Annotated in this window: 40 protein-coding genes; 13 read left to right on the top strand and 27 right to left on the bottom strand. The window is 68.9% G+C overall.

Going from position 1 to position 42,760, the window contains the following annotated elements; genetic code table 11:
* The 6 genes from ACFQ4H_RS26635 to kdd form a co-directional block, all read right to left on the bottom strand.
* On the bottom strand, positions 1–967 hold a 967-nt coding region (locus ACFQ4H_RS26635), incomplete at its 3' end, for a glutamate mutase L (protein WP_377575678.1).
* Position 968: 1 nt separating this feature from the next.
* Positions 969–1,397 (bottom strand): 3-aminobutyryl-CoA ammonia lyase, encoded by a 429-nt coding sequence (kal, locus tag ACFQ4H_RS26640; protein ID WP_377575681.1) that lies wholly within the window; start codon positions 1,395–1,397, stop codon positions 969–971.
* Positions 1,394–2,146 (bottom strand): lysine 5,6-aminomutase subunit beta, encoded by a 753-nt coding sequence (kamE, locus tag ACFQ4H_RS26645; RefSeq protein ID WP_377575684.1) that lies wholly within the window; start codon positions 2,144–2,146, stop codon positions 1,394–1,396. The genes kal and kamE overlap by 4 nt, the downstream gene beginning before the upstream one ends.
* Positions 2,143–3,729 carry a lysine 5,6-aminomutase subunit alpha gene (kamD, locus tag ACFQ4H_RS26650; protein WP_377575687.1) on the bottom strand — a complete coding sequence of 529 codons (1,587 nt, stop codon included), beginning with the start codon at positions 3,727–3,729 and terminating at the stop codon, positions 2,143–2,145. Before kamD ends, kamE begins: the two co-directional genes overlap by 4 nt.
* Positions 3,726–5,291 carry an amidohydrolase gene (locus tag ACFQ4H_RS26655; RefSeq protein WP_377575690.1) on the bottom strand — a complete coding sequence of 522 codons (1,566 nt, stop codon included), beginning with the start codon at positions 5,289–5,291 and terminating at the stop codon, positions 3,726–3,728. The genes kamD and ACFQ4H_RS26655 overlap by 4 nt, the downstream gene beginning before the upstream one ends.
* Before the next feature lie 5 nt (positions 5,292–5,296).
* A complete protein-coding gene (gene kdd / locus ACFQ4H_RS26660; protein ID WP_377575693.1) occupies positions 5,297–6,328 on the bottom strand; it encodes an L-erythro-3,5-diaminohexanoate dehydrogenase in 1,032 nt (343 codons plus the stop codon).
* A gap of 143 nt (positions 6,329–6,471) precedes the next feature.
* Between kdd and ACFQ4H_RS26665 the strand changes: the two genes are divergently transcribed.
* Positions 6,472–7,893: a KamA family radical SAM protein gene (locus ACFQ4H_RS26665; RefSeq protein WP_377575696.1), complete on the top strand. Its 1,422-nt coding sequence runs from the start codon at positions 6,472–6,474 to the stop codon at positions 7,891–7,893.
* 297 nt (positions 7,894–8,190) lie between these two features.
* Here ACFQ4H_RS26665 and ACFQ4H_RS26670 read toward each other — a convergent pair whose 3' ends face one another.
* The gene (locus tag ACFQ4H_RS26670) at positions 8,191–8,388 is read right to left on the bottom strand and encodes a CsbD family protein (protein WP_377575700.1); all 198 of its coding nucleotides are present in this window, start codon (positions 8,386–8,388) and stop codon (positions 8,191–8,193) included.
* 211 nt (positions 8,389–8,599) lie between these two features.
* Between ACFQ4H_RS26670 and ACFQ4H_RS26675 the strand changes: the two genes are divergently transcribed.
* Positions 8,600–9,193, top strand: coding sequence for a DinB family protein (locus ACFQ4H_RS26675; protein WP_377575703.1), 594 nt, complete (start codon positions 8,600–8,602; stop codon positions 9,191–9,193).
* Positions 9,194–9,244: 51 nt separating this feature from the next.
* Positions 9,245–10,018 (top strand): TIGR03089 family protein, encoded by a 774-nt coding sequence (locus ACFQ4H_RS26680; RefSeq protein ID WP_377575706.1) that lies wholly within the window; start codon positions 9,245–9,247, stop codon positions 10,016–10,018.
* A gap of 97 nt (positions 10,019–10,115) precedes the next feature.
* Here the strand turns inward: ACFQ4H_RS26680 and ACFQ4H_RS26685 are convergent, their stop codons facing one another.
* The 8 genes from ACFQ4H_RS26685 to ACFQ4H_RS26720 all read right to left on the bottom strand — a co-directional run bounded on the left by ACFQ4H_RS26685 (position 10,116) and on the right by ACFQ4H_RS26720 (position 19,502).
* Entirely contained in the window at positions 10,116–10,574 is a 459-nt protein-coding gene (locus ACFQ4H_RS26685) for an Lrp/AsnC family transcriptional regulator (protein WP_377575709.1), read from the bottom strand.
* Positions 10,575–10,638: 64 nt separating this feature from the next.
* Positions 10,639–11,781, bottom strand: a complete 1,143-nt coding sequence (locus ACFQ4H_RS26690) for an acyl-CoA dehydrogenase family protein (protein WP_377575712.1) — start codon at positions 11,779–11,781, stop codon at positions 10,639–10,641.
* Positions 11,778–12,893 carry a M24 family metallopeptidase gene (locus ACFQ4H_RS26695; protein ID WP_377575715.1) on the bottom strand — a complete coding sequence of 372 codons (1,116 nt, stop codon included), beginning with the start codon at positions 12,891–12,893 and terminating at the stop codon, positions 11,778–11,780. Before ACFQ4H_RS26695 ends, ACFQ4H_RS26690 begins: the two co-directional genes overlap by 4 nt.
* Positions 12,894–13,048: 155 nt before the next feature.
* A complete protein-coding gene (locus ACFQ4H_RS26700) occupies positions 13,049–13,732 on the bottom strand; it encodes a maleylpyruvate isomerase N-terminal domain-containing protein (RefSeq protein WP_377575717.1) in 684 nt (227 codons plus the stop codon).
* 63 nt (positions 13,733–13,795) lie between these two features.
* On the bottom strand, positions 13,796–15,349 hold the full coding sequence (locus ACFQ4H_RS26705) for a WXG100-like domain-containing protein (RefSeq protein WP_377575719.1): 1,554 nt from the start codon (positions 15,347–15,349) through the stop codon (positions 13,796–13,798).
* Between the two features lie 2 nt (positions 15,350–15,351).
* Positions 15,352–15,663 carry a hypothetical protein gene (locus ACFQ4H_RS26710; protein WP_377575722.1) on the bottom strand — a complete coding sequence of 104 codons (312 nt, stop codon included), beginning with the start codon at positions 15,661–15,663 and terminating at the stop codon, positions 15,352–15,354.
* 445 nt (positions 15,664–16,108) lie between these two features.
* On the bottom strand, positions 16,109–17,644 hold the full coding sequence (locus tag ACFQ4H_RS26715) for a phytoene desaturase family protein (RefSeq protein ID WP_377575724.1): 1,536 nt from the start codon (positions 17,642–17,644) through the stop codon (positions 16,109–16,111).
* A 49-nt stretch (positions 17,645–17,693) separates the two neighbouring features.
* Positions 17,694–19,502 (bottom strand): ABC transporter ATP-binding protein, encoded by a 1,809-nt coding sequence (locus ACFQ4H_RS26720; RefSeq protein WP_377575727.1) that lies wholly within the window; start codon positions 19,500–19,502, stop codon positions 17,694–17,696.
* A gap of 471 nt (positions 19,503–19,973) precedes the next feature.
* Here ACFQ4H_RS26720 and ACFQ4H_RS26725 point away from each other — a divergent pair, with 471 nt between their 5' ends.
* The 3 genes from ACFQ4H_RS26725 to ACFQ4H_RS26735 are packed head-to-tail and all read left to right on the top strand — an operon-like array spanning position 19,974 to position 22,097.
* A complete protein-coding gene (locus tag ACFQ4H_RS26725; RefSeq protein WP_377575730.1) occupies positions 19,974–20,414 on the top strand; it encodes an XRE family transcriptional regulator in 441 nt (146 codons plus the stop codon).
* Positions 20,404–20,907: a hypothetical protein gene (locus ACFQ4H_RS26730; RefSeq protein ID WP_377575732.1), complete on the top strand. Its 504-nt coding sequence runs from the start codon at positions 20,404–20,406 to the stop codon at positions 20,905–20,907. Before ACFQ4H_RS26725 ends, ACFQ4H_RS26730 begins: the two co-directional genes overlap by 11 nt.
* A gap of 23 nt (positions 20,908–20,930) precedes the next feature.
* The gene (locus ACFQ4H_RS26735; protein ID WP_377575735.1) at positions 20,931–22,097 is read left to right on the top strand and encodes an MAB_1171c family putative transporter; all 1,167 of its coding nucleotides are present in this window, start codon (positions 20,931–20,933) and stop codon (positions 22,095–22,097) included.
* 164 nt (positions 22,098–22,261) lie between these two features.
* Here the strand turns inward: ACFQ4H_RS26735 and ACFQ4H_RS26740 are convergent, their stop codons facing one another.
* Both ACFQ4H_RS26740 and ACFQ4H_RS26745 read right to left on the bottom strand, forming a co-directional pair.
* Entirely contained in the window at positions 22,262–23,845 is a 1,584-nt protein-coding gene (locus tag ACFQ4H_RS26740) for a sensor histidine kinase (protein WP_377575738.1), read from the bottom strand.
* Positions 23,823–24,566 carry a response regulator transcription factor gene (locus ACFQ4H_RS26745; RefSeq protein ID WP_377575740.1) on the bottom strand — a complete coding sequence of 248 codons (744 nt, stop codon included), beginning with the start codon at positions 24,564–24,566 and terminating at the stop codon, positions 23,823–23,825. Before ACFQ4H_RS26745 ends, ACFQ4H_RS26740 begins: the two co-directional genes overlap by 23 nt.
* A gap of 164 nt (positions 24,567–24,730) precedes the next feature.
* On the opposite strand from ACFQ4H_RS26745, the gene ACFQ4H_RS26750 reads away from it, so the two are divergent.
* Complete coding sequence (locus tag ACFQ4H_RS26750) at positions 24,731–25,642, top strand: FAD:protein FMN transferase (protein WP_377575742.1); 912 nt, start codon at positions 24,731–24,733, stop codon at positions 25,640–25,642.
* Between the two features lie 365 nt (positions 25,643–26,007).
* Positions 26,008–26,619, top strand: a complete 612-nt coding sequence (locus tag ACFQ4H_RS26755; RefSeq protein WP_377575744.1) for a superoxide dismutase — start codon at positions 26,008–26,010, stop codon at positions 26,617–26,619.
* Positions 26,620–26,701: 82 nt separating this feature from the next.
* Here ACFQ4H_RS26755 and ACFQ4H_RS26760 read toward each other — a convergent pair whose 3' ends face one another.
* The 7 genes from ACFQ4H_RS26760 to ACFQ4H_RS26790 form a co-directional block, all read right to left on the bottom strand.
* A complete protein-coding gene (locus tag ACFQ4H_RS26760; protein WP_377575746.1) occupies positions 26,702–27,382 on the bottom strand; it encodes a response regulator in 681 nt (226 codons plus the stop codon).
* The gene (locus tag ACFQ4H_RS26765; RefSeq protein WP_377575748.1) at positions 27,379–29,919 is read right to left on the bottom strand and encodes a sensor histidine kinase; all 2,541 of its coding nucleotides are present in this window, start codon (positions 29,917–29,919) and stop codon (positions 27,379–27,381) included. Before ACFQ4H_RS26765 ends, ACFQ4H_RS26760 begins: the two co-directional genes overlap by 4 nt.
* Positions 29,920–30,004: 85 nt before the next feature.
* A complete protein-coding gene (locus ACFQ4H_RS26770) occupies positions 30,005–30,886 on the bottom strand; it encodes a potassium-transporting ATPase subunit C (protein WP_377575750.1) in 882 nt (293 codons plus the stop codon).
* Positions 30,886–33,072: a potassium-transporting ATPase subunit KdpB gene (gene kdpB, locus ACFQ4H_RS26775; RefSeq protein WP_377575752.1), complete on the bottom strand. Its 2,187-nt coding sequence runs from the start codon at positions 33,070–33,072 to the stop codon at positions 30,886–30,888. Before kdpB ends, ACFQ4H_RS26770 begins: the two co-directional genes overlap by 1 nt.
* Before the next feature lie 25 nt (positions 33,073–33,097).
* Entirely contained in the window at positions 33,098–34,753 is a 1,656-nt protein-coding gene (kdpA, locus tag ACFQ4H_RS26780) for a potassium-transporting ATPase subunit KdpA (RefSeq protein ID WP_377575754.1), read from the bottom strand.
* Positions 34,754–34,843 carry a K(+)-transporting ATPase subunit F gene (gene kdpF, locus ACFQ4H_RS26785; protein ID WP_377575757.1) on the bottom strand — a complete coding sequence of 30 codons (90 nt, stop codon included), beginning with the start codon at positions 34,841–34,843 and terminating at the stop codon, positions 34,754–34,756.
* A gap of 183 nt (positions 34,844–35,026) precedes the next feature.
* Entirely contained in the window at positions 35,027–35,233 is a 207-nt protein-coding gene (locus ACFQ4H_RS26790) for a hypothetical protein (RefSeq protein ID WP_377575759.1), read from the bottom strand.
* A gap of 103 nt (positions 35,234–35,336) precedes the next feature.
* Here ACFQ4H_RS26790 and ACFQ4H_RS26795 point away from each other — a divergent pair, with 103 nt between their 5' ends.
* Complete coding sequence (locus ACFQ4H_RS26795) at positions 35,337–35,762, top strand: OsmC family protein (RefSeq protein ID WP_377575762.1); 426 nt, start codon at positions 35,337–35,339, stop codon at positions 35,760–35,762.
* A 59-nt stretch (positions 35,763–35,821) separates the two neighbouring features.
* Here ACFQ4H_RS26795 and ACFQ4H_RS26800 read toward each other — a convergent pair whose 3' ends face one another.
* Entirely contained in the window at positions 35,822–36,979 is a 1,158-nt protein-coding gene (locus ACFQ4H_RS26800; RefSeq protein WP_377575765.1) for a CapA family protein, read from the bottom strand.
* A 377-nt stretch (positions 36,980–37,356) separates the two neighbouring features.
* Between ACFQ4H_RS26800 and ACFQ4H_RS26805 the strand changes: the two genes are divergently transcribed.
* Entirely contained in the window at positions 37,357–38,202 is an 846-nt protein-coding gene (locus ACFQ4H_RS26805; RefSeq protein ID WP_377575768.1) for a hypothetical protein, read from the top strand.
* A gap of 28 nt (positions 38,203–38,230) precedes the next feature.
* Here ACFQ4H_RS26805 and ACFQ4H_RS26810 read toward each other — a convergent pair whose 3' ends face one another.
* Positions 38,231–38,773: an ATPase gene (locus ACFQ4H_RS26810; RefSeq protein WP_377575771.1), complete on the bottom strand. Its 543-nt coding sequence runs from the start codon at positions 38,771–38,773 to the stop codon at positions 38,231–38,233.
* A 263-nt stretch (positions 38,774–39,036) separates the two neighbouring features.
* Here ACFQ4H_RS26810 and ACFQ4H_RS26815 point away from each other — a divergent pair, with 263 nt between their 5' ends.
* Positions 39,037–39,885, top strand: coding sequence for an aldo/keto reductase (locus tag ACFQ4H_RS26815; RefSeq protein WP_377575773.1), 849 nt, complete (start codon positions 39,037–39,039; stop codon positions 39,883–39,885).
* Between the two features lie 33 nt (positions 39,886–39,918).
* On the opposite strand, the gene ACFQ4H_RS26820 is transcribed toward ACFQ4H_RS26815, so the two are convergent.
* Entirely contained in the window at positions 39,919–40,242 is a 324-nt protein-coding gene (locus tag ACFQ4H_RS26820) for a hypothetical protein (protein ID WP_377575776.1), read from the bottom strand.
* Positions 40,243–40,481: 239 nt separating this feature from the next.
* Here ACFQ4H_RS26820 and ACFQ4H_RS26825 point away from each other — a divergent pair, with 239 nt between their 5' ends.
* Both ACFQ4H_RS26825 and ACFQ4H_RS26830 read left to right on the top strand, forming a co-directional pair.
* Entirely contained in the window at positions 40,482–41,471 is a 990-nt protein-coding gene (locus ACFQ4H_RS26825) for a DUF2267 domain-containing protein (protein WP_377575779.1), read from the top strand.
* A gap of 40 nt (positions 41,472–41,511) precedes the next feature.
* Entirely contained in the window at positions 41,512–42,585 is a 1,074-nt protein-coding gene (locus tag ACFQ4H_RS26830; RefSeq protein ID WP_377575782.1) for an AI-2E family transporter, read from the top strand.
* The last annotated feature ends 175 nt before the right edge of the window (positions 42,586–42,760 follow it).

A 42,760-nucleotide genomic window follows, 5' to 3' on the forward strand; every position in this document is an offset into this window, starting at 1 on the left:
CCGCCCGGGCCGCCGCCGGCCCCGCCAGGGCCCGCTGCTGGCCGTCGGTGAGCATCCGCTCCGCCACGGCGGCCTGCACCACCCCGGGCGCGGACCACCGCATCCCCAGGTCACCTTCGACCGTACGGGCCCGCCACAGGGTCCCGGCCGCCGCCTGACTCGGGCCGCTGGCCCGCTCGTCCGGGGTCAACGCCGAGTACACGTCGGTGGTCGCCCCGCCCACATCCACCACCACCAGGTCGCCGCCGACGTGGTCGGCCAGCAACTCCACCCCGGTCAGCACCGCGTCCGGGGTGGCCGCCCGTACCAGGTCGGCGAACCGGCGCCCCCGGGACAGCCGCTTGCCGCCGATCACATGACGCAGGAACACCTCACGGATCGCCTCACGGGCCGGGCCGGGCCGCAACACCCCGATCCGGGGCAGCACGTTGTCGGCTGCGGTAACCGGCACCCCCCGGTCGGTCAGCAACTGCGTCACCGGGTCCCGGACATCGCCGTTGCCGGCCAGCACCACCGGCACCCGCCACCGGGCCCGGGCCAGCCGGGTCGCGTTGTGGGTCAGCACCTCGGCGTCACCGCCGTCAGTGCCGCCGACCAGCAGCACCACGTCCGGGCGGGCCGCCCGTAACGCGGTCAGCCCCGGCCCGTCCAGCCGCCCGGCGGCCACGTGCACCACCCGGGCACCGGCCGACAGACCCACCCGGTGCCCGGCCTGCGCGGTGACCAGCTCCTCGTAGCCGATCACCGCCAGACGCAGCCCACCGCCCGCCGACGAACAGACGTACCAGGGCATCGGCCCGGCAGCCAACCCCGCCGTGGCCTGCGCGACGGCCGCGTCCAGGCCGTGCAACACGTCCGTGGCGACGGTCGTCGGGTGACTGGCCGTCGCAGCCAACTGCCCGTCGTCGAGGTCCACGACCGCGACCTTCGTACACGTGGAACCGACGTCGGCGCAGACCGCGTACACGTCACAGCACCTCGGACACGGCCCCCGGCGACGCCGCCGGGGCGGCCACCGGCACCACCACCGTGCCGGTGGCCGTCACCGCCACCAGCGGCGGATCCAACACCTGCGCCGCCGACGTGCCCAGCTCGGGCCGCCCCCGACACACCACCCGGCACTCGAAGTCGATGGTGCGGCTGCGGTTACCCACCCGGGTCACCGTCGCCACCGTCTCCAACACATCCCCGGCCCGGATCGGGCCACGAAACTGCACGTCGGAGTACGACGCGAACAACCCCTCGTCACCATCGGTACGGATGCACACCTCCGTGGCCACGTCCCCGAACAGACCCAACGCGTACGCCCCGTCGACCAGGTCACCGGCGTAGTGGGCGTGGGAGTACGGCACATAGCGCCGGTGGGTAACGGTCAACCCGAGTCGGGGATCAGTCATGCCGAAGCCTTCGCCTTCTGTGTGATCAACGCATGCACCAGGTAACTGGCCACCTCACCGGGGGTGGTGCCCCGCCCGAAGATGCGGTCCACCCCCAGCTCGGCGGTCATCATCTCGTCGAACCGGGGACCACCGACGATCAACAGCGGCCGTTTCCCGGCCGGCATCGCCTCCCGGAACGCCGCCGACATCTCCCGGGTGTTGTGCAGGTGCGCGTCGCGCTGGGTGACCACCTGGGACACCAGGACCGCGTCGGCGCGCTCCGCCCGGGCCGCCTCCACCAGGTCCGGCACGCTCACCTGCGCACCCAGGTTGGTCACCTTCAACTCCCGGTAGTACTCCAGGCCCTTCTCCCCGGCGATGCCCTTGACGTTGAGGATCGCGTCGATGCCGACGGTGTGCGCGTCGGTGCCGATACAGGCCCCGACCACGGACAACTTGCGCCGTAACCGGCGCTTGACCACCGCGTTGACCTCCTTGGCCGACAGCAGCGGAAAGTCACGTTCGACCACCTGCACGGCCGACAGGTCGACCAGGTGGTTCACCCGCCCGTACACGACGAAGAAGGTGAACCCATCACCCATCTGTTTGGCATGCACCAGCATCGCCGGGTCCATGCCCATCTTCCCGGCCAGCTGCAACGCCGCACCCTCGGCCCGCTTGTCGTGCGGCACCGGCAGCGTGAACGACATCTGCACCATGCCGTCACCGGTGGTGTCCCCGTACGGTCGCACGATCGGCCCGCTCATCGCCCCTCCTCCGCCCTGGCGGCCGGCACCGGGCTCTCCAGGATCTCCGTGGCCGGGTTGTAGTAGCCGTCAGCCTGCGCGGCCACCCCGTCCAGCCCCTTGCCCCGGTCAGCCGGCCGCTTCATGATCCCGAACGTGCCCTCGGCGATCGCCGTCAACAACGTCTCGTCCCCGATACGCTCCAACAGATCCACCGCCGCACCGAGCACCCGGTTGGCCCGGCTCTGGATGAACCCGCCCGGCGCCGGCACGAAATCCTCGTGCAACCCGCCCGCCGCACCCAGCACGTACCGCACGTTCTGCAGGGCGATGTCCCGATCCGACAACCACGGCGTCACCACCGCCTCGGTCATCATCCCCACCAGCAGAATGCCCTGCCCGGTCATCGTCCCCACCAGGTTGAAGAACCCGTCCAGCAGATTCCCCCGGAACACGTCACCGGTCATGTGCTTCGTCGGCGGCATCCACTTCAACGGCGCATCCGGAAACAGCTCCCGGGCCAACAGCGCATGCGCCAACTCCAACCGGAACGACTCCGGCACATCCGGGTTGATCTCAAACGCGTGCCCCAGCCCCAACTGCCAGTCCGCCAACCCCGCCTCGTGGGCGAAGAACTCGTTCAGCAGCTGCGACACCGTCACCGTGTGCGCCTCGTCCACCGCATCGGCGGTGGTCAGGTAGTTGTCCTCACCGGTGTTGATGATGATCCCCGCCCGGGCATGCACCTGCCGGGAGAACCGCTGGTCGACGAACGTCCGGATCGGATTGATGTCCCGGAACAGGATCCCGTACATCGAATCGTTGAGCATCATGTCCAGCCGCTCCAACCCGGCCAGGGTCGCCATCTCCGGCATACACAACCCCGACGCGTAATTGGTCAACCGCACATAACGCCCCAACTCCTTCGACGAGGCATCCAACGCCGCCCGCATCAACCGGAAGTTCTCCTGCGTCGCGTACGTCCCGGCGAAACCCTCCCGGGTCGCCCCCTCCGGCACATAGTCCAGCAACGACTGACCGGTCGACCGGATCACCGCGATCACGTCCGCACCCGCCCGAGCCGCCGCCTGCGCCTGCGGAATGTCCTCGTAGATGTCCCCGGTCGCCACGATCAGATAGATCCACGGCCGCTGCTTCGGGTCACCCCACCGCTTGACCAGCCGCTCCCGCTCCGCCCGCCGCCGGTCGATCAGCCGTATCCCGGCCCCGACCGCCCGACGCGACGCCCGCCGGGCAGCCGTCGCCGCCCGGCCCTGCGGGATGGTGAACCGCACCGACCCCGCCGCCGCCTTCTGCGCCAGCAACGTCAGATCGTCCAGCCCCTCCCGGGCCAGGGCGTCGAACACCGGCAGGGCCACCCCGTGCGCCAACCCCACATCGGCGACCACGGCGTCCACCAGCCGGTTCACCCACGGAATCCCGTCCGGATCCGCCCCGGTCACCCCGGCCAGCCGCAACACCGCCCGCTCCACCGAAACGGTCGTGTGACTACGGGCCAGATCCACCACCGGCTGACCCGCCCGACGCGCCAAATCCCGCGCCCGACCCACCAACACCGGGTCCAGGGCAAGCTTTCCACTCACGGGGTTCCCTCCTCATAGATCACCTCGCCGCGCAGCACCGTACGGCGACACACCGGCAACGGCGTCGGATCCTGCGGCCCCCGCAACTCCGCCACCTCCGACACCAGCACCGGCAACCCACGGTCCAGCCCCGCAGGCGTCGACCAGACCGCAAAAGTCGCCGGCGCCCCCGGCACCAGCACCCCCTCGTCGTCGCGGTGCACCGCCCGCCAGCCGCCCCGGGTATGCGCCGCGAACGCCGCCTTCACACTCAACCGCTGCGCCGGATTGAAGTGCGACATCGCCGCCCGCACCGACCCCCACGGGTCCAACGGCGTCACCGGCGCATCCGACCCGAGCGCCAACATCACCCCGACCGAGTGCATCGCCCCCATCGGATTGGACTCCAACGACCGGGCCACCCCCAACCGGGACGCATACATCTGGTGCTCGCCACCCCACAGCCGGTCGAACGCCGGCTGCACACTGGCCACGATCCCGAACTCCACGAACCCGGCAATCGTCGCCTTGTTCATGATCTCGGCATGCTCGACCCGGTGCCGCGCCGCCCGCAGCCGCTCCACCCCGAGGGTTCGCGCCGCCAGACCGAAACCCGCCACCACCGTGCCGATCGCCGCATCCCCGATCGCGTGGAACCCGCCCTGCATCCCATGCTCGGCACAGTCCAACAGATGGTCACGCACCTGCTCGGCGGTGACATAGCCATGACCGCAGCCGGCACCATCCAGATAGGACTCGGACAGGAACGCCGTACGCGACCCCAACGCCCCGTCGGCATACAGATCCCCACCGGCACCGACCGCACCCAGCTCACGGGCCTTCGCCGAGGCCATCAACTCGCCCCAGTAGCCGTACACCTCCGGCAGCCCGGCCCCGGACAGCGCCAACACGCTCATCAGGTCGTTCTCGTCCGACGTCCCCGGACCGGCGCACTCGTGCACCGCCGCGACACCCAGCGACGCCGCCCGCCGCAACGCCGCCCGCTGCACCGCAGTGCGCTGGGCCGGGGAGAACGACCCGAACGCGAGCTCCGCCACCAGATGGTGGGCGTCCAGCCGCAACCAGCCCGACTCGTCGTAACCAACCAGCCCCGCCGCCCGCGGATCGGCAGTCATCATCGCCGTGGAACACAGCGCCGAATGCCCACAGACCCGCGACAGGTAGACCCGCCGCCCCTGCGCTGCCCGATCCAGCTCCTGCGCCGTCGGCAACTCCGGCCGCGACCACCGAGACTCGTCCCACCCGTTGCCGAACACCATGGCGTCCGCCGGCAGACCCGCCGCGAACACCGCCAACGCGTCGAGGATCTCCGTCGCCGACCCGACCTCCGTCAGATCCAGTCCGGTCAGCGTCAACCCCGTGCCGGTGGCATGCATGTGCGCATCCACGAACGCCGGCGTCACCAGCGCCCCGTCAAGGTCGACCACCTGATCGGCGGCCGGCGCGTCAACGTCAACGCCCAACCAGGCAATCCGCCCATCCCGTACCAGCAATGCCGTCGCCTGCGGATCCGCCGGACAGTAGAGCTGCCCGCCGCGGTAAAGAGTCGAGGGGTTCGTCATGGCACTCAGTCTGCCGTGAGTCGAGCCGTGAAAAGATCCCGTACCCCGGCAACATCCCGCACCAACGACAGCGCCAACTCGGCATGACCCGGCACGTACCCGTTGCCCACCAGCATGGTCACGTCCGCCGCCAGGCCCTCCGCGCCCAATGCCGCCGCCGCGAAACTCGTCGCCATCGAAAAAAAGATCACCGTGCCGCCGTCGGCCGTCGCCAGGATCGCCCCATGCTCACAACCCGGCACATCCACACACACCACGGTCACATCCGCCGGACCGCCCAACGCCCCGGCCACCGCCGTCGACAGCGCCACCGGATCGCGGGCATCGGCCAACACCACATCCGACGCCAACCCGGCAGCCACCAGCCGGTCCCGCTCGGCGGGCACCGGCACCACCCCCACCGTACGACCCGCGCCCGCCCGCACCGCCGCCGCCAACGACAACGACCCGCTCTTACCCGCGCCCCCGATCACCGCCACCGTCGGCCGGTCATAACCGGCAACCACCCGGGCGGTCAACGCCGGAGCACCACACACGTCCAGCACCGCCAACGACAACTGCGGATCCAGATCGTCAGGCAGCACCGCCGCGATCGACCGGGCGAACAGGATCGCATGCCCGGCGCACGGCACCTGCTCGCTACGTCCGTCCCAGGAGGCGAGGCCGTCGGAGACGACCAGCGGGGTCAGGGTGAGCGAGACGAGGGTGGCCACCCGGTCACCCGGCTTGACCGGCAACGGAGAGTCGGGACCGACCTCGTCCACGACACCGATCAACATGCCACCCGACCCGGTGACCGGATTGTGCATCTTGCCGCGACTGTTGATGATCTCCAGCACCTCGGCCCGGACAGCCGCGCCGTCCCCGCCGTGCTTCTCCGAGAGTTGACGGAAGCTGGCCGCGTCGAGGTTCAACCGCTCGACCCGGATCCGCACCTCGTCAGCACCGATCTCCGGCCTCGCGTCGAGCCGCCGCGCCGCCTGCGGCAGTACCCCCGCCGGCTCGACCACCCGGTGCAGACCCACTGGAGATGTCATCGCGCCACTCCCATCCCACCCGCAACACGACTCCCAGCCGGTCGTATGACGGGAAAACTTCCGGCAGAATAGTTTCTTCACAGGATATTTTCCAGTAGCCTTCGTGCCGCGATCAGGAACGCGCTGGACCATGAGGAGGGTTCGTGACACAGACACAACCGGTTGAGGTCATCCCTCAACCCCGCCACGCCCCGGCCAGCGCCCCGCAACCCACCGCCGGCCAGCCCTACGAATACCGCCGTCGGCCCCTCGTCGAACCCGACTGGACCCGCTTCCCCGGCTGGCGCCACGTCACCCGCGAACAGTGGGAATCCGCCCAATGGCAACGGGTCAACTGCGTCAAGAACATCAAGCAGCTACGCACCGTGCTCGGCGACCTCGTCGACGAAACCTTCTACGCCGACCTCGAGGCCGACCAGAAGGCCCTGGCCACCATGTCCATGCTGGTGCCCCCGCAGATGCTCAACACCATGGTGCCGTTCGAACCGATGAGCACCGAGGCGTTCCTGGCCGACCCGGTCCGCCGCTACATGATCCCCGTCGCCTCGGACCGGCGCACCGACTGGCCGTCACACCCGTACGCCACCCGCGACTCCCTCCACGAGCACGACATGTGGGTCGCCGAAGGGCTCACCCACCGGTACCCCACCAAGGTGCTCGCCGAACTGCTGTCCACCTGCCCCCAGTACTGCGGGCACTGCACCCGGATGGACCTCGTCGGCAACTCCACACCCGCGGTGGACAAGCTCAAGCTGACCCTCAAGCCGGTCGACCGCTACGACGCCCACATCAACTACCTCAAGACCCACCCCGGCGTACGGGACGTAGTGGTCTCCGGCGGCGACGTGGCCAACGTGCCCTGGCGCAACCTCGAGTCGTACCTGATGCGACTGCTGGAGATCGAGACGATCCGCGACATCCGGCTGGCCACCAAGGCACTGATGGGCCTACCCCAACACTGGCTACAACCCGACGTCGTCGAAGGACTCGAACGGGTCGCCCGCACCGCCGCCCGTCGGGGCGTCAACCTGGCCATCCACACCCACGTCAACCACGCCCAGTCACTCACCCCACTGGTTGCCCGGGCCGCACAGACCGCCCTCGAGGTCGGCGTACGCGACGTCCGCAACCAGGGAGTACTGATGCGGGGCGTCAACGCCAGCGCCCCCGACCTGCTCGACCTGTGCTTCGCGTTGCAGGGCGAGGCCGGAATCCTGCCGTACTACTTCTACATGTGCGACATGATCCCCAACGCCGAACACTGGCGGGTACCGGTCTGGCACGCCCACCAGCTCCAACACGACATCATGGGCTACCTGCCCGGCTACGCCACCCCTCGGATCGTCTGCGACGTGCCATTCGTCGGCAAACGATGGGTACACATGCTCACCGAGTACGACCGCGAGCGGGGCATCTCGTACTGGACCAAGAACTACCGCACCTCGATCGAGTCCGAAGACCTCGAAGCACTCAACCGACGCTTCGCCTACTACGACCCGATCGACACCCTGCCCGAATCAGGCCAGGCCTGGTGGGTCCAGCAGGAAACCGCCACCCTTCCCTGATCGGGTTGCTCCAGCCGCCGCTGATCAGGCGGCGAGAGAGTACGCCCCGATGTCGGTCCGGCCGGGCCGAATGGTTCTTCAGCCCAGCTACGCCAGTCTCGACCTGAACCGTACGGGCTACCAGCGGATCCTCGACAACCACACCGCCCCTACCCGAACACGGCATCCGGTGAACTCTGACTGGCGCCCCTTCCTGGTCCGGCCGCCGTTTGGAGCGGCCCGGGATGCGGGTGGACAGGGCACCACGACAGCGTGGGAGGGCATCACAATGTGATGCCCTCCCACGCTGATGCCCGGTCAGCGCTTGAACATGTCCTTGGCCTCCCGGCCCGCCTCCATTGCGTGCTTACCGGCCTGTTTCGCCTTCGCGCCGATGTTCTCGTCGGGGTGTTCCCCCTGCTGCTGCTGCTCCTTACCGGTCGCCTCGCCGGTCCTCTCCTTGGTACCACCCATCAGTTCCTCGGCTTTGGCCTTGGCCTTGTCGGTGAGGCTCACCCTGCTCTCCCTCCGGTCTGCGCCCTGCTGAGGGTGGGCGCTTGCGGCTCATGTGGGGATGCCCGCGTGGGGTCGGTGAAAACCGGGTGGTTGCAGGTTTGGGAGGGGGACACCACCTCTAACGCGTCCTAGGATGCTAGGTGTTCTGCGGTAACGTCCCGAGCTGATCCCGGCAACGACACTCGGCGAACCGAATGGCAGGCTGCTCGGCATGACTGAGTCAGATCCGAAGGCGGACCTCCACCGCTACCTGCAGGTCGCCCGCGAGGCGCTGTTATGGAAACTCGATGGACTCTCGGAGTACGACATCCGCCGGCCTCTGACAGCGACCGGCACCAACCTGCTGGGACTGGTCAAGCACGTGGCCGGTGTCGAGATGGGTTACTTCGGCGACACCTTCGGACGTCCGGTCGACGAGCCACCGTCCTGGCTGGCCGATGACGCCGAGGCCAACGTGGACATGTGGGCCACCCCCGATGAGTCACGTGACCAAATCGTCGGGCTGTACCGCCGAGCATGGGCACACTCGGACGCGACCATCGGGGCGCTCCCCCTCGACGCGATCGGGCACGTGGCCTGGTGGCCACCGGACCGCAACAAGGTGCCGTTGCATCGCATCCTGGTACACGTGATCGCCGAGACCCATCGACATGCCGGACACGCTGACATCGTCCGGGAGCTCATCGACGGATCCGCAGGCCTACGAGAGGGGATGGGCAACCTGCCACCGGGAGACCGTGCCTGGTGGGAGGAACACCGTGGCCGGGTCCAACGGGCCGCGGAACAAGCGTCAGAACAGGCCTGACGGAAGAAACAGCCAATCGCCGCTGCCGCCCACCACCCCTGGAGGCTCCCGATGCAACCGACGCCCACTGCCGACCTGACCGCGCTGCTGGCAGGCGACGCAGTGGCCGCGACCGATCGTGCACTGCTCACCTACTACGACGACGCGACCGGTGAGCGGACCGAACTCAGCGCGTCGGCGCTGGGTGGGTGGGCCGCCCGTACCGCAGGGCTGCTGCGCCAGGGGTGCCAACTGGGCATCGGTGACCGGGCTGCGGTACTGCTGCCGCCGCACTGGCAGACCGCAGCCGTGCTGCTGGGCGCCTGGTCGATAGGGGTTGCCGTGTCGTTCCGGTCGTTTGCGGTTGGCGGCCTGAAGCCGGTCGGACCCGGCAACGAAGAGCCGCTGGAGGCGGTGTTCGTCACACCCCGACGGCTGGACAGTTGGCTGGAGGTGGTGCCGGCGGCCCGGCACCGGTTCGTGCTCGGTCTCGCCCCCAACGGCGCGCTGATGGACGAGGTGCCCACCGGCTACCGGGACTACCTGGCCGAGGTCAGCTCGTACCCGGACAACATTGTGGAACCCGGGCCGATCCAGCGCACCGACGTGGCAAGCCCTGACGGCACCACCTTCCGGGAGTGGGGTGCCGTGGCACATGAGATCGCAGCCATGCTCGACCTTCGCATGGGCGACCGGCTACTGGTGGACGTGGCCGAACACGAGGAGCCTCTCAAATGGCTGCTGGCACCGTTGGCCGCCGGCGCATCGGTCGTACTGTGCGCCAATCTGGACCACAGCGGCCTCGACGCCCGGATCGCAGCGGAAGGCATCACACGCGTGCTCTAGCCCGACCAACTGACGACTGGGGCGGACCTGAAAGCAGCGCCGACCGGCTGATCCGGGTCGGGATCAGCCGGTCGGGACAACCACCAACGAGACGCACCTAGGCCGGGTGACCTTCGCCGACCCGTGGTGGTCTGCCTTCGTACGGCGTGGACAGAACGACGGTGGTACGAGTGGTCACGTTCGCGGCGGTACGGATCTCCTGCAACAGCCGCTCCAGGTCGGCGGGACTCGCCACCCGGACCAACAGCATGTAGAAGTCCTCCCCTGCCACCGAGTAGCACGAGTCGATCTCCGGTAGGTGGGCCAGCCGTTCCGGGGCGTCGTCCGGCTGCGACGGGTCGAACGGCCGGATCGCCACAAACGCGGTCAAGGGAAGGTCCAACGCCTCATATGAGACCTTCGCCGCGTACCCCCTGATAACCCCACGCTGTTCCAGCCGACGTACCCGCTGATGCACCGCGGACACCGACAGGCCCACCTTCTCCGCCAGATCCGTATAGGAAATGCGGCCGTCGACGGTCAGCGCAGCGATGATGGCCCGGTCGATGTCCTCCACGGCCAGCAACCTACACGTAGCGATGGGTTTTCGGGGAGGCCGCAATCGCGCGTCGAGTCGTTCCTCACCGCGCGAGGGAACGGGAAATGACCATTCGCTGGATCTGGTTGGTCCCCTCGACGATCTGAAGCACCTTTGCCTCTCGCATAAACCGTTCTACCTGATGATCGGCTACGTAGCCGGCACCACCGAGGATCTGTACCGCATCGGTGGTCACCCGCATCGCCATGTCGGTGGCGAACAGCTTGGCCTTGGCTGCCTCCGTGGAGTAGGGACGACCCCTGTCCCGTAGCCGGGCTGCGGCCAGGGTCAGCGCCCGAGCAGCGGACACCTGCGTCGCCATGTCGGCCAGCAGAAATCCAAGCCCCTGGAAATCGATGATCGAGCGACCGAACTGCTCCCGCTCCCGGGCATAGCCCACTGCGTAGTCCAGGGCCGCCTGCGCCAGACCGACCGCGCAGGCGGCAATACCGAGCCGGCCTGCATCCAATGCGGTCATGGCAATCCGGAAACCAGCGCCCTCGTCTCCGACGATTCGATCGACGGGCACCCGAGCCTCGTCGAAGGCTATTTGCGCGACCGGCGAAGAGCGCAGTCCCATTGTCCGTTCCGCCGTTTGCGGAACGATGCCGGGCGTACCGCTGTCGGCAAGTAGACAGGAGATGCCGGTCGGTCCCGCACCGCCCGTGCGACAGAAGACGTTGTAGAAGTCGGCGCTGGCCGCATGGGTGATCCACGCCTTGGAGCCGGAGATGACGAAATCGTCGCCGTCACGCCGTGCCCGAGTGGTCAGCGCTGCCGCATCGGATCCCCCCTGTGGCTCCGACAGGCAGTACGCCCCGAGCAGATCGCCACCGAGCATCTCGGGCAGCATCGCGCGCAGTGATTCGCTACCGAAGGTGGCGACCGGGTAGCAGGACAGGGTGTGCACGCTGACCGCCTCGGCAACGGCCAGCCACCGGCTCGCCAGGATCTCGAGCACCTGCAGGTAGACCTCGTACGGCTGGGCGGCTCCCCCGTACTCCTCGGGGTACGGCAGGCCGAGCAGACCGGCTCGGCCGAGCGTACGGATCACCTCGCGTGGAAACTCGCTGCGGTTCTCGAAGTCGGCCACCCGTGGGGCGAGTTCGCGGTCGGCGAGCTCGGTGGCGAGGGCCAGCAGGTCGTGAGCCTCGTCGGTGGGTAGGATCCGTTCGACAGTCGTCATAGTTGGGCTAGCTCCGTGTGGGTGGTGTTGAGCCGTTCCACGCCGTCTGGGGTACAGACGACGATGTCTTCGATGCGCGCGCCGTGCCGGCCGGCCAGATAGATGCCCGGCTCGATGGAGAAGGTCATGCCCGGTTCCAGCGGGCGGGAGTTGCCGGCCACGATGTAGGGGTCCTCGTGGCCGTCCAGCCCGATGCCGTGACCGGTCCGATGCAGGAACGCCGCCCCGTAACCGGCGGCGGTGATGATCGCCCGGGCCGCGGCGTCCACGGCTTCGGCGGTGACGCCGGGTTGCACTGCGGCAACAGCCGCCTGTTGGGCGACCTGCAGCACCCGGTAGTAGTCCACAAAGCCGCTCGGCGGACGGCCGCCGGCGACGTAGGTACGGGTGGAGTCGGAGCAGTAGCCGGAGGGCATCGTGCCGCCGATGTCGACGACCACCGGATCACCGGCTTCGATCACGCGGCCGGTTGGTTCGTGGTGCGGGCTCGCCGCGTTGGGACCGGCAGCGACGATCACGAAGTCGACGCTGGCGTGCCCGGTCTCCCGGATCGCTACCGCGATGTCCGAGGCAACCTGCGCCTCGGTGCGACCGGGACGCAGCCACTCCCCCATCCGGGTGTGCACGGCGTCTATCGCCGCACCGGCTGCACGCAGCGCCCCGACCTCCGCCGGGGTCTTGCGTACCCGTAGCTCGCGTAGCGTCCCACCGGCCAGCCGCTGGGTCACTCCCGGCAGGGCCGCCCGCAGGGCGAGGACCTGTTCCGCCCACATCCGGTCGCCCAGGCCGACGACCTTCACCGGGCCGCCGAGGGCGTTCACGACCAGGGGGTACGGGTCGACGCCGTCAGGGTGGTCGACGATGCGTACGCCGGTGCCCGACGCCGGCGAGGACTCGGCGGCGGGGCGCTCCAGGGTCGGCACTATCAGGGTCGGCTCGCCGTCGACGGGCAGTACCAGGCAGGTGAGCCGTTCCAGCGCGTGTGCGTGGTAGCCCGTCAGGTAACGCAGGTCGGAGCCGGGCGGAATGAGCAGCGCATCCAGGCCAGCCTCAGCGGCGGCCCGGCGAGCGACGACCAGTCGCTCCGGCGGAAAAAGATCATCGACCGACATGTGGTTAGCTTAACGGTCGTTCGGGTCGATTATGAACAGGTACCGCGCCACCGAAACTCGTACCTCATCCGTGGCGATCAGCGGTAGCCGTCAGTGGCCCAGGACCCCCTGCCGGCCTTCCTTGCAGCCCGGTTCCGGGCCCTACCGGGTAGGCATCAGCCCAGGGCCAGCCAGCGGATACCCAGACCGGTGATCTGCGCATGCTCCGCCTCGCTGATCGGGGCCCGACCGGTGGCCTTCTCCAGAAAACCCAGCCGGTCCCAACCGAGCTGCCGGATCGCCGCTACGCCGTCGGATCCGAGGAGCAACTCCGTCACGAGGCGACCGGCCGGTTCGGTCAGCCAGGGCCGCCGCTGCAACGCTGCGGCAAAGTCCAGGCCGTGTACGGCCACCTCCACCACCCGGGTCAGCAGAAAGTCCGACAGGAGCATCGCGTCACCATGACGGGTACGCACCACCCGCCCCTCCGGCTCAGCCCGACACAGTTCCTCCGCCCGCTGCCAGGTGGCGGCGAAGTCGTCGGCCAGCGTTCTGCCGTCCGGATGGGCTGCCGCGCGCTGCTGGGCCAGGTCTATCCGGGCAGCGTTCGTCTCCGGGGCGAACCGGCTGTCCGGCCGGTAGTACGTTGCGGCCGTGACGTCCGCATGCGTCGGCGGCTCGGCTGCCAGCATTTCCGGTAACCACGCGAGCACCACGCAGACATGGCCCAACAGATCGCAGACCCGCCATGGAACACACGCGGTGGGACGCACCCACTCCTCCCCGGACAGGCTGGCCATCACCTGGCCCAGCTGCCGACACTCCAGGCGGAACGCGTCAAGCACCGAAGCCGGGTCCATGATGATCACCGTACCAACCGAGGCGGGCCATACCGGCGACGTGAACCCTGCTCACAGCAACGCCTACCGGTCCTCCGACCGGTAGCTGACCGGGCTGGTCGTATCAGTCGGATCGATCCACGGGTTGCTCACCAGCTCAGCAGGCAGCGGCCGGTGCGTCGAGGCAGCGACATCGACCAGCGGAGGGTCGTGCAGCACTCCGGGGAGATCATCATCGCCAGACTGATCACGCCACGGATCGTTCTCCAGGTCGGTTGGCAAAGGCCGGTGCGTACCTACCGGAGGCAGGCTCCGCAGGGAGCCGACCTGGTCACGATCGCCCGGCACATCACCCCGAGGCCTGTTCCCCGGCACGACAGGCAACGGCTGCGTTCCGGCCGGAGTCTGATCCCGAACGAAGAAGCCGAAGGAATCGCGTTCAACCGCACCGCTCCATGGATTGCTCTCCAGTTCGACAGGCAGGTGCCGCGGGACACTGACCGGAGGCAGGTCACGAAGTTCGTTCCCGTTCGACATCCGGCTGTCCTGCCGGACCTCACGGCCCTCACCGCCCTCGGACAACCTGGGCCCGTCGGACCTGGACCCGGTGGACGACGACACCCCACCAGTTTTGCCCTCGCTCGAACCAGTCGGTGGTTTCGTATGGGTTGAACCGTCGAAGTAGCGGTCAAGCGCGCCCTCGAGATGGTCAGCTGGCGACATCGACAACCTGTTTCCGGGATTCATCGCAGTGTGTCTCCCTCCCCAGGCCCCGTTGAAGGCACCGTTGGCCGCGCCGGCGATCCAGTCACCGGAGAGGCCGAAGACGGCATCCTGAGCGGCCCCCTCCGCCATACCGGCCAGCGCCCCGTATCCAGCGCCCCAGACCACATCCACCGTCACCCTGCCCACCGGCGAAAGAACGACGTTGCCGACCAGCTTGCCAGCACCAGCACGCAGCACTCCGCCAACGAAACCCGCGCCAACCCCCACCGCACCGCCGACCGCCCCGTTGATTGCGGCCGTACGCAACTGTGCCCCGTTCAACGACTGACGGTGCCCCTCCACCAACTGGATGACCTGGGCCAACAGGGTGAAGCCGACCTGTGCCAGTACCGACTCGGCGACGCGGGTGACGACAGTGGTGATGGCACGTCGCAGTAGCAGCAACATGACCGACCTGGCGGCGGCGATCGCGGCGGCGGCTCTAGCCACACCACCGAGAAAGAACAACACCGTCAGATCGATCATCAACTGCGCCCACAGCACCACCAGGCAGCCGATGATGGTGACCCGTAATGTCTGGATCTCGTTTGCCAGTTCCGCCAGAGAATCTGCGGCTGAATCACAGCAGCGGGCAAGAACCGGCAGGATAGCCGACTCGTCGTCCTGCCCTTTCCCCACCAATTGCGTCATGTAGTCATCGAATGCCTGGTGGGTCCTACCGGTCAGCCCTTGATGCACCAGTCGCTGAACGACAAGCAACCGGTCGGTACAGGACCGCATCGCCTCGGCGGCCTGCCGCCACACAGCAGCCTCGGCGCGAAGTGCCGCCTCGTCACCGGTCGGCCACCTGTTCCCGACCAGGATCATCAACAGGTTCTGTAGTTCCGGCGGCACGTGATGCGCATCGACCACGACTAATCCTGCCCTCGCCGCCACCGCGCCGTCACGTTCGCCTCGGCCTCGGCGTCGGCGAAGACCTGCTTGGTCTGCTCCAGCTTTTCGGCCACCTCCTGCAGCACCACCGCCAGTTTTCCCACGGTGCTCACCAGGGCCTGCCTGGGCTCGGCAAATACCAGCCCGAAACTCTGGCCCAGTCCCGGATCGTCACCCCACGGTGCGGGGCCGGACCGTTGCACCGCGCCTTCCACCAGTCGGGCTGCCCCCTCCGCCCGGTCAGCCACCATGCTGGCGAACACGAACGCCTTGTTCAGCGCGACGACGTCCACATACACCGCACCGTTCAGTTCCGGCGGCCCATCGACAATTTCGGGAGCCGACGAATCGAACCCCGGCGCCCCGACCGGAGCATTGCGGTAGCCACCTGCCGGGCCCGGTATCACCGGTTCGGGCGCAGAACCTTCCGAATATGGGGCAGGCATACCTGTCCTTTCGCAACTAGGCCCTTGAAGGTCGACGGCTCATGGGCCCAGAAAAACATCACCCGTGCGGTTACGGAATCAGTCTTGACGTTGTCCGTACACACAACGGTCAGATCCTGACACGCCTTTGATGTCTTCCTTTTTCTGCGCAGCCGCCTCGACCCGGACCCGCAGACCCGCTGTCGGTGGTGTTTCGAGTGGTGCACCACAACCGCTAAGGCATCCTAGGAGGCTGACTTGCCTACTCCGGGTTCTTTACCGGGCGCGGAGCAGCGCGTCCGGGTTCCGTGTCCTAGCGGTCGGTGGCGACCGCATCGTGTACGCGACGACTGCCGTTCCCGACGAACCGCAGTGGATCGGCGTACACGCCGAAGCGCTGGCGAAGCACCCGCCCGGCGGCGTGCACACCGGCCATCCCGTGCACCGCCTGACCGGGTGGAGTCGACGACGAGCAGAGATACACCCCGGGCAGCGGGGTGCGGTACGGATCCCAACGGGGCACCGGCCGCATCACCATCTGCCACGGTGAGGCCGCACCGGCGGAGATGTCACCGCCGACGTAGTTGGGGTTGTACGTCTGCGCCTCGGCGGCGGTCACCACCCGCCTGGCCAGGATCAGGTCGCGGAACCCGGGCGCGAACCGCTCCACCTGGGCAATCACCTGATCGCTGACGTCCCGGGGCGAGCCGTTCGGGACGTGCGCGTACGTCCAGAGCACCTGCCGGCCGGCCGGGGCCCGAGTGTCGTCCACCACGCCCGGCTGCGAGGCCAGGACGTACGGACGGCTCGCGTGCCGTCCGGCGGCCACTGCCCGTTCGGCCGCCAGCGACTCCTGACGGGAGCCGACCAGGTGCAGTGTGCCAGCCCGGTCGCAGCCCCGGGCCGTCCACGGGACCGGACCGGAGAGCGCGAAGTCGACCTTGCAGGCGGCACCTCCGTACCGGAAGGAGCGCAGTTGGCGTGCGTACCCGGCCGGTAGCGTGTCGCCGGCGATGCGCAGCAACCCGGCCGGTGCGACGTCGAGCAGGACGGCGCGGGCGGCAGGCAGTTCCGCCAGGCTCTCGATTCGACGGCCGGTGACGATCCGTCCGCCACGTCGGACAAGTTCGTCGGCCATCGCCCGGCTGATGGCCGCGCTGCCGCCACGCGGAATGGGCCAGCCGACGGCGTGGCCGAGCGCGGCCAGCAGCAGTCCCGCCCCGGCCGGCACCAACGCCCGGGGTGGCGCGATGGCATGTGCGGCCACCCCGGTGATCAGGGCTGGTGCCACCTGCCCCCGGAACCGGGCCGACCACAACGGTGACCCCTGCTCCAGCATTCGGATCGCCAGGCGCAACGCGGTGGCCGGCCGGCTGGGCACGCTGCGGAAGTCCGACATGATGTCCGCGACGAGCGGCTGCCACCGGTCGACCAGCGGACCGAGCAGCGACCGCCAGGCCGGCCCGTCCACGCCCAACTCCTCGACGGTACGGTCCAGGTCACGCCAGGCCAGACCGACCCGGCCGCCGTTGAGCGGGTGGGCGTACGGAATCTCCGGCTGGAGCATCTCGACACCGTGCCGGGCCAGGTCGAAGGCCCGGAAGAACGGTGACGCCAGGGCCATCGGGTGCACCGCCGAGCACACGTCGTGCCGGTATCCGGGAAGCGTCAACTCCTCGGTACGGGTACCACCACCGATGGTGTCGGCCGCCTCGTACACCTCGACGGCAAGACCGGCTCCGGCGAGGACGAGTGCCGCAGCCAGTCCGTTGGGGCCCGAGCCGACCACGACCACATCCAGCCGGGCGGCCGTGCCGGGACCATGGCCGACCGCTGCTGCCTCCGTCATCCCCACTGTCTCCCCGAACGCCGACCGTCTCCCGAACTCGCGGACAGGATCACACCAGTGCCTGTTCCGCCGCCAGTTCAGCGTAGAGCGGGTCGGTACGCAGGAGGGTGGTGTGCCGGCCCGTCGCCCGCGCCCGGCCGTGCTGCATCACCACGATCTGGGCAGCGTCCTGCACCGTGGACAGCCGGTGTGCCACCACGATGACCGTCGTGTGGTGCGAGATCTCCTGGATCACGTCCCGCAGGGCCGCCTCGTTGGTCGCGTCGAGTTGTGAGGTCGCCTCGTCCAGTAGCAGCAGCCGTGGCCGGCGCAGCAACGCCCGGGCAATGGCGACCCGCTGCCGTTCGCCGCCCGACAGGGACACTCCCCGGTGCTTGATCTCGGCGTCGAGGTCGCCGCCCAACTGGTCCAGCAGCGGCAGCAGCCGCGTGGTCCGGAGCACCGCGCGGATCTCGGCCTCGCTGGCGCCCGGGGTCGCGTACGCGATGTTCTCGCGTAGTGTGCCGGCCAGGACCGCGACGTCCTGTTCGACGTAACCGATGTTGGCCCGTAGCTCATTGAGGTCCCACCTGCGCAGGTCACGGCCGTCGAGCCAGAGGCGTCCCCGGTTCGGGTCGTAGAACCGTTCGAGCAGGCTGAGCACGGTCGTCTTGCCGGAACCGGATGGCCCGACCAGTGCGGTCAGTCCACTGGCGGGCACCGTCAACGTGAGATCACGTACGGCCGGTTCGTCCCGGCCGGGGTAGGTGAACCACACCCGGTCGAAGATCACCGACGCCGGCCCGAGGTCGCCGGCTCCGCCCGAGGTACGCCGGGTGGGGCCGGAGCCGGTGGTGGCTGGCGAGGGCCCGGACGGTGGCAGCGCCAGTGGCTCGGCCGGTAACGCGGTCACCTCGATGATCCGGGTCAGCGCCGCCCGACCGGCCTGTAGGAAGCTGTTCGCGCTGACCAACTGGAGCACGGGGTGGGTCAGGTAGGCCACGTACAGCAGAAATGCCACCAGTGCCGACACGGTCATGGATCCGTTGGCCACCCGGGCACCGCCCACGCCGAGCACGACCAGGAACGCGACCTGGATGGCCAGCCCCGCTGCGGTGCCGGCCACCGAGTTCCACCGGGCCAGCGAGAGTCCCTGCTGGTACGCCTCCCGGGAGGCCACGTCCACCCGTTCCATCTCGACGGCTTCGGTGCCGGAGGCCTTGACCGTGGTGAACGCGCCGAGCACCCGCTCCACGGCGGCCCCCATGGTGCCCACCGACTCCTGTGCCCGCAGTGCGGCGGTACGGATCCTCGGCATGATCACCGCCAGCAGGAGCACCAGGAGCAGGACGACGGCCACCGTGATGCCGAGCAGCACGAGATCGAGCACCGCCATCAGGAGCAGCGCGCCGAGCAGCATCACGCCACCGGTGAGCAGGTCGATCAGCCCTTGGCTGGCGATCTGCCGCAGCATCGAGGTGTCCGTGGTGACCCGGGCCAGCAGGTCTCCCGGCTGCTGGCTGCGCATGCTCGTGATGGACAGGCGAAAGAGATGCTGGACGAGCCCCCGGCGCCCGTCCAGCACGATCGACTCGGCGGTACGCAACATGAGATAGTTGCCGACCCCGAGCAGGATGGCGGCCACCACGACGAGCAGCATCAGCACGGTCAGCGCCCGGCCGATGGGGCTGCCCCCGGTAAGGCTGTCGATGAGACCCTTGGCGGCGAGTGGCTGCAGCAGTCCGAGCAGGCTCGATGTCAGTAGCAGCACCGCGGCGACGATGAAGGTGGTCCCGTGTGGTCGTACGTGGGCGACCAGCATCCTCATCCACTGTGCTCCCCGGCGGCCGGGCTGGGGCATCGCTGCTTCGGTGGTCATGCGGACTGGCCTCCTTCAGCAGGGTCGACGGGAGACGAGCAGCTGCGTGGCCGTGAAGACTCGTCGTGGCACTGGCTCAGGGCGAGCTGGTGGTCAGGCCGGGCGATGGCCTCAGCCGCTGCCGACCCCCGCCGGCGAAGACTGGCCGGCACGACTCGTGGGTGGACGGTCGACCGCTGTCCTTCGGGAGCGGAGTGCGGGGTGAGCCGGCGCGCTGCGGGGGACAGCGCACCGGCTCGGTCCGCAACGGACTCACCGTGACCTGGGGCGGTAGATCCGTTGGTGGTGGTGGACCACGTATCCAGCGGTCGGCAGAGCTGTGTCACACGGGCACCACAGCTGAAATGAATCTGCGTTCACCGACAATTCATATCAGCTAAAGTCCAGCCCCGCTAGGATGTCGTAGGCCGTACGCCCCGTCAACACCAGGAACGGGCGCTCTCCGTTGCGGGGGAAGGAGGGAACGACTGCATGGTCCCACCCGCTGCCCAGTCCACCCTTGCCGAGAAGATCAACCGACTCTTCGAAATCATCCGGCGTCCAGACCGGGAGCAGTACCGCAACGAGGAGGTTGCCAGCGCCTGCCGCGAAGCCACCGGCGAGACCTTCTCGGCCACCTACCTCTGGCAGCTGCGCACTGGCCGTCGGAACAACCCGACGAAACGGCACCTTGAGGCCCTGGCCCAGTTCTTCCAGGTGCCGCCGGCCTACTTCTTCGACGACGAGCAGAGCGCCCGGATAGCCGAGGAACTCGAACTACTCGGTGCACTCCGGGACAACGCCGTACGTCAGATCGCCCTGCGGGCCGTCACGCTCTCACCGGAGGGACTCGACACGATCAGCGACATGATCGAGGCGATCAGCCGACGCGAGGCGCGCCGGAGCGCAGCCATGGAGCGCGATGGCAATTGACCGCCGCATGTGGCGCAGGTGCCGGCGGATCGTCGAGGGGCTGACGATACCCACCCCCTTCGCACCTGCGCCGTTCATCGCCGCCCTGGCCAGCCAGCGCGGCCGGCCGGTCGAACTCGTGCCGATGGCCGGCCGCTCCGGCCACTGCGGCGCTCTCGTCAGCACCGACCAGGCCGACTACATCTTCTACTCCGCCAGCACCACCCAACTGCACCGGGAGCACATCCTGCTGCACGAGGTGGGCCACCTGCTGTGCGGCCACATCGGTGACACCACCTTGGACATCCTGCCGAAACTCCTGCTGCCCAGCCTCTCCAGTGAACTGGTTCGGCGGGTCCTCGGCCGGTCCGACTACTCGGCCGAACAGGAGCAGGAAGCCGAGCTGGTCGCCTCGATGATCGCTCAACGGGCCCACCGCCGGTCCGGGTCGTCCGTATCCCCCGAATTCGCGGACGGTCTGGCACGATTGGGTTCCGTCTTCGACACTCCCTGAGAAGTTCGACACCCCTCGAAAGCATGGACTGGCTCAACTACTGTGCCTGTGCGCTGGCCGTCAGTGTCGCCGGATACAAGCTGCTCCGGGTACGACGTGACCGCCGGGCATCCGGCCTGCGCTACCTGTCGGCGTTCTTCCTGTGCCTCGGGCTCGGTCTGGCCACCATGGCACACCCGACGCTGATCCTGGCCAGCCGCTTCGAGGCGGTGCCGAACCTGGCCCGTCTGGTCGGCAACAGCCTGGAGATGGTGGCGGCCTACTTCCTCGGCGCGCTCGGCCACGACATCGCCAAGCCGGAGCAGACCGGGCGGTGGCTACGTCGGCACGGACTGGTCCTGGCCGGGGCAATCACCCTGATGACCGTGCTGATGCTGGTCGCGGACACCCACTTCACGCTCAACTTCGTCAACGTGTACTCCCGTAACCCGGCGGTGGTCGGCTATCTGGTGGTGTTCTTCGTCTACATCACGGTCAGCCTGGTGACCTTCATCAGCAGCGTCGGCGGCTACGTACGGCACGTCGAGGCCACGACGCTGCGGGTCGGGCTCCGGTTCGTCGTCATCGGGGCGGCCATCGGCATCATCTGGGCCGCGTGGTCCGGCGTACGTCCGGTGTTCACGCTGTTCACCGGCAGGTCACTGGCGACGACCCTGCCGGTCGGCACACTGATCGGCACTGTCTGCATGCTGCTCTGGCTGATCGGAGCCACGCTCACCGCCTGGGGTACCCGACTCACCGCACCGCTGCGCTGGGCCCGGGCCGTGCTGCGTTACCGGCAGATCGATCCGCTGTGGCGGACCCTGCGTAGGGCGGTACCGCAGATCGCGCTCAACACGACCGCGAGGCTGGCCGCCGGTGCCGAGTTCGCGCTCTACCGTCGGGTCATCGAGATCCGCGACGCGCAACTGGCGCTGCGCGCGTACGCCCACCCGGACGTGGCCCGCTGGGTCGGTCCAACCGCTGACCCCGCCACGCTGGAGGCTGCGGTGATCGCGGCTGCGCTGGTCGGGCACGCCGCAGGCCACCACTACGGCGCTGATCACCCGTTCCAGGAGGTCGACGCCTCCCTGGCCTCGGAGAGCGCCTGGCTGGCCCGGGTGGCCCGACAGTTCGCCGGTTCGGCGGAGGTCGACCGGGTCCGCCAACTGGCCATCGACGAGACGAAGACTTCCACCGGACAGGCCTGACCACGGGCGTCCACCCCCGGTCCTGACCGGTGGGGTTACTGGTCCTGCCCCGCCTCTACGCGGGCTCCGGCGGGAGCAGGTCGAGGTGCCGCCCGGATTCGTGGACGATCTGATCACCACCGTGCTATGCGGGATCGGCCCGAACAGCTAGCCCCGCCCGACGGCTACGCATCGGCGGCGAGCCCGGGCAGCCGTACGGTGAAGGCGGTGTGGCCGGGCCGGCTGGCGACCGTGACCGAACCACGATGGGCCTCCACCACGGCGGCCACGATCGCCAGCCCGAGGCCGGTGCTGCCGGCTGCCCGGGACCGGGAGGTGTCCCCCCGGCTGAACCGCTCGAAGACCTCCGCCTGCAACGCCGATGGGATGCCGGGTCCGTTGTCGGTGACGGTGACGACGGCCATCCCGTCCCCGGACACCGACAGGCCCGTCGTGACCGTGGTGCCCGGCGGAGTGTGGGTACGGGCGTTCGCCAGCAGATTCGCCAGGATCTGGTGCAGCCGGGCGGGATCCCCGAGGACACGGACCGGCTCGGCGGGCACATCCAGTCGCCATCGGTGCTCGGGACCGGCGACATGGGCATCACTGACCGCGTCGACCGCCAACGCCGACAGGTCGACCGGCTCGGTGGCCAGGGGACGCCCGGTATCCAGCCGGGCCAGCAACAGCAGATCCTCGACGAGCCGGGTCATCCGGGCGCTTTCCGACTCGACCCGGCGCAACGCGTGTGCGACGTCGTGCGGCACCGGCTCCCGGGTCCGTCGGGTGAGTTCGGCGTAGCCCCGGATCGCGGCCAACGGCGTACGCAGTTCGTGACTGGCGTCGGCGACGAACTGACGTACCCGGGTCTCGCTGGCCTGCCGGGCGGCCAGCGCGGCGGCTACGTGTCCGAGCATCCGGTTGAGTGCCGCGCCGACCTGCCCGACCTCGGTGCGCTGGTCGGTGTCGGCGACCGGTACCCGGACCGGCAACGCCACCTCGCCCCGGTCCAGTGGCAGCTCCGCGACCCGGCCCGCGGTGGCGGCCACCCGGCGCAACGGTCGTAGGGCGGCACCCACGATCAGCGCGCCGGCCGTACCGGCCATCAGCAGCCCGGCCCCGGCCACGACCGTCTGCACCGCGATCATCCACCAGACGGTCCGCTGCACATCGGTCAACGGCAGGCCGGTGACGAAGATGTTGCCGTCGGGCATCTGCCGGGCAACCAGCCGGTAGTCACCGAGGTCACCGAGGTCACGGGTGCGGGCCCGGCCGTCGGCCGGCAACGCGACCAGCGTCGTGAGGTGCTCCGCCGGCACCGGTTGCTGCTCGACCGCTGCGTCGGGACGGAAGGTCGCCGCCCACTCGACCTGGCCGTTGGACACTCTCGCGGTGAGCGTACCGGTGGTCTGGCCCCGGGGGAACGGCTCACCGAGACCACCGGGCGGCGGACGGCCGGGTGGGCCGTAGAACCGGTTCGCGGCCATGACGAGTCGCTGATCGAGCTGTTCGATGAGGAAGTCGTGCAGCGCCACGGTGGTGACCACCCCGATCACCACACAGACCGCGGCCAGCAGGGCCACCACCGCGGCCACCAGCCGGGTCCGCAACGTCAGTCCCGCGATCCACCACCGGAGGGCGCGTAGCCGGCCGAACCCGCGCCGCGCCGCGCCGCGCCGGCCGGACCACCACGCTCCCGCTGCCCGAAGCCGGGACCCGCGCCGGACGGGGTCGTCCGACAGCGGCTCAGTCGGCGGGTCGGAGGACATATCCCGCCCCGCGCAGGGTGTGGATCATCGGCTCCCGGCCTGCGTCGATCTTCTTACGCAGGTAGGAGATGTACAGTTCGACCACGTTGGCCTGGCCACCGAAGTCGTAGTTCCACACCCGGTCCAGGATGTGCGCCTTGCTCAGCACCCGGCGTGGATTGCGCATCAGGAACCGCAGCAGTTCGAACTCGGTGGCGGTCAACATGATCAGCTGACCACCCCGGCGCACCTCGTGGCTGTCCTCGTCCAGGCTCAGATCACCGACCACCAGCACCGCGTCCTCGCGGGGTGTGACCGCGACACCGGACCGACGCATCAACGCCCGCAACCGGGCCACCACCTCCTCCAGGCTGAACGGTTTGGTCACGTAGTCGTCACCGCCGACGGTCAGCCCGGCGACCCGGTCCTCGACGGCGTCCCGCGCGGTGAGGAACAGGACGGGCACGTCGGGCATCTGGTCCCGCAGCCGCCGCAGCACCTCGAAGCCGTCCAGGTCGGGCAGCATGACATCGAGTACGACCGCATCGGGCTGGAACTGCTTCGCTACCCGCACCGCGCCCGCACCGGTGTTCGCGCCACGCACCTGCCACCCCTCGTAACGCAGCGCCATGGCCAGCAGGTCGGTCAGGGTCGTCTCGTCGTCAACCACCAGTACCCGTACCGGCTGGCCGTCGGGGCGGCGCAGCTCGACGGGTCCGGTGGGTCGCGAAGTCGGGGCCATCCCCAGATCATCGCGCTGATCGCTGTGCCCGGCCTCGGCATTTTCTGTGTGTCGGCTGTGTGGCCGAATATTGCGGCACACAGCTGACACACAGGTCAGCCACATCATCGACACAGCCCCCGCCCCGACCCTGGCCAAGACGACGGCACAGGCAGGAGGCAGGTATGCGGACTGCGCGGTGGGCCTACCGGGGCACAGCGGTACGGGTGACGGTCACCGATCCGGCGGACCTCACGGGGGCGCGGCGGCTGGTGACGACCGAGCTTTCGGCGATGACCCGGGTCTGCTCCCCCGGTCGGACCGACACCGAACTGTCCCAGGTGCACCGGGCAGCCGGCCGACCCGTACGGATCAGCTCGCGACTCACCGGCCTGTTACGGGCCGCGCTCGGCTGCGCCGCGCTGACCGACGGAGACGTCGACCCGACCGTCGGGATGGCCATCCTGCGGCTCCGGCTGCAGCGGCCGTGGCTGCCACGGTACGGCTCGTCGATCGAAACCGGCCGGGCCGACGGCGACTGGCGCAGCGTGGTCCTCCGTACGGGCTGGCTCACGGTACCCGCCTCGGTAGTGCTGGATCTCGGCGCCGTCACCAGGGCGTACACCGCCCAACGATGTGCGGATCTGCTGGCGGCACGGTACGGCAACGGCGCGCTGGTCGGGCTCGGTCGCTGCGTCGCCACGGCCGGGCTGCTGCCCGCCGAGGGTTGGCCGGTATCTCTCGACGGTGAACGGATCATGCTGGCCGGTGCGGCTGTCGCCACCTCGTCCGGGCTGGACCGCGACCCGCCCGGGTCCGGGATCATCGACCCGCGCACCGGTCGGCCACCGGAACCGTTGTGGGCCAGTGTGTCGGTGGTCGCGACCGGCTGTGCCGCCGCCAAGGCGCTGAGTGCGGCAGCGGTGCTGCGGGGCTACGACGCCGTGCCGTGGCTGGAGTCGCTCGGCGTGGCCGCTCGGCTGGTCACCGTGGACGGAACCCGGAAGTCGGTCGGTGCCTGGGCAGAGTGGCCGGGCACCTGGCCGGCGTGGCACCCCGGACCCACTCTGCCACCGGCCCGGCCCCGTCACTCCTGAGCAGCCGGTGCACCGGCCGCCGTCACCGGTCGACGAGATTCGCGTCTCACGGTGCTGGTCGCGCGCCGGTACGCCCCTGGGGGTCCACCCGCACCAGGCCCCGAAGGCCAACCGGCAGCCGACGGTGGAGCGGTGGCCCGTCCGGACGGCACCGGACTATCTCACCGGCATGGTGCTCCTGGCCACACTGGAACGCCTGGACCTCAAGTCCACTTGAGGTCCTACTGTGATCTTCATGAGCGCGACACGCAGCTACGACGAGACCCGTGAGGTCGAGATCGAGGCGATCAAACAGAAAGCTATTGCCTAAGATTGGCAAGTAAGCACTCTTTGCAAGAAGTCTCTGAAACCGAGAGGGTCCGAACGTGAGCACCTACACCCTGCCCGACCTGCCCTACGACTACGCGGCGCTGGAACCGCACGTCAACGGAGAGATCCTCGAGCTGCACCACGACAAGCACCACGCCGCGTACGTCAAGGGCGCCAACGACACCCTCGAGCGCATCGCGGAGGCCCGGGACAAGGGCGACCTCACCAACATCGTGGGGCTGGAGAAGACCCTTGCCTTCAACCTCTCCGGGCATGTACTGCACTCGCTCTACTGGCAGAACATGTCCCCGGACGGGGGCGGACGGCCCGAGGGCGACCTGGCCGAGGCGATCACCGAGTACTTCGGTTCGTTCGAGGCGTTCCACGCCCAGATGTCGGCGGCCACCACGTTGGTACAGGGCTCGGGCTGGGGAGTGCTGTCCTACGAGCCGGTCGGCGGGCGGCTCGTCGTCGAGCAGGTCTACGACCACCACGGCAACGTCGGCATCGGGTCGGTGCCGCTACTGGCCTTCGACGCCTGGGAGCACGCCTACTACCTGCAGTACCGCAACGTACGGCCGGACTTCGTCAAGGCCATGTGGGAGGTCGTGAACTGGCCGGACGTGGCGGCCCGGTACGCCGCTGCGGTGGCCACCCGCAACAGCTGACCCGGTACCACTGTCCGCTCGGTGGGGGGGTTGGCCAGACAGCCGGGCCGGATCATGTGGACAGGCACGGGCCGGGTGTGGGCTACGGCTGGAAGCGGTAGCCCATGCCCGGCTCGGTCAACAGATGGCGGGGCCGGGCCGGATCGTTCTCCAACTTGCGACGCAGCTGTGCCATGTACTGCCGCAGGTAGTTGGTTTCGGACTGGTACTGCGGCCCCCACACGTCGTGCAGCAGCTGGCGTTGGCTCACCAGCCGGCCCGGGTTGCGGATCAGGATCTCCAGGAGGTGCCACTCGGTCGGGGTCAGCCGTGTCTCCGCGCCGTCGTCGGCGCTCACCACGTGCGCGGTCAGGTCGACGGTGTGCCGTCCGATGACGACAGCTGGTATCGCCTCCCCCGACCCGGTGCTGCGCCGGGTCACCGCCCGTACCCGGGCCAACAACTCGTCCACACCGAACGGCTTGGTGACGTAGTCGTCGGCACCGGCGTCGAGCGCGGCCACCTTGTCCTGGCTACCGGCCCGTCCGGAGAGAACGATGATCGGGACGTTGGACCAGCCACGCAGTCCACGGATCACCTCCACCCCGTCCATGTCGGGCAGGCCGAGGTCGAGCACCACCAGGTCCGGATGCTGGCTGGCGGCCAGCCGCAGCGCAGCGGCCCCGTCGGCGGCAACTGCCACGTCGTACCGGCGGGCCCGCAGGTTGATCCGCAGCGCACGCAGGATCTGTGGTTCGTCGTCGACCACCAGCACCCGGGTCACAGGCTGTCTCCTTCCGCCGAGGGCAGGCTGAGCACCAGTGTCAGTCCACCACCCGGTGTATCCTCCGGCACCAGGGTGCCACCCATCGCCTCGGCCAGCCCCCGGGACAGGGCGAGCCCGAGGCCGACCCCCGCGTGGTTGTCCCGGTCACCATGTCGCTGGAACGGTAGGAACACCTGTTCCCACTCCTCATGTGGGATGCCCGGCCCCTGGTCCACCACCCGCAACTCGACCTGCCCGCCGTGCTCACTGGCGGTGATCAGGGGTGGTCGGTCCGGTGGACTGAACCGGAGGGCGTTGGCCACCAGGTTGACCAGCACCCGCTCCAGCAGCCCCGGGTCGGCCAACACGGCGGGCAGGTGGGCGGGCAGCAGCACCTGGACCTGCCGAGCGGGCTCACCCAACTCGTCCAGCGCCGGTGGGACCGCGTCTTCCAGACCGATCGGCACCAGGGACAGGCCGAGCACCCCCGCCTGCAACCGGCTCATGTCCAGCAGGTTCGCCACCAACCGCCCCAGCCGGTCCAACGATTCCTCCGCAGTGGCCAGCAACTCCTCCCGGTCAGCCTCGTCGAACTCGACCTCCACGCTGCGCAGGCTCGTCACCGCCGCCTTCGCCGAGGCCAATGGCGTACGCAGGTCGTGGCTGACCGCCGCCAGCAGGGCGGTACGCATCCGGTCGGCCTCCGCCAGCGGGCGGACTGCGGCGGCCTCCTCGCTGAGCCGCTCGTGGCGCAGTGCCACCGCCGCCTGGGCGGCGAACGCCTCGACGATGCGCCGGTCGGCGGCATCCAGCAGCCGGCCGCAGAGCACCAGCGAGAGGGTGTCGTCGACCCGTACGTCGACGTCACCGGCGGCAGGGGTGTGGCAGGGCTGCGGCCCGACACTGGCGGCAACCCGCCAGGCGTTGGGGTCACGTTGCCGGTCCGGGCTGGGCGGCGCATCCGGCACCCGTTCGAGCAGGGTCACCGTACGCAGCGCGAAGGTTTCCCGCAGTCGTTCCAGCAGGGCGGTCAGCGGTCGCGTGCCGCGTAGGACACCGCCAGCGACAGCCGCCAGGGTGTGCGCGTCGGCGCTGGCCCGGGCGGCCTCCCGGGTCCGGCGGGCGGCGAGGTCCACCACCGCGCTGACCGCCGCCGCGACGACGAGGAAGACCGCAAGCGCGAGGAGATTCTCCGTTTCGGCGATGGTGAAGGCCCGCATCGGCGGGGTGAAGAAGTAGTTGATGAGCAGGGAGCCGACGACCGCCGCCAGCAGCGCCGGCCACAGGCCGCCGACCAGCGCCACTGCGACCACCGCGGCGAGGAACACCAGGATCTCGCTGGTCAGCGACAGGGCATCCTCGAGGAGCAGGCCCCCGTACGTGAGCAGTGGCATGCCGACCGTGGCCAGTGCGAAGCCGGCCAGCCGTCGACGGCGCGACAGTGCGCTGCCGACCGAGATCTGCCGCCGGCCGCGACCGATCTGCTCGTGGGTGACCAGGTGGACGTCGATCGATCCGGATCGCGCGGTGGTGGTCACCCCGACCCCGGGCGAGAGTAACTGCGCGAACCGTCCCCGACGACTGGCGCCGAGCACGATCTGGGTGGCGTTCACCCCTCCGGCGAAGTCGAGCAGCGCTGCCGGAATGTCGTTGCCGGCGACCTGGTGGTACGTGCCGCCGAGGCTCTCGATCAGCACCCGTTGCCGGGCCAGTTGGGCCGGATCCGCGCCAGCCAGCCCGTCGCTACGCGCGACGTGTACGGCCAGCAGGTCCGCGCCCTTGCTGCGGGCCGCGATCCGGGCGGCCCGGCGGATCAGGGTGTCCCCCTCGGGGCCGCCGGTCAGGGCGACCACCACCCGCTCGCGGGCCTCCCAGGTGTCCCCGATGCCCTGTTCGGCCCGGTAGCGGTCGAGCTGGTCGTCGACCTTGTCGGCCAGCCAGAGCAGGGACAGCTCGCGCAGGGCGGTGAGGTTGCCGACCCGGAAGTAGTTGCCGAGCGCCGCGTCGATCTTGTCGGGGCGGTAGATGTTGCCGTGTGCCATCCGGCGGCGCAACGCCTCCGGGGTCATGTCGACCAGCTCGACCTGCTCGGCCCGTCGGACAATCTCGTCCGGTACGGTCTCCCGCTGCTTCGCCCCGGTGATCTGCTCGACCACGTCGTTGAGCGACTCCAGATGCTGGATGTTCACCGTGGAGAGCACGGAGATGCCCGCGTCCAGCAACTCCTGCACGTCCTGCCACCGTTTGAGGTTGCGGGAGCCCGGAACGTTGGTGTGTGCCAACTCGTCGACGATGGCGACCTCGGGCCGGCGGGCCAGCAGCGCGTCGAGATCCATCTCGGTGAACTCCGAGCCCCGGTAGGTCATCGTCCCCCGGGGCAGGACCTCCAGATCGCCGATCATCGCGGCGGTGGCCTTCCGGCCGTGGGTCTCCACGAACCCCACGACCACGTCGGTGCCCCGTTCCGCTCGGCGGTGCGCCTCCTCCAACATCGCGTAGGTCTTGCCCACACCGGGTGCGGCCCCGAGGTAGATCCGCAACTGTCCACGTGCCACGTGTCGATCCTGCCCTTGCCGGTAGGGAAGGGCCCCTTCCGATCGTTTTCTGTCTGGCAAGGGGCCCTTCCTCACGTCTCAACGGTCAGCGCCGGACCGGAAATTTCCGGTCCAGGGCCAGGTTGAGTTCCAGTACGTTCACCACCGGCTCCCCCAGGAAGCCCAACGTCCGCCCCGAAGTGTGCTCGTCGACCATCCGTTGGATGGTGGCGGTGTCGGTGCCCCGCTCCCGGGCGACCCGGGCCACCTGGATCCGGGCGTACGCCGGGCTGATGTGCGGGTCGAGGCCGCTACCGCTGGCGGTGACCGCGTCGGCCGGCACCGCCGGGTCGGCCGGGGCGTCACCCCGGATCGGGGTCACCACACCCCCGCTGTGGTCCTCGCCGATCTTCGCGCACTCGACGGTGATGCCGGCGTAGGTCGACAGGAACGGTTGCGCCGGGCAGGCCTGGTTGACGCTGACCACCCGGACCACCGGGCCGGTCAGCCCGTCCCGGTGGTACACCGACAGGACCGCGCCGACCCCGTCCGGGGTGCAGTACGGCCGCCGGCCGTCGACACCGTCCAGTTCACCGACCGCCCTGCTGCGGGCGCAGACCTGGGTGAGCAGGCTCTGCGACGCCGACTCCGGGTCGTCGGACAGGGTGTCGACCACGCTTTCCGGGCCGAGGTTGCTGGCGCTGGTGGAGGTCGGGTCATAGCCGTCACCGGCGGCCGAGGGGCGGCTCTGGAAGTAGGCCGGCAGCGGGTTGCCGTCGGCATCGGTGTACTGCTGCCCGATGAGCCGGCTGCCGACCGCCGTACCGTCGGCGTTCCTGATGATGGAGCCGTCAGTACGGTCGTCGAGTCCGGGTATCCGGCCGACGGCGACCATGGCCAGCGGATAGGCCAGCCCGAGCAGGACGGTGAAGACCAGGACCGCGCGCAGCGCGGCGAGGTGCTGGGAGAGCCAGGAGGGTAGGCGCATCACGAGATCCCTGGAATGAGCTGGATGACGAGGTCGATCAGTTTGATGCCGACGAACGGGGCGAGGATTCCACCCAGTCCGTAGATCCACAGGTTGCGGCGCAGCAGGGACGCCGCACTGCTCGGCCGGTACCGCACGCCGCGTAGGGCCAGCGGTACGAGCGCGACGATGATGATCGCGTTGAAGATGACCGCGGACAGGATCGCCGACTCGGGGCTGGACAACTGCATGATGTTGAGCCGGTCCAGACTCGGGTAGACCGCGGCGAACATCGCCGGGATGATCGCGAAGTACTTGGCGATGTCGTTGGCGATCGAGAACGTGGTCAACGCACCCCGGGTGATCAGCAGTTGCTTGCCGATCTCGACGATCTCGATCAGCTTGGTCGGGTCGGAGTCCAGGTCCACCATGTTGCCGGCTTCCTTGGCGGCCGACGTACCGGTGTTCATCGCCACCCCGACGTCGGCCTGGGCCAGCGCCGGTGCGTCGTTGGTGCCGTCGCCGGTCATCGCGACCAGCCGGCCACCTTCCTGCTCCCGCCGGATCAGGGCGAGCTTGTCCTCCGGTGTCGCCTCGGCGAGGAAGTCGTCCACCCCGGCCTCGTCGGCGATCGCCCTGGCGGTGCGCGGGTTGTCGCCCGTGATCATCACCGTACGGATGCCCATCCGGCGCATCTCGTCGAAGCGTTCCCGCATGCCGCTCTTGACCACGTCCTTGAGGTGGATCACCCCCAGGGCGCGGGCCGGGCCGCCGTCGACGTGCTCGGCGACCACCAGTGGGGTGCCACCACCACCGCTGATGGCATCCACGATCTGCCCGACCGTGTCGGAGGGGTGGCCGCCGTTGTCGCGTACCCACTTCATCACGGCGGTGGCCGCGCCCTTGCGGATCCGACGAACCCCGCCGTCAACTCCCTCGGCACCGAGGTCGACGCCGCTCATCCGGGTCTGTGCGGTGAAGGGTACGAACGTGGCGTGCGGCACCACCCCCTCCTCGCGGGCCCGGATCCCGTACTCGTTCTTGGCCAGTACGACCACCGACCGGCCCTCGGGAGTCTCGTCGGCGAGGCTGGACAGTTGGGCCGCGTCGGCCACCTCCTCCGGGCTCACCCCCTCGACCGCGAGGAACTCGGCGGCCTGCCGGTTGCCCAGCGTGATGGTGCCGGTCTTGTCCAGTAGCAGGGTGTCCACGTCGCCGGCGGCCTCGACCGCCCGGCCGCTCATCGCCAGCACGTTGCGCTGGACGAGACGGTCCATGCCGGCGATCCCGATCGCCGACAGCAGCGCGCCGATGGTGGTGGGGATCAGGCAGACCAGCAGCGACGCCAGCACGATCCCGGTGACACCGTCACCGGTGATGGCGGCGGTGTCCGGGGCGGCGGCCTGGAACTCCTTCGAGAAGATGGCCAGCGGCTGCAGGGTGACGACCGCCAGCAGGAAGATGATGGTGAGTGCGGCCAGCAGGATGTTCAGCGCGATCTCGTTCGGCGTCTTCTGCCGGTTCGCCCCCTCGACCAGGCCGATCATCCGGTCGATGAAGCTCTCTCCGGGCCGCTGGGTGATCCGTACGACGATCCGGTCGGAGAGCACCTTCGTGCCACCGGTGACCGCGCTCCGGTCGCCGCCGGACTCGCGGATCACCGGTGCCGACTCACCGGTGATCGCCGACTCGTCCACGCTGGCGATGCCTTCGACGACGTCGCCGTCCCCGGGGATCACGCTGCCGGCCTCGACCAGCACGATGTCGTCCAGCTTCAACTCGGAGGCGGCAACGGCCTCTTCGCGGCACTGGGCCGACCGGGCACCCGGCGTCCAGCCGACCAACCGGGTGGCGATGGTGTCCTTCTTGGCCTGCCGCAACGTGGCGGCCTGGGCCTTGCCCCGGCCCTCGGCGACCGCCTCGGCCAGGTTGGCGAAGACGACGGTCAGCCACAGCCAGACGGTGATCGCCCAGGCGAAGACGCTCGGATCGACGACGGCGAGCACCGTGGTGAACGCCGCGCCGACCTCCACGATCAGCATCACCGGGTTACGCCACAGCGTGGCTGGGTTGAGCTTGCGCAGCGCGTCGGGCAGTGAGCGGAGCATCTGCTTGGGGTCCAGCAGCCCGCCGCTGATCCGCCTGACCGGTTCGCCGGCCGACGGCCGACCGTCCGTCGACACGGGTGCCACAGGGGTGACAGTCATTCTCTTCTTCCTCAGCAGGTCTGTCTCACAGGCCCTCGGCCAGCGGGCCGAGAGCGAGTGCGGGTAGGAAGGTCAGGGCCACGAGGACCACGGTCACGCCGACCACCATCCCGACGAACAGCGGCCGGTGTGTCGGCAGGGTGCCGTCCGAGGCGGGTACGGGCTTCTGCCTGGCCAGCGACCCGGCCAGCGCCAGCACGAAGATGATCGGCAGGAAGCGGCCGAGCAGCATGCAGAGCCCGAGTGCGGTGTCCCACCAGGGGGTGTTGACGGTGATGCCGCCGAAGGCCGAACCGTTGTTGTTGCTGGCGGAGGTGAACGCGTAGAGCACCTCGGACAACCCGTGCGGCCCGACGTTGAGTGCGGTCGAGTTGTTGCCGGTGGCGAACGCGGCGGCCGTACCGGCCAGCACCAGGGTCGGTGTGATCAGGAAGTACATCGAGGCGAGCTTGATCTCCCGGGCACCGATCTTCTTGCCGAGGTACTCCGGGGTACGTCCGACCATCAGACCGGCGACGAAGACGGTTATCACGGCGAGGATGAGCAGGCCGTACAGACCGGCTCCGACACCACCCGGGGCCACCTCGCCGAGCATCATGTTGATCAGCGGCATCATGCCGCCAAGCGCGGTGTAGGAGTCGTGGAACGAGTTGACCGCGCCGGTCGAGGTCAGCGTGGTGACCGCAGCGTAGGTGGCCGAGTTCGACACCCCGAACCGGCTCTCCTTGCCCTCCAACGCGGCACCGATGGCCTGCGGCACCGTGCCGCTACCGGTCAACTCGAACGCGTTGGTGAGCGCGACGCTGGCCACCGCCAGGATCGCCATCACCGCCACGATCGCGTAGCCCTGCCGGTTCTGGCCGACCATCCGACCGAAGACCCTGGGCATACAGAACGGAATGACCAGGATCAGGAACATCTGCAACCAGTTGGTCCAGGTGGTGGGGTTCTCGAACGGGTGGGCACTGTTGACGTTGTAGAAACCACCACCGTTGGTGCCCAGCAGCTTGATCACCTCCTGGCTGGCCACCGGGCCGCCGGTGATCGTCTGGGTGCCACCGGTCAGCGTGGTCACGTCCGTACCACCGGAGAGGTTCTGCACTGCCCCACCGATCATCAGCGCGATCGCGCCGAGCACCGAGATGGGCAGCAGGATCCGTAGGGTGATCCGGGTCAGGTCCACCCAGAAGTTGCCCAGCTGCTCGGTGCGGCTCCTGGCGAAGCCGCGGACCAGGGCGACCGCGACCGCGATGCCCACCGCCGCTGAGACGAAGTTCTGCACCGCCAGACCGGCCATCTGTGCCAGGTGGCCCATCGTCGACTCACCGGAATACGCCTGCCAGTTCGTGTTGGCCACGAACGACACGGCGGTGTTCCAGGCGACGTGGTCGGTGACCGGGTCGAACCCCAGGGACAGCCACAGCTTGTCCTGCAACCGAAGCAGGGCGTACAGGAACAGCAGTGACAGGGCCGAGAAGGCCAGTACACTGCGGGCGTACCGGCCCCAGCTCTGTTCCGCCCCGCTGTCGACGCCGATCGCCCGGTAGATGCCCCGCTCGACCCGCGAATGCGTGGTGCCGGACACCACCCGGAACATGTAGTCGCCCAGCGGGCGATAGACCGCCACCAGGGCGGCGCCGAGCGAGACGATGAAAATCACGCCCGAAGTCGTCGTAGTCATCTAGAAACGCTCCGGAAACAACAGTGCGACCACCAGGAAGACGGCCAGTCCGGCCGCCACGACCAGACCGACAACATTGACCGCGTTCACAGCCGTTCCACCGCCCGTACAAGCAGGGTGAAGGCCGCGAACAGTCCCACTGTCAGCAGCACGAACACGACGTCGAGCACCGAACGTCTCCTCCATCAACAGGTCAACCGTGGTCGCCACCGACCACGTCGTGACCATGCAAGCGCGTAGGAGGTGGCCCGGACAGGACTCCTGACGGTCCCGCTACGGCCGCAACACGGTTCTTGACGTCGTCTTGACACGAAAGGTCGTGGGTTCGCAGGCGAGCGAGCCCGTACGCGATCGGGCGACGAGCAGGAGTTGATCGGCGTACGCCGCTGCGGTGGGCAACACCCGGTGGAGCCGGTCGACCGCTTCCACCACGGGCGGTACGGCGACCGGTGGCACCCCGCCGAGGTGATCGAAGGTCACGCCGCGACGTCGGCGGCGCTCAAGCTACCCAACCCGGCTGGTGGTCGCGGCGTTTTACGGCGTGTCGGTCGGGTAGCCCGCTGGAGAGCGACGGGGGGACGCGATGCCGCAATCGAGTTCATGGGCGCACGAGGCCACAGCCACCGCCGAGGGCGGACACCTGCACACCGAGGACGGCGAGTTGTCCACGCCGTTGGCGTCGCCGTTGGCGCCACACTGCAACGGGCTGGCGCCCGAGCAACTGCTGGCGGCGGCGTTCGCGTCCTGCCTGCACCACGCCGCCGTCGAGGCGGCAACCGACATAACCGACGAGGCGCATACCGTACGGGTGTCCGCCAAGGCACGGCTCGCCCGTGACCCCGATGGCCGCTACCACGCCGACGTACGGGCGAGCATCGCGTCGGTGGGGCTGACCCGGGACCAGTTGATCGACCTGGCCGAGTACGCCGACCAGCTCTGGCCGTTCTCCAGCAACGGCGAGGGGCGACACACGCTCACGGTGGTCCCGGCCGAACCACGGGGCCGCTGATCCCGCTGGGCATGCATGCATGGATGGGGCACATCGACCGGCCCGGGGCAGCTGACTCCTCAGCCCCGCATCCGCAGTCCGTCGGCCAGCGCGCCGCGCAGGTCGACGTACCGGTTGATCCGCTGCTGGATGCGGGCATAGTCGGCGCGCCGCTCGGCGGGCAGACGGTCGTCCCGGATGGCCGACTGTAGATCGATCACCCGTGCCTCCGGCTCGTACTCCATCCAGGTGGCCAGCACCTCCAGCCGGGTCACCTCCCACCGGCCCGACTCGCCACGGGTGAACGTGAACTGCGGCACCACCGCATCCTGGGTGTTCTCCGGCGATCCATCGGGAAATCTCGTGGTCAGGTTGCCGATGCCGTACGCCACCCACTTGTTGCCGATCTTCTCGAAGGGCTGCACCACGTGCACGTGGTGCCCCACGATCAGGTCGATGTCGGGTGAGTCCAGCAGGTCACGGGCCAAGCCGAGCTGTCCCTCGTCCGCCTCGTTCTGGTACTCGGTGCCCCATTGCAGGGACAGGATGACTATCTCCGCGCCCTGCTCCCGCGCCCGCCGCGCCTCGGCCAGGATGGCGTCCCGGTCGATCAGGTTCGCCACCCATTTCTGCCCCTCCGGGCGGGGGATGCCGTTGAAACTGAAGGTGTACGACAACTGCGCGACCTTGACGCCGGCCACGTCCAGGATGTTCGGTCGCTGTGCCTCGGTCGCGTCCCTGGCGGTTCCGCTGTGCCGCAGCCCCACCCGGTCGAGGTTGTCCAGCGTGCGCTGGATGCCGGGCAGGCCCGTGTCGAGCGAGTGGTTCGAGGCTGTGGAACAGGTGTCGAAGCCCGCCCAGGCGGCGGCGTCGGCCAGTTCGGGTGGAACGCTGAACAGCGGGTACCCGGTGAACGGGCCGGAGGGTTCGGCCAGCGGCGTCTCCATGTGGCAGATCGCAAGATCGGCCTGACTGACGATCGGCCGCACGGCGGCCAGCACCTGGGTGAAGTCGTGCCCGTTGCGCCCGGCGGCGCGGGCATCCGCAGCAGCCTGTTCGGTGAGCGGCGGATGCACCAGCAGGTCCCCTGCGGCGACCACGGTGAGTTCGGTCTTGCGGGCGGCGGGCTGAGCGCTGGGGGGCGGGTCGGACCGGTCGGCCGTCACCCGTTTGGCTGGCGCGCTGCACCCCGCCACCAGCATCATCGCCAACACCGGCACCGCTGCGATCTTGCGCATCTTGCGTTTCCTTCGGGTTGCTCTGTCACACATGCTTGTGGCGGCCGTGCCATGGACAGGCACGTCCGACGCCGAACTCGTTTGCCGCAGTCAGACCGATGGTCATCCGTAGGTCCACGCGAGGCTCCTACGGACAGGGGTAGGGCCTCGATCGAACGGAGGATCAGCGCAGAACCGCTGGACGCCGAACCCGGCTGAGGCCGAGATCAGCCTGTTTCAAGCTCTAGCCGGTGAATTTACGGATATGCCGGGCTTATCACCTCTGCCCTGGGTAGCCCAATCCTGTCAGCTGTTGCCCACCTGGACAGCAAAAACTGTGTTTCATGCCACCATCGGGGACGGTCGCCATCGGGTGTCGCCACGCCTAGCCTCAGCGGGTGCCTGCCAGGAATAGGGAAGATCAGGGATCAAGCATCACCGACCGGACCGACCGTTCGGTGGAGTCCGCCTCAACCAGCCAGCCAGTCGGCCGCCATCGCGCCGCAGGTCGGCTGTCCAACGGCCTCGGGCTGCGTCGCGCGTTCTCCTCGACTCCGGTACGCCTGCTGCTGGTCACGGGCGCGACCTGCTGTCTCGGACTGGTCGCGTTCGCCGGATCGCAGCCGCCGCCAGCCGCCGAAGAGCCCCCGCCGGGCGCGCTGGCCGAGCGGGCAGCGGCGATGGCGGACCAGCCAGCATCACGGGCAACGGAACGGGCGGCAGCGCCGACACCGACGGCGACGCCACCGCCGACCCGGTCGGCAACAGCCAGCCCCACACCGGTCAGAAAGCCCACGAAGCCACCGAAGCCGAAGCCCGTCGCCGGGTTGACCCAGGCCCAGATGGACAACGCGAACATCATCGTCCAGGTCGGCATCAAACTGAAGGTGCCCCGACCGGGCCTCGTGGTCGCCGTGGCCACCGCCATGCAGGAGAGCAACCTCTACAACCTGGCCAGCGAGGTGCTCCCGGAGTCGAAGAACTATCCGCACCAGGGCACCGGCTTCGACCATGACTCGGTCGGCCTGTTCCAGCAACGCACCAGCACCGGCTGGGGCGCAGTCAAGGATCTGATGCGCCCCGCCTACGCAGCGCAGAAGTTCTACGAGGCGCTGCTCCAGGTGCCCGGCTGGCAACAGCTCAGCCTCAGTGCCGCAGCACAGGCCGTACAGATCTCGGCGTTCCCGGACGCGTACGCGAAGCACGAGGCACGGGCAACCACCATCGTTGCGGCGCTGATCTGACGCCTACGCCCAGCCCGAAACCGTTGGGCTACCGGCCCGGGGCGTTCGGCTTCACGTGACCGCTGGCCGCTCCCCTGGTCGCCGGCACACCGGCCGACACCGACGGACCACCGGCGGTTGCCGTCCGGTCGGTCGCGGCATAGACGAGGTCGACCTCGCGCAGAATCTCGTCCACCCGTGCCTCCCGCCGACGGCGGGCCTGCAACGCGGCCTCGAAGTCCCGGCGGGCCTGCAGAGCCTCGGCGTAGACCTGGTCCCGTAACAGTCGCGCCTCCTCCCGAGCGGCAGTGAGTTCGTTACGTGCCTGTGCCCGGATCTCGGCCGCTTCCTCCTCCGCCACCGCTAGCATTTCCTGCATCCGGGTGGAGGCGGACGTGCGATAAGCGCCCGGCTTCCCACTCAGTAGGCCACGCAGCCGCTCGACCTCCTCCCGTACCAGGTCCAGCTCCTCACTGGCCTCGGCGGCGGCCTCCGCCTGCGCCGCCATTCGCCCCAACTGCCGGCACAGGTCCTCCAGACAGGAGTCGACCTGGTCCTGGTCATAACCGATCTCAACGACGGAGAACTCCATACCTCGCCCCCCAGGCAGCTGCTTTACCTTCCAGCTGCAATCCTCGCGCAGCTCGGCGGACCAGTCGGGGCAAAAGCAGAAAAATGTTCAGCATTCGCAGGGCTTCGCCACTCTCCCGCTGATCACGCCCGCACGCCGTACCGGGATCTCGGAGCACCTGTTTGGCCGGCCTCTTGTGTGGGTAGGCGCGCGCCGTCGGCTGTTGTCCGACCGCATCCGGTACGCCTCGTCCGCGTCGGATCACTCGCGCCAGAGGAGGCCATGTGACGGAACGGAACGTCCCTACCATCACCCTTCCATCCGGTGACGAGATTCCGGTCCTCGGCCAGGGCACGTGGGGCATGGCGGTCGATCCGCGGCGCCGCGATGCCGAGGTGGCCACCCTGCGCACGGGCATCGAACTCGGCCTCACCATGATCGACACTGCCGAGTCGGACACCGACGGGAACGCCGAGGAGTTGGTCGCAGAAGCGATCGCCGGGCACCGGGACGACGTTTTCCTGATCAGCAAGGTCCCACCGGAGAGCACCGGACGGGAGGAGACGATCCGGGCATGCGAGCGCAGCATCAGACACCTACGGACCGATCGACTCGACCTCTACCTCCTGCACTGGCGGGACACCCTGCGGCTGGACGAGACGATCGAGGCGCTCACCGTCCTGATCACCCAGGGCAAGATCCGTCACTGGGGTGTCGGCGACTTCGACCTGACCGACCTGGCAGAACTCACCAGCATCCCGGGCGGTACGGCCGTCGAGACCGATCAGGTGCTCTACAACCTGAGCCGCCGGGGCATCGAATGGGAACTGCTCCCCCGGTGCCGTGACGCGCGACTACCCGTGATGGCCTACTCGCCGTTCGAACAGGCTCGGCTGCGTGGCCACCCCACCCTGACTCAGCTGGCCGACCGCCATGAAGCCACCCCGGAACAGATCTGCCTGGCCTGGGTGCTGAGCCAGGACGGGGTCTGCGCCGTACCAACGGCCAGCAACCCGGACCACGTCAGACAGAACCGGGCCGCGCTCGAGGTGATCCTCACCGAAGTGGACCTGGCCGAACTGGACCAGGCGTTCCCGGCGCCGACCAGCCCACGCCCGCTGGAGACGCTCTGACCGGGCTCAGGGCGCTGCGCCAGAGGCGCTCAATCAGGTCGTCGAGGTCACCGGTTGCAGCAGCTCCGGCGGCACCCCACTACCGGACGTGGTACGACCGGACTGGTAGGCATCCTCGGGCTCACCGGCATCCGGCGATTGAAAGAGGTAACGAACGAAGTCGACGCCTGCCTCGTTGTCGTCGGAACCGGGCCACTGGCCGACGGAGTCAACACCGACGACCTCGCGGCTGGCGGTGTCGGCGTCCTCGACCAGCGCCCACACGGTCACCGGGTAGGAGCAGGTGGCATCGGGCGCGACGCGCCAACGGGCGTACCACCCGGGCCGAGCAGGAACGATCTCGATGATTCTCCTCATGGCGACCTTCCTTCCGCGAACCGTCGGAAGCTTGTGGTCCAGCTCGATGGTGAGCTTCGCCGGGGTGAGCACCCCTCACCCCGCCGTGATGAACCAGCAGTCAACGCGGTCAGGTCGGGGCGGCCCAGCCGTTTCGGCGGTCCACCACCAGGGAAGGCGGGGGCGGAAACCCAAGGTGAAGCGATTGATCGCACCGGTTCGGTGAGCGTTGGTTCGGAAGAGCGAAGCGAGGCGCAGTCATGGGAAAACAGATGGAAGGCGACAACAAGCGTCGCCGTACGCTGGCCCGTAAGGCCCGCAACGGGGGCCAGCAGCCCAGCCAGGCGGGGGTGACCCTAGGTGCGTCCAAGCAGTTCGAGCATCTGGACCGCGGCCAACGGGCCGGTCCCCAGCCGGCGGGAACCCGCAAACCGACCCCCGACAAGGGCGGACCGGTACCACCTCCGCAACCCGCACCCGCAGCCCGGCCGTGGCCGATCCCGGACTCACCAGGATCCGCGGAGCTGTCCCAGGCATCGCCTGGCGTCCCCGTCATCCGCTACCAGGAACTGGTGAGCGACGTCGGCCGCCGCACCGGAATCGACTTCGATCAGGCCCGGTCCGCCGCCGAGGCGACCGTGATCGCCCTGGCGCTGGCGCTCGACGAGGCAGACCGGGAGCGACTGCTCGATGCGGTACCGGCCGAGCTGCACAACAGCATGTCGACGACCGCCACGAACCGACGTCGGGACCTGGCCGGCTTCCTGGAGGAGGTCGCCCGGCTCAGCCACCGCACCCCGGAACAGGCGCGTTACCAGGCGGAGGCGACGATCAACGCGATCGCTGAACGGGACCGGGACCTCGTCGAGTCACTCGACCTGCCGATGGATCTGCGAGACCTGGTGCAACCGCTGCCGGAAGGCGGTCTGGTAGGCGCGACCGGACACACCGCGCCACTGACCGCCGCGCAGTTGCGGGCCGCGCTGGCCGACCTGCCGTACTGGGCGGGAGACCAGAAGTCACTGTCACGCACCATCGAACTGCCCCGGGAGAACCTGGACCGGGTGATGCGACGCCTCGAACTACTACATGAGCAGACCGGTCGCGGTCCACGTATCGGCCGGGAGAGCGACCGTACGGCCGTGATCGTCGTACGGACCAGGCAGGTGGACGCGGTAACAGCCATGGACATCGAACTCGCACACCAGGTCGACGCCGCGATCGACGAGGTCGGCGCGGGAATGGCGTGACCCGTGGTGGATCCGAGCTGGCGAGCAAGGACCCGGTCGGATGACGAGTGCCGATGATCGGGCCCTCGCGCGACGGGTCGTCATCGTCATCGGGCTGCTGCTGGCCAGCCTGCTGGTCCTGCTCTTCGTCTACGCTGCCCGTCGGGTGCTGGTATGGATCCTGGTCGCGATCCTCTTCGCGGTGGCGCTCAATCCCGCCGTCAACTGGACCGAACGCCGGATAACAAGATGGCGATGGCTGGCGACCCTGCTCGTGTTCGTCACCGCCTTCGGAGTGCTGGCCGCACTGACCGCGCTGATCGTCATACCGGTCACGGACGAGATGGCGCAACTGATGGAACGGTTTCCCCAACTCCTGCACGACATCCGCAGCGGACGCGGCCCGATCGGCGGCCCGTTGGAACGGTTCCATCTCCGGCGGTACGCCGAGTCACCAGAGATCCAGCAGTACGGCACCCGCCTGCGGGAACCGAGCCTGGACGTGCTGCGTGGTGCCGCGATAACGGTGGGTGGCGCGGTGACCATCGGCGTGCTGGCGTACCTGATGGTTCTTCAGGCACCGAAACTCGTCACCGGGCTGCTCGGTCTCGTCGACGAACGGCACCGGGCCCGGATTCGTCGCATCGGCGTGCAGTGCGCCCGTACCATCACCGGCTATCTCAGTGGAAACCTGCTGATCAGTGTCATCTGCGGCGCCCTGACCTTCGCCACGATGGCGATCATGGGCGTTCCGTATGCGGGGGTCCTCGCGCTCCTGGTGGCCATCGCCGACCTGATCCCCCTGGTCGGCGCGACCCTGGGCGCGGTGATCGCCGCTGGCGCCAGTTTCTTCCACTCCACCCGCGCCGGCATCGTGGTCCTCGTCTTCTTCGTGGTGTACCAACAGATCGAGAACCACGTCCTCCAACCGATGATCTTCTCTCGCATCGTTCGGCTCAGCCCACTCACGGTCCTGGTCAGCCTTCTGATCGCCGCTGACCTGGCCGGAATCGTGGGTGCACTGTTGGCGATCCCGGCCGCAGGGGTCATCCAGATCATCGGGCGCGACCTCTACCAGGGTCGCCGTCGTCGGACGCCAGGGGACAGACCTCCTCCAGCGCCTGAAACGCCCTAGCGGCCGGCGAGTCGGACATTCCGCCGCCCCGCCCGGCAGCTCCCCGGCGGGTCTTTCCGGTTTTGGGTCATTCGTCATTTGAATCCCCATGATCAACCCGCCGGGATGCCCGGATCCGCGGAATCCACGCCCGCCGCCGATGGTTGTACATCGCGTACGGCCGAGCAGCCCCCCG

Source organism: Micromonospora sonneratiae (genome assembly GCF_042679305.1).
In the GTDB taxonomy this organism is placed as follows: domain Bacteria; phylum Actinomycetota; class Actinomycetes; order Mycobacteriales; family Micromonosporaceae; genus Micromonospora_H; species Micromonospora_H sonneratiae.

Coding starts and splice junctions, on each gene's coding strand:
- kal (WP_377575681.1), bottom strand. CDS start 1,397: ATGACTGATCCCCGACTCGGGTTGACCGTTACCCACCGGCGCTATGTG.
- kamE (WP_377575684.1), bottom strand. CDS start 2,146: ATGAGCGGGCCGATCGTGCGACCGTACGGGGACACCACCGGTGACGGC.
- ACFQ4H_RS26655 (WP_377575690.1), bottom strand. CDS start 5,291: ATGACGAACCCCTCGACTCTTTACCGCGGCGGGCAGCTCTACTGTCCG.
- kdd (WP_377575693.1), bottom strand. CDS start 6,328: ATGACATCTCCAGTGGGTCTGCACCGGGTGGTCGAGCCGGCGGGGGTA.
- ACFQ4H_RS26675 (WP_377575703.1), top strand. CDS start 8,600: ATGACTGAGTCAGATCCGAAGGCGGACCTCCACCGCTACCTGCAGGTC.
- ACFQ4H_RS26680 (WP_377575706.1), top strand. CDS start 9,245: ATGCAACCGACGCCCACTGCCGACCTGACCGCGCTGCTGGCAGGCGAC.
- ACFQ4H_RS26690 (WP_377575712.1), bottom strand. CDS start 11,781: ATGACGACTGTCGAACGGATCCTACCCACCGACGAGGCTCACGACCTG.
- ACFQ4H_RS26695 (WP_377575715.1), bottom strand. CDS start 12,893: ATGTCGGTCGATGATCTTTTTCCGCCGGAGCGACTGGTCGTCGCTCGC.
- ACFQ4H_RS26700 (WP_377575717.1), bottom strand. CDS start 13,732: ATGGACCCGGCTTCGGTGCTTGACGCGTTCCGCCTGGAGTGTCGGCAG.
- ACFQ4H_RS26715 (WP_377575724.1), bottom strand. CDS start 17,644: ATGACGGAGGCAGCAGCGGTCGGCCATGGTCCCGGCACGGCCGCCCGG.
- ACFQ4H_RS26720 (WP_377575727.1), bottom strand. CDS start 19,502: ATGACCACCGAAGCAGCGATGCCCCAGCCCGGCCGCCGGGGAGCACAG.
- ACFQ4H_RS26725 (WP_377575730.1), top strand. CDS start 19,974: ATGGTCCCACCCGCTGCCCAGTCCACCCTTGCCGAGAAGATCAACCGA.
- ACFQ4H_RS26730 (WP_377575732.1), top strand. CDS start 20,404: ATGGCAATTGACCGCCGCATGTGGCGCAGGTGCCGGCGGATCGTCGAG.
- ACFQ4H_RS26735 (WP_377575735.1), top strand. CDS start 20,931: ATGGACTGGCTCAACTACTGTGCCTGTGCGCTGGCCGTCAGTGTCGCC.
- ACFQ4H_RS26740 (WP_377575738.1), bottom strand. CDS start 23,845: ATGTCCTCCGACCCGCCGACTGAGCCGCTGTCGGACGACCCCGTCCGG.
- ACFQ4H_RS26745 (WP_377575740.1), bottom strand. CDS start 24,566: ATGGCCCCGACTTCGCGACCCACCGGACCCGTCGAGCTGCGCCGCCCC.
- ACFQ4H_RS26750 (WP_377575742.1), top strand. CDS start 24,731: ATGCGGACTGCGCGGTGGGCCTACCGGGGCACAGCGGTACGGGTGACG.
- ACFQ4H_RS26770 (WP_377575750.1), bottom strand. CDS start 30,886: ATGCGCCTACCCTCCTGGCTCTCCCAGCACCTCGCCGCGCTGCGCGCG.
- kdpB (WP_377575752.1), bottom strand. CDS start 33,072: ATGACTGTCACCCCTGTGGCACCCGTGTCGACGGACGGTCGGCCGTCG.
- kdpA (WP_377575754.1), bottom strand. CDS start 34,753: ATGACTACGACGACTTCGGGCGTGATTTTCATCGTCTCGCTCGGCGCC.
- ACFQ4H_RS26795 (WP_377575762.1), top strand. CDS start 35,337: ATGCCGCAATCGAGTTCATGGGCGCACGAGGCCACAGCCACCGCCGAG.
- ACFQ4H_RS26800 (WP_377575765.1), bottom strand. CDS start 36,979: ATGCGCAAGATCGCAGCGGTGCCGGTGTTGGCGATGATGCTGGTGGCG.
- ACFQ4H_RS26810 (WP_377575771.1), bottom strand. CDS start 38,773: ATGGAGTTCTCCGTCGTTGAGATCGGTTATGACCAGGACCAGGTCGAC.
- ACFQ4H_RS26820 (WP_377575776.1), bottom strand. CDS start 40,242: ATGAGGAGAATCATCGAGATCGTTCCTGCTCGGCCCGGGTGGTACGCC.
- ACFQ4H_RS26825 (WP_377575779.1), top strand. CDS start 40,482: ATGGGAAAACAGATGGAAGGCGACAACAAGCGTCGCCGTACGCTGGCC.
- ACFQ4H_RS26830 (WP_377575782.1), top strand. CDS start 41,512: ATGACGAGTGCCGATGATCGGGCCCTCGCGCGACGGGTCGTCATCGTC.